The following is a 55,720-nucleotide window of genomic DNA, read 5'->3' as shown; positions in this document are numbered from 1 at the left end:
CGGCGGTTGGTATCGGGTCTTCGGTCTTGGCTGCTGGCTGCTGGCTGCTGGCTGTTCGGAGCCGAGCGCAGCGAAGGCGTTTCGGTATCCCCACCCCTTCTGGATGCGCCGAGGAGCGCAGCGTTTCGCGGATCAGGGCTCGCCCTTGTCTGAGCGAAGCGAGTTTGGGCGAGACCCCGCGAAACGTGAGCACCGCAGGTTGCCCGTAGCGAAGCGAAGGGACGCAGCCAGCAGGGGTCGCCTTTCTTTGCTTACTTTCTTTGGCGAAGCAAAGAAAGTAAGTCGCCCGCCGGGGCGAGACCCGGCCCCGGAACCCAATAGGAACCCAACAGAACCCCAACAAAGCCAAAGAACAAAGTCATAAGCTACCAACAAAGAGTTCGTTGGCTATCCCCCCACCGACCCCTACATTCCCGGCATGACAGCCGTTCTTTCCCAAGCGCCAGAGGCCAAGGCCCCAACGCAGCACTTCGAAGTGCGCCCCTTCGCCGCCCCCGTAGGCGCCGAAATCATCGGCCTCGACATCGCCAGCCCGATCAACGCCGAAGACTTCCAGCGCATCCACAAGGCGCACCTCGACCACCACGTGCTGGTGTTCCGCGACCAGCAGGTCACCCCGCAAGCCCACATCGATTTCAGCCGCCGCTTCGGCCCGCTCGAAATCCACGTCCTGCACCAGTTCCAGCTGAAGAACCATCCCGAGATCCTCATCGTCTCCAACATCAAGGAGAACGGCGAGCCCATCGGCCTGGGCGACGCGGGCGTCTACTGGCACTCCGACATCTCGTACAAGCCCAAGCCCAGCCTCGGCTCGCTGCTGCATGCGCAGGAGCTGCCCAGCGAAGGCGGTGACACGCTGTTCGCCGACCAGCACCTCGCATGGGAAGCGCTGAGCCCCGAGTTGCAGCAGCGCGTGCTGCCGCTGAAGGCCGAGCACAGCTACCTGGCCAAGTACGAGGAGCTGCGTTCGAAGAACCCCTGGCGCCCCAAGCTGTCGCAGGCGCAGATCGACCAGGTCGCGCCCGCCGTGCAGCCCGTGGTGCGCACGCACCCCGAAACAGGCCGCAAGGCGCTGTTTGTCAGCGAGCATTTCACGACGCGCATCGTCGGCCTGCCGCAGGACGAAAGCGATGCGCTGCTGGCCGAGCTGTTCGCCCACAGCGTCAAGCCCGAATTCGTGTACCGCCACACCTGGGCGCCGCACGACCTGGTGTTCTGGGACAACCGCTCGCTGATGCACCTGGCGGCGGGCACTCCCGACCACCTGCGCCGCCGCCTCAACCGCACCACCATCGTCGGCGACACGCCTTTCTGATTCCTGATTCCAACGGACCTATTTCAATGAACCGCTTCACCCGCAAAGCCGCCGCCCTGGTCACCGGCCTCGGCCTTCTGGCCGGCAGCCTTTCCTTTTCGGCTTCTGCGCACGCCGAAGGCCAGATCCGCATCGCCGAGCAGTTCGGCATCGTCTACCTGCTGCTCAACGTGGCGCAGGAGCAGAAGCTCATCGAGAAGCACGCCAAGGCCGCGGGCGTCGACGCCAAGGTCGAGTGGGTCAAGCTCTCGGGCGGCTCGGCGGTGAACGATGCGCTGCTGTCCGGCAACATCGAGATCGCGGGCGCCGGCGTGGGCCCGCTGCTCACGCTGTGGGACCGCACCAAGGGCAAGCAGAACGTGAAGGGCGTGGCCTCGCTGGGCAACTTTCCGTACTACCTGGTGAGCAACAACCCGAACGTGAAGACCATTGCCGACTTCACCGAGAAGGACCGCATCGCGCTGCCCGCCGTGGGTGTGTCGGTGCAGTCGCGCGTGCTGCAGTTCGCCTCGGCCAAGCTGTGGGGCGACAAGGAATTCAACCGCCTCGACAAGATCAGCGTGGCGCTGCCGCACCCCGACGCGGCCGCGGCCATCATCAAGGGCGGCACCGAGATCACGGGGCACTTCGGCAACCCGCCGTTCCAGGAGCAGGAGCTCGCGGGCAATCCGAACGCGCACATCGTGCTCAATTCGTACCAGGTGCTCGGCGGGCCGTCGTCTGCCACGGTGCTCTACGCCACCGAGAAATTCCGCAACGAGAACCCCAAGACCTACAAGGCCTTCGTCGATGCGCTCGACGAAGCGGCCAAGTTCGTCACGGCCAACCCCGAGAAGGCGGCCGACATCTACCTGAAGGTGAGCAACGCCAAGCTCGACCGCGAGCTGCTGCTGAAGATCATCAAGAACCCCGAGGTGCAGTTCAAGACCACGCCGCAGAACACTTACCCGCTGGCGGAGTTCATGCACCGCGTGGGCGCGATCAAGAACAAGCCGGCTTCGGTGAAGGATTACTTCTTCGACGATGCGCAGAACACGTCGGGGAACTGATGGGCACGGCGAAGGTGCGGTCCGGGTTTGACTCCTTCCCCCTCTGGGGGAAGGTTGGGATGGGGGCGGGCAGAGCGGTGACGAAGCAAGCGCCGTCTGCCCCCACCCCTGCCCTCCCCCAGGAGGGGAGGGAGCAAGACCAGGGGCAAGACTCCGCGCCGCTGCTGCAAGTCGACGCCGTCAGCCTCGAATACCGCACCCCCGAGCGCGTCGTGCGCGCCACGCACCGCGTGAGCTTCGACGTGCACGCCGCCGACCGCTTCGTGCTGCTGGGCCCCTCGGGTTGCGGCAAGTCCACGCTGCTGAAGGCCGTGGCGGGCTTCATCCCGCCGGTCGAAGGCGAGATCCGCCTCGACGGCCGGCGCGTCACGCAGCCCGGCCCCGACCGCATCGTGGTGTTCCAGGAGTTCGACCAGTTGCCGCCTTGGAAAACGGTCAAGCAGAACGTCATGTTCCCGTTGCTGGCGTCGCGCACGCTGGGCAAGAAGGAAGCAGCCGAGCGCGCGCTGCACTACCTCGACAAGGTCGGCCTTTCAAAATTCGCCGACGTGCATCCGCACCAGCTCTCGGGCGGCATGAAGCAGCGCGTGGCGATTGCGCGCGCGCTCGCGATGCAGCCGCGCGTGCTGCTGATGGACGAGCCCTTCGCCGCGCTCGACGCGCTCACGCGCCGCAAGATGCAGCAGGAGCTGCTCGAGCTGTGGGACGAGGTGCGCTTCACGCTGCTGTTCGTCACCCACTCGATCGAAGAGGCGCTGGTGGTGGGCAACCGCATCGCGCTGCTGTCGCCGCACCCGGGGCGCATGCGCGCGGAAATCAACAGCCACGGCTTCTCGCTGGCGAGCCTGGGCGGCGCCGAGTTCCAGGGCACGGCGCAGCGCATCCACGACATGTTGTTCGAGGAAGAACACGAGGCGGTGGCCGCGCCATGAACGTTTCTTTCTCCCTCCCCTTCCGGGGGAGGGCCGGGGTGGGGGCACGCGGCGCATCCATTGCCGTCGGCCCATTCACCGCCGCTTGCCCCCATCCCAACCTTCCCCCAGAGGGGGAAGGAGCCAAAACCGATGAGCACTCTGACGCCTCCCATCCGCCCTGAATACGAGTTGACGCTCGAGCCCTTCACCGAAGTCCCGCTCGAACGCACGCTGCCGTTGCCCGCCCGCATCTGGGCGCTGGCCGGCGTGCGCAAGGGCCTGATCCTCGTCGTCATCGCCGTGCTGTGGGAACTGGCGGCGCGCTGGCAGGACAACGACCTGCTGCTGCCGACCTTCACCGCCACGGCTCGCGCGCTGTTCGAAGGGCTGGCCAGCGGCGAGCTGATCGAGAAGGTGCGCATCTCGCTGGCCGTGCTGCTGCAGGGCTACATCGCCGGCGTGCTGCTGGCCTTTGCGCTCACCACGCTGGCGGTGTCCACGCAGATCGGGCGCGACCTGCTGGACACGCTCACCTCCATGTTCAACCCGCTGCCGGCCATCGCGCTGCTGCCGCTGGCCCTGCTGTGGTTCGGGCTGGGCCGGGGCAGCCTGGTGTTCGTGCTGATCCATTCGGTGCTGTGGCCGCTGGCGCTCAACACCTATGCGGGCTTCCAGGGCGTGCCGGAGACGCTGCGCATGGCGGGGCGCAACTACGGGCTCAAGGGCCTGCGCTACGTGCTGCAGATCCTGGTGCCGGCTGCGCTGCCGTCGATTCTTTCGGGGCTGAAGATCGGCTGGGCCTTCGCGTGGCGCACGCTGATCGCGGCCGAGCTGGTGTTCGGGGCGTCCTCGGGCAAGGGCGGGCTGGGCTGGTACATCTTCCAGAACCGCAACGAGCTCTACACCGACCGCGTGTTCGCGGGCCTGGCGATGGTGGTGCTGATCGGCCTGCTGGTCGAGAGCCTGGGCTTCAAGACGCTGGAGCGGCTCACGGTGCGGCGCTGGGGCCAGCAGCGCTAACAGCGACAACCGGGCGAGGAGGCCTCAGCCGTTCGACGGCTTCTGCGCGCCCTGGCGCAGCGCGCGCAACTCGGCGTTGAGGAACTCGTTGGCGTCGCGCACGGCGCCGTCGTTCAGCTTCACCTTGTAGGCCTGTCCCGTCATCTCCGAGCGCGAAGCGCAACGTGTGATGAAGTCCTCGGCCGTGACCAGTTCCTTTTTGAAGTAGTCGTACTTCGCCTGCATGTGCTTGGCGGCGTCGGCGGCCTTGTATTCGCTGCCGTTGCGCAGGAAGACCATCGACGACATCTTCGCCACGCGCTGGATCAGCGTGTCGATCAGCCGGTCCTCGGTGGCCGAAGGGGTGGCGTGGGCCAGCAGGGCCGATGCGCCGAGCACGACGGTCAGCAGCGCGGCGCGCAAGGGTTTGAAGTGAGCCATGGTTCGTGTTTGCTGGCAATTTCCGGGCCATGCTAGGCCCCCGGGCCTGGCCCTGTCAAACCCGGCCCGTTCGTGTCGAAACCGGCCCGGCTCGGGTCTAATCGCAGGTTTTGGCACGCGTTCTCCTCTCTCCATGAGCTCTTCCACTCTCGCCACTCCCTCGATCTCCGACCTTTCCTCGATCGCCCAGGCCCTGGCCGATGCCGCCGCCGCGCAGTCGATGCGCCATTTCCGAACGCCGCTGGACATCATCACCAAGGCCGACGAAAGCCCCGTCACGCTGGCCGACCGCGCCGCCGAGACGGCCATGCGCGAGATCCTGGGCGCCCGGGTGCCGGCCGACGGCATCTACGGCGAAGAGCACGGCCCCGAGCGGCTCGAGGCCGAACGCGTCTGGGTGCTCGACCCGATCGACGGCACGCGCAGCTTCATCACCGGCTCGCCGCTGTGGGGCACGCTCATCGGCGTGCTGCAGGGCGGTCGGGTGGTGCTGGGCATGGTCGACATGCCGGTGCTCAAGGAGCGCTGGATCGGCCAGGCGGGGCAGGGCGCCACGCGCGACGGCCAGCCCGTTCGCGTGAGCACTTGCACCGAAGTGGCCAAGGCGCGCATCGTCACCACCTCGCCCGACATCTTCGCGCCCGCCGACTGGCAGGCCTTCGACCGGCTGAGCCGCCAGTGCGCCATGCGCCGCTTCGGCGGCGACTGCTACGGCTATGCCCAGCTGGCGGGCGGCACCATCGACCTGGTGGTCGAGACCGGCCTGCAACCCTACGACTACCTCGGCCCGGCCGGGCTGATCGAGGCGGCCGGCGGCGTCATCACCGACTGGCAGGGCCAGCCGCTGGGCCTGAAGTCCGACGGGCGGGTCATTGCGGCCGCAACGCACGAACTTCACCGACAAGCGATGGCGGTGCTCTCGGCCTAGACTGTTGCTCATGTTCCGCTGGCTGATCGTCGTTGTCCTTGCCCTGGTGCTCATGAGCGGCCTGACCGCCTGGCTGCGCCGCTTCGGCTTCGGGCGGCTGCCCGGCGATTTCGAGTTCCGCGCCTTCGGCCGCGAATGGCAGCTGCCGATCGCCAGCACGGTGTTGCTGAGCATGATCGCGGCGCTGGTCGCGCGCCTTTTGTAGAAAAGAAAAAACCCGCAATGAGAGCCTGCGTAGACATCGGTGGCACCAAGGTGGCCGTCAGCCTTTCCGCTTCCAGCGACACGCCGCTCGTCGGCCGGCGCAGCGAGCCCACGGCCAAGACCGGCGACAACGACGCCGTGGCGGTGCAGATCCTGCGGATGATCGACGAGGTCTGTGCCGAGCAGGGCGTCGACGCGGCCACCATCGACCGCGTGGGCGTGTCGTCCGCCGGTCCCTTCGAGTTGCGCGACGGCAAGGTCGAGCTGGCCACGCCCAACATCTGCGGCGGCATCGCCGGCCCGGCGCGGGGCCTGCCCAACACTTGGATGACGGCGCAGGTCGAGGCGCCCCTTGCGAAGCGTTTCGCCCGCGTGCGGGTCGAGAACGACGCGGTGGCCGCCCTGGAGGCCGAGCGCCACTGGGGCGCGCTCCAAGGCATCGACGACTGCGCCTACGTCACCTGGAGCACCGGCGTGGGTGTCGGCCTGTGCGTGGGGGGGCGGGCCTTGCGCGGCAAGAACGGCAACGCGGGGCATGCGGGTCACAGCTTCGTGGTGGACGACGACAGCGGTGCGCTGTGCGGCTGCGGCAACGTCGGCGACGTCGAAGGCCTGGTTGCCGGCAACTCGATCGCGCGGCGCTTCGGCCAACCTCCGGCCGAACTCTTCACCGCGGCAGCGGCCGGCGAGCAGAAGGCGCTGGAAACCGTCGATGCTCTGTGCCGCGTGATGGGCCGCATGCTCTACAACTTGGTCGCCACGCTCGACCTGCAGCGCATCAGCCTGGGAGGCAGCGTGTTCTGGCACCACCGCGACTTTCTGCTGCCCAGGCTGCAATCGCACATCGACGGCAAGCTGCCGCCGCTCACGCGTGGCGTGCAACTGGTGCCCGCCGGCCTGGGCGACAAGGTCGGCGACTACGCCGCACTGGCGCTGCTCGACTGAGCGGGCCGGCCACTCCACGAAGCAAAGATACGGCGCACCATGAACGCGTCGCCCCGCCGCCCCGGTTTCGCCTACCTGCTGCTGGTCGCGGGCGGCTGGCTCGGCGCGCACCGCTTCTACCTCGGCAGCCATGCGGGCGGCGCGGCGCAACTGGCGCTGCTGCTGTTCGGGCTCAGCGGCTACCCGGGGGCCAGGCTTGGCCTGGCGGTGCTGCTGGCGTGGCTGCTGTTCGACATCTACTGGGTGCACCGTCGCACCCGCCGGGTTCGCCCCCCGAGCGCGCCACGCGCCAGCGGCGCCGACGCCCCGAAGTACGACCCCGCGGGCCTGGCCGAGGCCAACAGGCTGCAGGCGCAATTCTTCGCGGCCGCCGAGGCGCATGACTGGGCCGCTGCCGTGAGCATCGGCGAGCAGATCGTCGCCACCGCGCGCCGTGTCTTCAAGGGGCCGCACCCCAACCTGGCGATGTCGTTGTGCATGCTCGGCCAGGCCTGCTACCAGCTCAAGGCGCTCGACAAGGCCAGGCCCGCGCTCGAGGAAAGCCTGGCCATCGGCCTGAAGATCGGCATGCCGGCGGAAGACATGGACATCACCCGCAAGGCGCTGTCCCTCACGCTGGCCGGCATCGGCGAGCGCAACGCACGCGGCGCCGCGTCCGACCGGGACGCCGCGCTGCTGAACCTGCTCGAGGACCGCGAAATGCGCTGCCACGCCGCGCTGGCCCAGGGCGACATGCCGCGCGCCGAGCGCTTCGGCGCCGAGGCCGTGGCCGCCGCCCGCGACCTGTGCGGCGGTCCGGGCAAGGCCGTGGTGCGCCAGCTCGCCGGGTATGCGGAGGTGTGCCGCCGGCTGCAGTGGAACGACAAGGCCGAGGCCTCGGCCCACGAGGCCCTGGCCATGGCCGGGCAGCTCGGACTGGACGACGGCTGGCAGCGCGGCCCGACCAACACGCTGGCGCTGCTGCATGCAGCGGCCGGCCGGGCCGACGAGGCGGAGGCGCTCTACAAGAAGACCATTGCCATGGCCGTCGCCGAAGCCAGGGGCGGCTCCAGCGACAGCGTGCTGCGCGCCTTCAACAACCTGGCGTTCCTGTACGCGGAGTCAGGCCAGAACGAGAAGGCCGAACTCTGCTATGGCCGCGCGCTGGTGCACCTGGACAAGCTGGACCAGGGGGAGGGCGACGCCGAACTGCACTCGCACATGCTGAACAACTTCGGCGGACTGCTGATGGCGCGCCGCGACTTCGACCGTGCGCGGCCGCTGTACGAGCGCTCGCTGGCCATCCAGCAACGCAGTTGCCGCGGCATTTCGACCGCCGCGGCCAACGCCCACAACGACCTGGGCCTGATCGCGCAGGACGAGGGCGACCTGCGCCAGGCGCTGGCGCACTTCAAGCGCACGCTGCTGCTCAACCAGATCTGCGCGCCCGATCACTTCAAGAACATCGACAGCGCGCAGCGCAGCATCGACAGCGTGAGCATGGTGCTGGCCACCGTCGCGCGTGCCGCGCGCATGGAGCCCAGCACATGAGCATCGGCGCGGCCTTCTACGCGCTGGACCGCTACCGCCTGCGCGCGCTGGTGATCGATCCGTCGACGGTGTCGGGCTTCGTGAATTCACCGGTCGCGCAAGGCGGCCCGCACCAGAGCCAGACGGTCGAGCAGGCCTGGGACGTGGTGCGCACGCTGCTGCCCGAGGCGGTGGACGGCGAGACGCTGGACGGCACCGAGGGCCTGGGCTGTATCTACCTCACGGCGGCGCACGTCGAGCGCGCGGCGGCACGGCTCGCACCGTGCGACGTGCAGGCGCTGGTGGGCCGCTTCACCGCTGAGCCGGCGAAATTCGCCGAGCTGTACCGGGCCAGGGTGTGGCAAGACGGTGCGAAGGAACTCGCGGGGTTGCTGGAAGGCGTGAAGCGCTTCTTTGCGGGCGCGGCCGAGCGGCGCGATGCCGTCGTCTTCTACATCGCCTAGGGGCTAGGCCGTTGGCCGCACGGCCGCCACGATCTCGCCCAGCCGCTGCAAGCCCGCATCGACGGCCTTCGAGTAGGGCCAGCCGCAGTTCAGGCGCAGGTAGTTGTCGAAGCGCCCCGAGTTGGAAAACTGCGCGCCTGGCGCCACCAGCATGTGCTCGCGCAGCGCGGCCTCGAACACCTTCACCGACGAGCGCTGCCCGGGCAGTTCCACCCACAGCTGCAGCCCGCCCCGGGGCAGGTTCAGCCGCGTGCCCGGCGGAAAGTACCTGGCGATGGCGTCGGCGGTCTGGTCGCGCTGCACGTGCAGCCGCTCGCGCAGCCGGCGCAGGTGGCGGTCGTAGCCGCCGCTGGCGATGAACTCGCCCGCGGCAATCTGCGCCAGCGCCTCGTTGTTGCGCGTTTGCGCGTACTTGAGCATTTCCACCTGCGCATGCCAGCGTCCGGCCGTGATCCAGCCCAGCCGCAGCCCGGGCGCCAGCACCTTGTGCAGCGAGGCGCAATAGATCACGTTGCCCGTGCGGTCCCACGACTTCAGGGCGCGCAGCGGCGTGTCGGCTTCCACCAGGTCGCTGTAGGTGTCGTCCTCGACCAGCGCGATGCCGTGGCTTTCGCACAGGTGCACCAGGCGCTGCTTGTGGGCGTCGGGCATCACGCTGCCGATGGGGTTCTGCAGGTGCGGCACCACCACCACGGCCTTGATGTCGTCGTAGGTGTGGATGGCCAGGTCGAGCGCTTCGAGCGACATGCCGGTCTGCGGGCTGGTCGGGATTTCCAGCGCGCGCAAGCCCAGGCTTTCGAGCACCTGCAGCAGCCCGTAGAAGGTGGGTGACTCCACGGCCACGGTGTCGCCGGGCTTGGCGACGGCGCGCAGCGCGAGGTTCAGCGCCTCGATGCAGCCGTTGGTGACCAGCACCTCGTCGGGCGCCACCGTCATGCCGATGCGCAGGTTGCGTTGCGCCAGGGCTTCGCGGAATTGCTCGTGGCCGCGTTGCGACGAGGAGGTGGTCAGCAGTTCGGGCCGCTGGCGCAGCGCGCGGGTCATCGAGTTGCGCAGCGCCTCGGCGGGGTAGAGCTCGGGGGCGGCGCGGGCAATGGCGAAGTTGAGCTTCACGCCCGCGTGGCGCCCGCGCGCCATGAAGTTGGCCATGCGCGTGCGCATGCTGACGAGCTGCGCCGGGTCGGGCGGAACGTCGGCCAGCGGTTCTTCCATGGGCGCGATGTTCATGCGCTGCGGCCGGCGCACGAAGTAGCCCGAGCGGTCCCGCGCCTCGACCCAGCCGTCGCTTTCCATGGCGCGGCAGACCTGCAGCGCGGTCGACAGGCTGATGTCGTGCAGCCGCATCAGGGTGCGCAGGGAGGGCAGCTTGTCGCCCTGCTTGAGCGAGCCGGTGTGGATCGCGTCCACGTAGTGCGCGGAGAGCTGGCGGTAGAGCGGTAGCGAGTCCATGGGTCGATGTTCCCCGCATCGGGCATCCGAAAACAGATGCAGTTGGTCGGGAAAAAGACCATAACAGATGCCTTTGCAGGCCGGCTGTTCCGGTCGCAATAGCCATGGTGTGTGCCTGTTTTTCAGGCGACAGGATTCCTACGATGAAGCCTCATTCATCCGAGGTTCGCCATGATCACCACCCTCTCCCAAGCGCCCGATTCCATCGTTCTCGAGCCCGGCCAGTCCCTGCGCACCTCGGTCGAGGCCGGCGCCTGGCTCCAGCTGGCGGAGGGTCGTGCCCGCGTGGTGTCGCCGCCGGGCTGGCTCGGCGAGACGGTGTTCATGACCGAAACACTGCTGGCCGAAGGCGATGTGCATCGGCTGCCGCACGGCGGCTGGATCGAAGTGTGCGCGCTGACACCGGTGCATTTGCGGTTGCATGCGCCGGTGGCCGCGCCTTCGAGGGCCGTAGCGACCAGCGAGGCGCGGCCGGTGATGCGTTTCGTGCGCCTGCTCACCGGGTGGTGAGCGCGCCCCGGACGACAGCGCGCGCTCGGCCGGAAGAAACTCAGCGCTCGCTGGCCGCCTCCCGCAACGCATCCAGGAAGCTGCGCCGCCACCAATGGATGTCCTGTTCGCGAATGCGCGACAGCAGCTTCTGGTGCCGCTCGCGCCGTTCTTCCAGCGGCATGTGCAGCGCCTGCTGCACCGTCTCGGCCGTGCCGTGCGTGTCGTACGGGTTCACGAGCAGCGCTTCTTTCAGCTGCTCCGCCGCACCGGCAAAGCGTGACAGCACCAGCACGCCCGGGTCCGCCGGGTCTTGCGCCGCGATGTATTCCTTGGCCACCAGGTTCATGCCGTCGCGCAGCGGCGTCACCAGCCCCACGGCCGCCGCGCGGCACAGCCCCGGCACCCGCTTGCGAGCGACCATGCGGTGGATGTAGCGCACCGGCATCCAGTCGAGCTCGCCGTAGTCGCCGTTGATGGCGCCGCACAGCGACTCCAGCTCGCGCCGGATGTCGCCGTACGCATCGACCGTCTCGCGCGTGGGCGAGGCAATCTGGATCAGCGTGGCGCTGCGCCGGTTCTCGGGGTAGTTCGCAAGCAGCTCGCGGAACGCGCGCACGCGCTGCGGGATGCCCTTGGAGTAGTCGAGCCGGTCGATGCCCAGCAGGAGGCGCCGGCTCGAATACTCGCGCTTCATGGTCTCGTACATGTCGCGCGCTTCCTTGGCATGGGTGAGCGCCGAGAACTCGTCCACGTCGATGCCGATCGGGAAGGCGCTGCAGCGCACCGTCTGCCCGTACGCGCGGTACATGTCGTTGCCCAGGTACTCGCCGTGCGCCTCGTTGCGCACGTAGTGCTCGAAGTGCTGCACGTCCTGCTGGGCCTGGAAGCCGATCAGGTCGTAGGCGAACAGCGAGCGCATCAGCCACTCGTGCTGCGGAATGGCCGCGATGATGATCTGCGGCGGCAGCGGAATGTGCAGGAAGAAGCCGATGCGCTGCTTGCAGCCCATGGCACGCAGCTCGGCCGCCAGCGGCATCAGGTGGTAGTCGTGGATCCAGATGATGTCGTCGTCCTTCAGCATCGGCATCAGCTTGCGCGCGAACAGCTGGTTCACGCGCCGGTAGCCGCCGATGAAGCCGGCCTCGAAATGCGCCAGGTCCAGGCGGTTGTGGAACACCGGCCACAGCACGTCGTTGCTGTAGCCCAGGTAGTAGCTGTCGTGGTCCTCGCGGCTCAGGTCGATGGTGGCCAGGGTGACCTTGCCGGCCTGGTGCTTGTGCAGCTCGCCTTCGCCGGTCGGGCCACCCTCGACGATCTGGCCGCTCCAGCCGAACCACAGTCCGCCGCTTTGCTGCAGGCTTTCACCCAGCGCCACGGCCAGGCCGCCGGCCGCGGGCTTGCGTGGGTCGGCCACGCGGTTGGAAATGACGACGAGGCGGCTCATATGCACGAATCCCAGGGAGCGGACAGGCGCACGGCCGCGTTGATGATGCCGACCATCGAATAGGTCTGCGGAAAGTTGCCCCACATCTCGCCCGTGACCGGGTGCGTGTCTTCCGACAGCAGCCCCAGCGGGTTGCGCGCCGCGAGCATGGTCTCGAAGATCTGCCGCGCCTCGGCCTTGCGGCCGATCTTGGCGAGCGCGTCGATGCGCCAGAAGGTGCAGATGTTGAAGGCGGTCTCGGGCTTGCCGAAATCGTCGGCGGCCTCGTAGCGGCGCATGTAGGGGCCGTCGCACAGCGACTTTTCCATCGCGTCGACGGTGGAGATGAACCGCGGGTCGCGCGCGTCGATCAGGCCCACCTCGACCATCAGCAGGATGCTCGCGTCCAGCTCGTGCCCGCCGAAGCTCTCTGCAAAGGCCTGGCGCTCCTCGCACCACGACTTCTCGAGAATTTCTTCCTTCATGCGCGCTGCGTGGCCGCTCCAGTAGGCAGCGCGATCGGGCAGCGCCAGCGCATGCGCGATCTTGGCGAGCCGGTCGCAGGCGGCCCAGCTCATCAGCGCCGAGCTGGTGTGCACGCGGGCGCGCGTGCGCAGCTCCCACATGCCGGCGTCGGGCGTGCCGTACACGCGCACCGCCTGCTCGCCCACCGCTTCCAGGTGCGGAAACTCCGCCACGCCCGCGCGGCTGAGCAGCCGGTGGTCGTGGAAGGCCTGCGCCGCGCCGAGCACGATGTTGCCGTACACGTCGTGCTGGAAGTGTTCCTGCGCCTGGTTGCCCACGCGCACCGGGCCCATGCCGCGGTAGCCCGGCAGCCCTTCGACGAAGGACTCGGGCAGCTCGCGCTCCAGGCCAATGCCGTACAGCGGCTGGATGTGCTCGCCATGCGAGCCGATCACCACGTTGCCCAGCCAGCGCAGGTAGTCTTCCATGGTGCCCACTTCGCTCAGCGAATTGAGCGCGCGCACCACGAAGAATGCGTCGCGCAGCCAGCAGTAGCGGTAGTCCCAATTGCGCTGGCTGCCCGGCGCCTCCGGAATGCTGGTGGTCATGGCCGCGACGATGGCGCCGGTGTCCTCGTACAGCGAGAGCTTCAGCGTGATGGCCGCGCGGATCACCGCTTCCTGGTACTCGAAGGGAATCGCCAGGCGCTTGGTCCAGGTGCGCCAGTAGGCGATGGTCTCCTGCTCGAACTTGCGCGCCGTGTCGGCGATGCCGTCGCTCAGCGTCTCGTCCACGCCGAACATGAAGTTGTACTCGCGCGAGATCACGAAGGGCTGGCGCGAGAGGATGTGCGAAATGGATGCGTCGGTGTTCAGCCGCAGCGTGACGTCGGGCCCGACGTAGCGGATGTGGTTGCTGCCGCGCGTCACCTCCACCGGCGCCGTGGCGCCCCACTGGAAGCGCGGGTCCAGCGACACGCGGATGCGCGGCGCGCCGGCAATGGGGCGCACGCGGCGCACCATCATCAGCGGGCGGAAGTAGCGCGAGCGGCTGTAGAAGCGCGGCGCGAAGTCGGTGATCTCGATGCCCTGGCCCGCGCTGTCGAACAGCTGCGTGCGCAGCACGGCGGTGTTCGGCTCGTACCACTGCTTCGCTTCTGCGAAGTCCTCGATCTCGATGGCCCAGGCGCCGGCTTCTTCACCGGGGTGCAGCAGGGCGTTGAAGATCGGGTCGCCGTCGAAGCGGGGCAGGCAGCACCACACGGCGCGCCCGCGCCCGTCGATGAGCGCGCTGTAGGCGCAGTTGCCGATCACGCCGACATTGAGCGAGGGCTCGGCAGGCGGCGCGAAGCCGCGCGTGCGGGCGGCGGCGGCTTCGTCGTGGAGCAGTGCGTCGACCGTTGCGTGCTCCGGCGCGGCCGTCGCCAGTTGTTCTTCGCTCATTCGGGGCTCCTCGGTGATTCTGTGGGCGCTGTGGGCGGTACTGGCGCTGCTTCCGCTGCCTTGGGTGTCTTCGGCCCTGCCAGCTGGTCGCGCGCCTGCACCAGCCATTCGTACACGGCGCGCGGCGACTCGAGGCGGTGCAGCGCCAGGCTCGGCCCGGAACCCACCTTCACGGCGATGCCGCCGCGTGGCTGCACCACGGCAAAGCCGCTTTCGTCGGTGGTGTCGTCGCCCAGGAAGACCGGCGTGCGGCCGGCGAACGGCGCCTCGGTCATGAAGGCGTCGATGGCGATGCCCTTGTTGATGCCCGCGGGCTTGATCTCGAACACGAACTTGCCGTGCATCAGTTCGAACTGCGGGTCGTGGGCGATGGCGCGCGACATCGCGTCGCGGCACACCGCCTCCAGCTGCGGCGCGAGCCGGTAGTGCAGCGCGATGGCGGCGTGCTTGCGCTCCACAAGCAGGCCTTCGTGCACCCGCGCGAGCTCGTTGGCCACTTCGAGGATGGGCACGAGGTCGGGCGCGCGCTGTTCCTGCGTGTGGCCCTTGGCATCGCGGCGCTGCACGCCGTGCTCGCCGGCGGCGGGCAGGCGCAGCGGCGCAAGGAAGCGGTCGATGGAATCGATCTGGCGGCCCGACACCACGGCGAGCGCGCCGCCGAGCTGGTCGCTCAGGTCACTGAGAAGGGAGACGAGGGCAGGGGGAATCTCGATGGCTTCGGGCGTGGGCGCAAGCCCGACGAGCGTTCCGTCGAAGTCGAGAAAGAGGGCTGCATCACGGCCCAACGGAGGAGGCAACTGCAAGTTGCTGGAGGACTTTGGCATTGGGGAAAAACCATAACACGCGTCGTCAGCGGCGCATGTCGGTCAAAACCGGAAGCTGCGCTTGGGCGGGTATTGCATTTGCTCCGCCCCCTCCCGGGAGAAGGTAGGGTTGGAGAGCACGGCGGCGCTGGCATGAACGCGGCGCCTGATCGAAGGCCTGCCCCCATCCCAGCCTTCCCCCGGGAGGGGAAGGAGCAAAGCCCGACAGCCTCAGGCCAGCGACGCAGCCACGGCTTCCACGCGCGCCCGGTGAATCGCCTCGCCGATCTTCGGCCCCGTGGCGCCGGCCTGCTGGGCCGCGCGTGCCACCACGTCGGTGGGTACGGCCGCGGCCGTTGCCAGCACGTCCAGCAGCCGAGGGCGCTGCGTGTATGCGCTGAGCGCGGCGGGTGCTGCGCCGAGCCGGCCGTGCGCATCGCACTCGCAGGCCAGCAGCACCTCGGCGAAGCGCGCGGGCTTGCGGAACGCGTCGCAGCGCTCCAGCAGGCGCACCAGCCCCGTGGCGTCGAGCGCGTCGCTGCCGTGGATGTGCGCCTGCTCGCGCGCCACCACCTCGGCCAGCTCGCGGATGTCCACCGGCACCCGCCAGCGGTCGCACACCGCCTGCAGCGCGGCGATGCCGGGCGCGGCGCCCCGGCCCAGGTCGTTCACCAGGCAGGCGAAGCGCACCGCCAGCGAGCCCTGCAGCCGCGCGCCGGTGTCCACCACCGCCATCAGGCGCCCGCCGGTGTCGATCTCCGGCAGCAGCACGGCCAGCGCGCCGCAGTCTCGCAGCACCTCGAGCATGCGCGAGGGTCGTGTTTCCATCAGCCCGCGCGACAGCTCCTGCCACACGCGTTCGGGCACCAGTGCGTCGACCTCGCCGGCCACCACCATCTCGTGCATCAGCGCCATCGTCTCGGGCGCAACGGTGAAGTCGTCGAAGCGGGCGGCGAAACGCGCCACGCGCAGGATGCGCACCGGGTCTTCGCGAAAGGCATCGGTCACATGGCGAAGCACCTTGTCGCGCAGGTCGCGCTGGCCGTGGAAGGGGTCGGCCAGCGTGTCGGGCGTGGGCTCGAAGCGGCCGTCGGCACTCACCAGCTCGGCTGGCAGCGCAATGGCGTTGACGGTCAGGTCGCGCCGGGCCAGGTCCTGTTCGAGCGTGACGTCCGGCGCGGCATGCACCGTGAAGCCGCGGTAGCCCGGCGCGCTCTTGCGCTCGGTGCGGGCCAGCGCGTATTCCTCGCGCGTGCGCGGGTGCAGGAACACCGGAAAGTCGCGGCCCACGGGCAGGTAGCCGCGGGCCGTCATTTCTTCGGGCGTGGCGCCCACCACCAGCCAGTCGTGGTCGGACACCGGGCGCCCCAGCAAGCGGTCGCGCAGTGCGCCGCCGACGAGAAAAATCTTCATCGGCGCAGTGTAGGGATACTCCTCAGCCGTAAAAAAGAACGGTCGTTCGATAATCTTCGGCGCAGACCGGGCAATCGTTCGTGAAAACGGCGGTTTTCAGCGGCAGTCACAGGCCGAGGCTCGCATCCGCAGGGGGATCTTTCAACCAAAGGAGCAATTCACATCATGAAGAAAACAATGCTTGCACTGGCGGCTCTGGGCGCGCTGGTGTCCGGAAGCGCCATGGCGCAACAGGCCGGTGACTGGGTCGTGGGTGCCGGCTGGTTTCATCTGTCGCCGCAGGATTCGAGCAAGCCGCTGACAGTGACCGCCCCGATTCCGGCCGTGCTGCCCGGCTCGGGCGCCAGCGTGAGCGACTCGGACACGCTGGGCCTGAGCGCCATGTATTTCCTGGACAGCCACTGGGCGGTGGAAGGCGTGTTCGGCGTGCCGCCGAAGTTCAAGCTCAACGGCACCGGCACGCTCGACCGCGTCGGCCAGCTCGGCGAAGCGCGCCAGTGGAGCCCGACCATTCTGGGCAAGTACTACTTCAACGAAGGCACGTCGGCCTTTCGTCCGTTCGTGGGCGTGGGCGCCACCTATGTCTGGTACAGCGACGTCAAGCTGACCTCGAGCCTGCAGGGCGCGCTGGCCAGCCAGTTCCGCCAGTCGCCGTTCGCGGTGAACACCACGGCCAAGCTCGACAGCTCTTTCGCTCCCGTGATCAACGTGGGCGCGGCCTACCAGTTCGACAAGCACTGGGGCGTCTCGTTCTCGGTGTCCTACATCCCGCTGAAGACCAAGGCCAAGCTGACGACCACCTCCATCACCGGCCTGCCCGTGGCCAACAGCGAAGCCAGCCTGAAGCTCAATCCGATCGTCACCTACGTGTCGGCGACCTACAGGTTCTGACACTGCGCCTCGCGCCTCCTCGGAGACCTTACCGCCCCGTGCGGTAAGGCTCTTCGAACTGCAGGAAATCCTTTTCCGCCAGTGCGTCGTCGATCCAGGCCTTCACGCCCGGCAGCGCCTGCACGCGCTCGATGTAGGCCGAGAGCTGCGGCGGCACCGGCAACCCGTAGGTCTTGATGCGCGTGCCGATGGGCGCGAAGTAGGCGTCGGCAATGCTGAAGGTGCCGAACAGCATCGGACCGCCGTGCGCGTCGAGCAGGCCGCTCCACATCTGCACGATGCGCGCGAGGTCGCTGGCGACTTCGGGCTGTTCCTTCAGCAACCGGGCGCCCACCTCGGGCAGCGAGGCCTCGATGTTCATGCCGCAATGGCCGCGCAGGCCGCCGAAGCCCGAATGCATTTCGGCGCAGACGCTGCGCGCGCGTGCCCGGTCGGCCGCCGCGGCGGGCCAGAGCTGCTTGCCGGGGAAGGTCTCGGCCAGGTATTCGGCAATGGCCAGCGTGTCCCACACGACGAGGTCGCCGTCGACCAGCAACGGCACCTTGGCCACCGGGTTGAGCGGCGCGATGACGCTCTTGAACGTCGAATCGGCGTCGAAGGAATCGAAGCGCACCATCACCTCCTCGAAGTCGATGCCGGCCTGCTTCATCAGCACCCAGGGGCGCATCGACCACGACGAGTAATTCTTGTTGCCGATGTAGAGCTTGCGCATGAGAGGGGCCTCCGGTCCGTTGCGGGTGAAACAAAGCCTTCGATGCTAGCCGGGCGCCGCAGCGGCATTGATGCCCAACGCAGCGCGAATTGATGCGCCCGCGCTCAGCGGCGGGGTGCGTCGTCTGGCGAGGCGATGACCCGGGCCGTCGACCGGGCCTCGTCCTCGTTCCGGTTGCCGTTGCCATTGCCGTTGCCGGATGCACGTTCGAGCAGGCCCACGAGGCGCGGCACCAGCGACAGCACCGCCAGCGCCAGCAGCGCGCTGAGCACGGCCGTGGCCTCGCGGCCCAGCCCGCAGGCCATGCCGATGGCGGCCGTCATCCACAGCCCTGCCGCGGTGGTCAGGCCCTGCACATGCGACTCGTCCTTGCCCTGCTTGAGGATCGTGCCTGCGCACAGGAAGCCCACGCCCGCCACCAGCCCCTGGATCACGCGGCTCATGTCGGCCGGCACGATGCCGGTCTGCTGCGGAATGAGCACGAACATCGCCGAGCCGATGGCCACCAGCATGTGCGTGCGCACGCCGGCCGCCTTGCCCTGCTGCTCGCGCTCGAAGCCGAGCACGAAGCCCAGCACCGCGGCCAGCGTCAGGCGCAGGATGATGCGCGTGAGCTGCGCCACGTCGGTCACGTCCGAGAACTCGGACGCGATGGTGTCCAGCACTTCGTCGCGCCAGCTCATCGGCGTGCCTTGGTGCTTCGCACCGCGGTGCGAGCTTGCTCGGGGCGGCCCGGCGCGGCGCTCATGCGGCGGACCTCAGGGCAGGTCCTTGTTCGGTTCCGGCTCGGCCGCGTCGCGCGGCCCCACGCGGCCCAGGCGCTCCTTCAGCGACTGCGGCCGGCCGCTGATGATGGCGGCGTAGTTGGTGGTGTTGGCCAGCACCTTCTTCACGTAGTCGCGCGTCTCGTTGAAGGGCACGTTCTCGGCCCAGATGGCGGCCTCGACGACCGGGCCGTTGCGCCAGCTGCGCGGGCGGCCGGGGCCGGCGTTGTAGGCGGCGGCGGCCAGCGCCATGGAACCGTCGAAGTCGTCGAGCGCCAGCTTCAGGTAGTTGGTGCCGATGGTGATGTTGGTCTCGCGGTCGTTGATCTGGCCGGGCGTGAAGTCGGCCAGGCCGATCTTGCGGGCCGTCCAGCGCGCGGTGGCGGGCATGACCTGCATCAGGCCCGAGGCGCCGACGCCGGAGCGCGCGTCCATGATGAAGCGGCTTTCCTGACGGATCAGGCCGTACACGTAGGCCGGGTCCAGGCCGATGTCCTGCGCCTTGCGCAGCACCGTGTCGTGGAACGGCATGGGGAAGCGCTGCTCGATGTCGACCACGCCCTTGGTGCGCTCGCTGGTGTTGATGCAGCGGTCCCACACCTCGCGCTGGCAGGCGAAGTCGGCCGCTGCCAGCAGGGCGCGGTCGTCCATGCCGCCCTTGTCGTGCAGGTTGGTGGCGTAGTTCCATTCGCGCGTGCCTTCGGAGCGCAGGCCGATGGCAATGGCGTAGAGGCCGCGCGCCAGCGCCGGGTTGGCGCGCGCGGCGGCTTTTTCCTCGGGCGTGAGCGGCGCGGGGCGGGTGGCGGCCACGGTGCGCTGGCCCAGTTCTTCGAGCGCCAGCATCTCGTAGAAGCCGCGCGAGCCGGCAATGCTCTGGTAGAGCTCGCGCGCCTGGGCGCGGCGCTCTTCGCTGCGCTCGGTGGCGAGCGCGCGGGCCTTCCAGTAGACCCAGGTGGGGTCGAGCTGGGCGGTGTCGCTCATGGCGTTGATGGCCGGTGCCACCTCTTTCCACTGGCCGGCGCGCAGGGCGGCGCGCACGCGCCAGCCGAGCATGTCGTCGGACAGGTCGCTGTTCCTGGTGACGTTGCCGAAGTAGGTGCCGGCCTGCGGCCAGAGCTTCAGCGCGGCGGCGCGACCGATGGTGCCCCAGAGCCAGTTGCGCTCTTCGGCCGAGAGCATCGGGCCCCACTTGCTGTCGAGCTGCGCGGCCGCCTGCTCGGGGTCGGCAATGGCGACCTTGACGAGCGCCAGCACCACCAGCTCCTTGCGCGACTTGGCGGCCACGAAGGCGCGGCCGGTCAGGAACTTGGCCGAGCTGGCGTTCATTTCCTCGAACAGCGGCAGCGCGTCGGGCGCGGCGATGGCGACGGCGCCGCGCGCGGCCTGCGGGCGGTTGGCCTCGATCGCCAGGCGCGCCTTCTTCCAGACGTCGTTGGGGGCCAGCAGGCGGGCCGCGAACATGCGGTCGGCGGCGGTGAGGCAGCCGTCGTCGGCGTCCTTCTGGCTGAGCCAGTCGCGGCGCACCTCGTCGGCCTGGGCCTGCGTGGCCGTGCCGGTGCGCAGCGTGTCGGCCAGCACCGCGTAGCAGCGCACCTGCGGGTCGTCGCCCATGCGAAAGCCGGCCACGGCGGCGGAGAAGTTGTCCCAGTCGCGGCGCTGGCCCGTGAGCAGCAGCCAGTCGTTGCGCAGACGGTCTTCCTGGTAGGTGCCGGGGTAGCGCGCGAAGAAGTCCTGCACTTCGTTGGGAGCGGCTTCCTGCAGCCGCGCCTTGAGTTCCCAGTAGGCAGCCCAAGGTTCGAGGGCATGGCCGCGTGCTTGCGGCAGCAGGCCCGTCAGGCGGGCCTTGTCGCCGCGCTGGAAGGCCTGCTTCATCTGGACGAGCACGTCGTCGTTGGTGTTGTTCTGTGCGGCGGCGGGTTGCTGTGAAAGCAACGCGGCGAAGGCCAGGACGGCGGAAAAAACCAGTGCGGGTGCTGTGCTGCGCTGGTGGACGCGGTGGCTGGTGCGCTGGGGTGCCAAAATGCTTGGGAACTGCATCGGGGGATTATGGACAAGTCAAAGGATGCCGACACCTCGGCGACGGCGAGTTTTCTGAAGGATCAACTGCGCAAGGCATTGATCGAACAACGCCTGGCGATGCCGGACCGGCTGACACGCGCGGACCTGCTGCAACGCGTGATGCGGATCTGGCTGGTCGGGCGGCCCGACACCGTGATCGGCGCCTACTGGCCGATCAAGGGAGAGTTCGATCCGCTGCCTGCGTTGCATCGTTGGAAGGAGGACGGCGAGCTCATGGAAGAAACCCAGCGCCGCCGCATCGGACTGCCGGTGATCAACAAAGTTCACAAGACGCTGACCTTCCATGCCTGGTACCCGGGCTGCCAGATGGAAGAAGACGCCTACGGCATTCCCAAGCCGAAGGACACCGAGCTCATCGTGCCGACATTGTTGTTCGTGCCCTGCGTGGGCTACAGCGCGGGCGGCTACCGGCTGGGCTACGGGGGCGGCTTCTACGACCGCACGCTGGCCGCCCTGGAGCCGCGGCCGTTCACCGTGGGGCTCGGGTTCACCCACGGCTTCCTGGAAGACTTCGAGCCCGAGGCGCACGACCTCCCGCTGGACGCCATCCTCAATGACAACGGCGTGGTCTGGCCGATGAGCTGAGCCGAGGTGATGCGGCCCTGCGATGGGCCGGTCAGTCGATGTCGTCGACCGTGTCCGGGTCCGGCACCTCGCCGATGGTCTCCCGGGTGGTGGCGGCCTGCAGTTGCAGCCAGTCCCAGAAGGCCCGGATCTCGGGTCGCAGCGCGTTGCGCGGCCCGGCGATGAGCCAGTAGGCCATGGGCGAATCCATCCGGTGCTGCGGCAGCACTTCCACCAGGTCGCCGTTGGCCAGGCTCTCGGCAATCAGCGAGCTGCGCGCCAGCGTGATGCCCTGGCCGGTCAGCGCGGCCTGCACCATCTGGTAGGCGTAGTTGAAATAGAGCCAGCGCTTGGGCTGTGCGCGCTCCAGCCCGTTCACCTCGAACCAGCGCCGCCAGGTCAGCCATTCCAGGTGGGTGCGGTGGGCGTCGCCGGCCTCGATGAGCGTGAAGCGGGTGATGTCGGCGGGCGTCCTGATGGGCGGGTTGCTCTTCAGCAGCCAGGGGCTGGCCACCGGCGTCAGCGTTTCGCCGAACAGGCGCACGGCGGTGGGCGGCATGGTCTCGCGCGGGCCGTAGCGCAGGGCGATGTCCACGTCGGCCACTTCGAGGTCGACCGCCACGTCGCTGGCGTCGATGCGGATGTCGATCTCGGGGTTGTCGCGCTGGAAGGCCTCCAGCCGCGGAATGAGCCACATCGAGGCGAACGACGCAAAGGTGGTCAGCGACACGCTCTGGCGTCCCGCGCTCTGGCGGATCTGGCGCACGGCCGTGTCGATGCGCGGCAGCGACTGCTGCACCGCCAGCAGCAGCAGCGCGCCGGCGCTGGTGAGCTCCACGGCCCGCGTGTGGCGCAGGAACAGCCCCACGCCCACCTCTTCCTCGAGCGACTGGATCTGGCGGCTCACGGCCGACTGGGTCAGGGCCATCTCCTCGGCGGCGGCACGGAAGTTCAGGTGCCGGGCCACCGCCTCGAAGGCGCGCAGGTGGCCGGCCGAGATCGGGCGGGAGCGCAGATGGGTTTGCGAATGTTGCATGGGTGTGACTTGGGTGGGCGAATCCGCGTTTTGATCCATTGATGCGGGAATCGCATCAGTAGCCTACCTCGTTTTCATTGGACTCAGGGCGCCCTGGAAACGATCATTCATTCCCGAACTGCGCTATTGCCCCCGTCTCTGTCTGACCGGCCGGCGCTTCCGGAAAGCCCAAGGAGTTTCAACATGTCCACCGCCGTCTGCACCACCGAATCGCTCTCGCCCCTGTCCGCCGCCGCCCGCACCGCTGCCGCCATTCCGCCGGCCGTTCGCCGCGGCGCCTGGCAGATCGCGCCCGGCGAGGCGATGAGCCTGAAGGCGCGCACGGCCAGCGTGTTGCGCGTGAAGCAGGGCCGGGTATGGATCACGCCCGACGCCACGCTCGCCAACCCCAGCGAAGACCTGGTGCTCGCACCGGGCGAATCGCTGGCGGTGGCCGCGGGCCAGCGCATCGTGATGGAGGCGTGGGACGGCTACGGCGCGACCTACAGCTGGGACAACGCCTGATTGTTCGGCCTCCAGGAGCTCAAAAGGCGGCCTCGGCCGCCTTTTTCTTTTTGAAGCTTCTTTCAGCCCATGGCGGGCCGTTCAGCCGTTGATGTCGAAGCTCGGCAGCAGTGCCAGGAAATGCCGCAAGGCCACCTCGCCGTCCAGCACGTGCACGCCCGCCATGAGGTCGGGGCCTTCGCTCTCGGCCAGGCCCATGCCGAAGCCGCTGTAGCGGCGCACCGCCAGCGGCGCTTCGTAGACCACCCGGATGTCGGTATGGCGCGGGTCCTTCTCGATGCGTTGCATCAACGTGTCGATCGCCTCGCGCGGGCCTTCCAGGTGCTGGCAGAAGCGCATGCCGTCGAAGACCAGCAAACCCGTGATGCCGCGCTCGGCATTGCGTGCGCGGGCGCGGGTGGCGATCGTGCCCACGGTGGTCGGGGGCAGGTCCTGGGCAAGCGTGCTGCAGTAGAGAACTTCGTGAAACGGTGATGCTTCGGTCATGTGTCTTTGAGGAATCGCAGCGCAGTCTAGGTACCCCTTCGACGCGGCGAAATGTAAAAAGACACAGCCGAAACGCCTATAGTGTCGCGTGAAATTCGAGGACTACCCCGCCGCTGCCCCGCCGCCTCAAGGTGCGAATCCGTGTGACGACTGCGCGTTGCGCAAGCTGGAGGCTTTTCTTCCGTCGTCCGAGGAAGAGCTCAAGACCATCCAGTCGTTTCGCGCCGGCGCCCGGCGCATCGAATCGGGTGGATCGATCATCGACGAGCACCGCAGCAGCCCGCTGCTCTTCACCCTCTATTCGGGCTGGGCTTTCCGCTACAAGACCCTGAGCGACGGCCGCCGGCAGATATTGAGTTTTCTGTTGCCCGGCGACTTCATCGGCCTGCAGGACGAGTTCGCCGACGGGCAGACGCACGGCGTCGAGGCCGTGACCGACGTCACGCTGTGCGCTTTTTCGCGCGACCGGCTCTGGGGCCTGTTCCACGCCCAACCCAAGCTCGGCTACGACATCACCTGGCTCGCGGCGCGCGAGGAAAAGCTGGTGGACGACAACCTCGTCACCGCCGGACGGCGCAACGCCAGCGAGCGCGTGGCCATGCTGCTGATGCAGCTGTACCGCCGCGCCGAGCGCGTGGGCATGGTGCGCGACGGCTGGGTGGAATTTCCGTTCAACCAGCAGCACATTGCCGACGCGCTGGGGCTGTCGCTGGTGCACACCAACAAGACGCTGCGGCGGCTGCAGCGCCTGGGGCTCTACAAGATCGACACGGGCTGGCTGCGCATCCTGGAGCCGCACGCGCTCGAAACGCTGGGCGACTACTTCGAGCGCCCGATGCGCCCGACCCCCCTCATCTGACGTCGGCGCCCCGGGCTGCTCAGTGAGCCGCCACCACCAGCTGTCGCAGGTCCTCCTGGTACGCCTGCAGCCGGCGCACCGCCTGTGCGCGCTGGCTTGCCGTGGCGCCGTTGTGCAGCGCGGCCGTGTTGCGGCAGCCTTCTTCCAGCAAGGCCTGCTGCTGGTCGCGCCAGGGGCCGGGCGGCGGCTCGGCGATGCGCTGGATGTAGCCGTGCAGCGCGGCGCGCGCCTCGCCCGGCGAGGGCTTGCCGGCGACGAAGCCGCGCAGCAGCACCAGCGCCTCCTGCTGGCGCTTGCGGCGCTCGGCGTCCGCCAGCCGCGGGTCGAACACCGACTGCGCCACCTGCGCTTTCAGCAGGTCGCGCTGCTCCGGGGTCAGTCGCCCGTAGAAGTCCTCGGCGCGGTCCAGGAACTGGTCGTAGCGCTTCTCGTGCACCTGCGCCGGGGTGCGGTCCAGCCAGTCCTTGCGGAAGTCGGCGTTGTTCTTGGCGTATTTGCGCTCCAGCTGCTGCAACTGGACGCCGGTCAGGCTCAGCGCCAGCTCGGTGCCGGCGGGCTCGGCGCGCTCGGTCACGGCCAGCAGGCGCTCGCGGATGCGCTCGGCCATGGCGCAGACCTGCTCGGGCGTCACTTCGCCGGGTGCCAGCGCCTGCGCGTCCTGCAGCAGTGCGGCCAGGCGCGGCAGCTCGTTCTGGCGGTGCCAGGCCAGCAACTGCGCGAGCTCGTCGCGCACCTTCGGGGTCTGCTCGCTGTCGAAATCCAGGTAGCCGTCGAGCCACCAGTAACTCACCGTGGGCAGGTTGTTGTAGGCCAGCTTGATCGCGCTGCAGGCGCCCAGTGCCGCGGCCAGCAGCAGCACGCCGATAATTCGCGCCACCGCAGCGCAACGAAATCGGGAAGAAAAACGCATGAATCAGACTCCGCAACAAGACAACCAGGGGCCGGTCGACGTCGTCATCATGGCGGCCGGCAAAGGCACGCGCATGAAGAGCAAGCTGCCCAAAGTGTTGCATCGATTGGGAGGCCGTGCATTGCTGGCCCATGTGGCCGGCACCGCCGCGCGCATCGGCGCGCGCGATGTGGTGTTCGTGACCGGGCACGGCGCGGCCGAGGTGGAGGCCGCCATGGCCTCGTTCGCGGCCGGCATGACGGGCGTGACGGGCATGACGGGCATGACGGGCATGACGCAGCGCTTTGCCCGCCAGGAGCCGCAGCTGGGCACCGGCCACGCGGTGCAGCAGGCCGCGCCGCTGCTCGCGGACGACGGCACGGTGGTCGTGCTTTCGGGCGACGTGCCGCTGATCGGCGAAGAGACCCTGCGCGCGCTCATCGCGGCCAGCGCCGGCGAACGCCTGGCGCTGCTGACCATCGAGTTCGACGACCCGAGCGGCTATGGCCGCGTGATCCGTTCGGCCGCTGGTGGCGAAGTGACCGCCGTCGTCGAGCACAAGGACGCCAGCGAAGCCCAGCGCGCCGTGCGCGAGATCTACAGCGGCGTGATGGCCGTGCCCGCGCGACTGCTCAAGGGCTGGCTCGCGCGGCTGGACAACAAGAACGTGCAGGGCGAGTACTACCTGACCGACGTGGTGAAGTTCGCCGCCGCCGACGGCGTGCCCGTGGTGGCGCACATCACCACCGACGCGCTGCAGGTGGCCGGCATCAACAGCCCGGCCCAGCTCGCGGCGCTCGAGCGCGCCTGGCAACTGCGCCAGGCCGACGCGCTGATGTCGCAGGGCGTGCGCCTGGCCGACCCGGCGCGCTTCGACCTGCGCGGCACGCTGGACTGCGGCACCGACGTGGAGATCGATGTCAACTGCATCTTCGAAGGCGCGGTGTCGCTGGGCGAAGGTGTGCGCATCGGCGCGAACTGCGTCATTGCCAACGCACGCATCGAGGCGGGCGCGGTGATCCACCCGTTCACCCACATCGAAGGCGAGAAGGCCGGCGTGAGCGTGGGCGCCGGCGCGCTCATCGGCCCGTTCGCGCGCCTGCGGCCGGGCGCGCAACTGGGTGCCGAGGTGCACATCGGCAATTTCGTCGAGGTGAAGAATTCGACGCTGGCCGCCGGCGCCAAGGCCAACCACCTGGCCTACCTGGGCGACGCGACCGTGGGCGAGCGCGTGAACTACGGTGCGGGCAGCATCACCGCCAACTACGACGGCGCCAACAAGCACCGCACCGTGATCGGCGACGACGTGCACGTGGGCAGCAACTGCGTGCTGGTGGCCCCCATCACCATCGGCGCGGGCGGCACCATCGGCGGCGGGTCGACCATCAACAAGTCGACCGAGCCGGGCGCGCTGACCGTGGCGCGCGGCAAACAACTGAGCTTTGCCAACTGGAAGCGGCCACAGAAGAAGCCCAAGGCCTGAGCGAGTCTCCTCAGGCGGCGGGTGACAGCGGCAGCCGAGGCTCGAACTTCGCCCGCTTGAGGCTGAAGAAGGCCTTCACGTTGCGCACGTTCGCATCCGCCGTGAACAGGCGCTGCGTGAGCGCTCCGTAGTCCGGCATGTCGCGCGCCGCGACCACCAACACGAAGTCCGGCCCCGGCGACACACGCCAGCACTGCTGCACCGCGGCGTCGGCAATCACGCGGGTTTCGAAGGCGTCGAGCGAGGCCGCGTCCTGCCGGTCGAGCGAGATTTCGACCACCGCCTGCAAACCGTGGCCCAGCACTGCGGCGAGCCGGTCGGGCGACAGCAGCGCCACCTGGCGCTCGATCAACCCGAGTTCACGCAGGCGCTGCACGCGGCGCAGGCAGGTCGGTGGCGAGATGCCAATGTCCGAGGCCAGGCGCTGGTTGGTGTGCGAGGCATCGCGCTGCAGCGCGTCGAGCAGGCGCAGGTCGGTTGAATCGAGGGATATTGATTCCATATATGAATAAATTATGGAATAAAAATCCAATTCGACGAAGTTAAGAAATAAAAGTGCAAAAAAACAATAACTAAGAAAACATATTTCTCCTCTGTCTCCCTACCATCCAGTCTCTTCTTCATTCAAAGGCAGCTCACCATGTGCGGCATCGTCGGGGCAGCGTCCCATCGCAACATCGTTCCGGTCCTGGTCCAGGGCCTTCAGCGGCTCGAATACCGCGGCTATGACTCGTGCGGCGTGGCGGTGCATGCCGGCGGCCTGACGCGGGCGCGCACCACCTCGCGCGTGGCGGACCTCGTGACGCAGGTGCACGACGACAAGGTCGAAGGCCTCACCGGCATCGCCCACACGCGCTGGGCCACGCACGGCGCGCCGGTCGTGCACAACGCGCACCCGCACTTCAGCCACGGCCCCGGCGCCGATGCGCAGGGCGCGCGCCCCGGCCGCATCGCGCTCGTGCACAACGGCATCATCGAAAACCACGAACCCCTGCGCGCCGCGCTCGAAGCCAAGGGCTATGTGTTCGAGAGCCAGACCGACACCGAGGTCATCGCCCACCTGGTCGACAGCCTCTACGACGGCGACCTGTTCGAGGCCGTGAAAGCCGCCGTGCTGCAACTGCACGGCGCCTATGCCATTGCCGTGATCTGCCGCGACGAACCGCAGCGCGTGGTCGGTGCGCGCGCGGGCTCGCCGCTGATCCTGGGCGCGGGCAAGGACGGCGCGGAGAACTTCCTCGCCAGCGACGCCATGGCCCTGGCCGGCGTGACCGACCAGATCGTCTACCTGGAAGAGGGCGACGTGGTCGACCTGCAGCCCGGCAAGTACTGGATCGTCGACAAGAACCACAAGCCGCTGTCCGCGGAACAGCGCCCGGTGCGCACCGTGCTTGCGCACAGCGGCGCGGCCGAACTGGGCCCTTACCGGCACTACATGCAGAAGGAAATCTTCGAGCAGCCGCGCGCCATCGGCGACACGCTCGAAGGTGTGGAGGGCATCGTGCCCGAGCTGTTCGATGGCATCGGCCAGGACGGCGCCACCGGTGCCAGCGCGCACCGCGTGTTCCAGGACATCGACAAGATCCTCATCCTGGCCTGCGGCACCAGTTACTACAGCGGCTGCACCGCCAAGTACTGGCTCGAAGGCATCGCGAAGATCTCCACCCAGGTCGAGATCGCCAGCGAGTACCGCTACCGCGACTCCGTGCCCGACCCCAAGACGCTGGTGGTCACCATCAGCCAGTCGGGTGAAACCGCCGACACGCTGGCCGCGCTGAAGCACGCTCGCTCGCTCGGCATGGAACAGACGCTGACCATCTGCAACGTGGCCACCAGCGCGATGGTGCGCGAGTGCAAGCTGGCATACATCACGCGCGCCGGCGTGGAAATCGGCGTGGCGTCGACCAAGGCCTTCACCACGCAGCTGGCGGGCCTGTTCCTGCTCACGCTCGCCGTTGCGCAGGCCAAGGGCCATTTGAGCGATGCCGACGAGGCGCGCTACCTGAAGGAGATGCGCCACCTGCCGGTCGCGCTGCAGTCCGTGCTCGCGCTCGAGCCGCAGATCATTGGCTGGGCCGAAGACTTCGCACGCAAGGAAAACGCGCTGTTCCTGGGCCGCGGCCTGCACTACCCGATTGCGCTCGAAGGCGCGCTCAAGCTCAAGGAAGTGACCTACATCCACGCCGAGGCCTACGCCGCCGGCGAGCTCAAGCACGGCCCGCTCGCGCTGGTGACGAGCGAGATGCCCGTGGTGGCCGTGGCGCCCAACGACGCGCTGCTCGAAAAGCTCAAGAGCAACCTGCAGGAGGTGCGCGCGCGCGGCGGTGTTCTGTATGTGCTGGCCGACGGCGACACGCAGATCAGGAGCAGCGAAGGGCTGCACGTGATCCGCATGCCCGAGCACTACGGTGCGCTGTCGCCGATCCTGCACGTGGTGCCGCTGCAGCTGCTGGCGTATCACACGGCAGTAGCGCGCGGCACCGACGTGGACAAGCCGCGCAACCTGGCGAAGAGCGTGACGGTGGAGTGAGGCGGGGCCGGTCCGCCGGCGCCCCGTGTCAGAACATCGTGTTGTCGTGCGCCAGCTTCTCCGGCACCTGCTGCATGACGTCCCAGTGCTCCACGATCTTCGCGTTTTCCACGCGGAAGATGTCGACGATGGCGGTTTCCGGTGCGCCCGGCGCGCTCACCGACTGCACGTGCAGCACCACCAGGTCGTCCTGCACCACCACGCGCTGCACGGTCGCTTTCAGCGCGGGGTTGGCCTTCTTCAGGTAGCCGTTGACGAATCCCTTCAGGCCCTCGATGCCGTCGGGCGAGCGCGGGTTGTGCTGCACGTACCGGGGGCCGATGTATCGCACGGCCGCATCGAAATCCTTGCGGTTGATGGCGGCCTCGTAGAACGCGAGCACCACCTCCTTGTTCGTCTGTTCCTGGGGGCTCAGCGCGTGCGCCGAGAGACTGGCCAGCGAAACGCACGCGGCCATCAGGAGTCGGCCGGGCACAGGGGAGAAAAGGGTCGTGAGGGTCATGGCGGCTGGCCGCGCGCGGCGGCATGCGAAGTTGAACGGGAAGGAGCCGCGATCTTTTCCTTCGAATGTGTCCGCCGCATCGCCGGTTTGTGTCGTGGCCGACACACGGCGCGCGTCGCTCAGCCGCGCGACAACACCACCTCGGCGCGCAGGCCGCCGCCCGCGCGGTTGCTCAGGCGGATGTGCGCGCCCTGCCGCAGCGCAAGCTCGCGCGCTATGTAGAGGCCCAGGCCGGTACCGCCCGTGTCCCGGTTGCGCGACGGCTCGAGCCGGAAGAAGGGCTCGAACACGGCGTCCAGCTGCGCGCTCGGAATGCCCGGCCCGCGGTCGTCCACCACGACGGCGATTTCGCCGGCCGCAATGCGCACCGACACGTCGGCCCGCCCGGCGTAGCGCACCGCGTTGCCCACAAGGTTGCCGATCACCCGGCGCAAGGCCGCCGGCTCCGCGCGCACGACGTCCGAGCCCTGCCCGGGCGGCGGCACCGTCAGGCCGACGGCCTGCCCCTGCTCGGCCATGTCGTCGGCAAGCGATTGCACCAGCGCCACGACGGCGGTGTCCTGCAGCGCCTGCGGCGTCCCCAGCGCATCGCCGCGGAATACGCCGAGCACGGTGTCGATCAGCGCGTCCATCTCGCGGATGTCGTCGACGCAGCGTTGTTGCAGCGCCTCGTCCATCCGGTTGTCCGGTGCGCCGAAGCGCATGCGAAGGCGAGTGAGCGGCGTGCGCAGGTCGTGCGACATGGCCGCCACCATCAGCCCGCGCGTCCTGAACTGCTCGTGCAGCCGGCGTGCCATGGTGTTGAACACCTGCGCGGCCTCGCGCACTTCGCGCGTGCCCCGGCGCTCGTCCAGCGCCGGCGAAGGGCGCCCTCCGACCACGGAGCCGCCCAGCACCCGCGACGCAGCCACCAGGTTGCGCACCGGCCGCGAGAGCCAGCGCGAACCCAGCCACGCGGCCAGCGCGATGACGGCGATGCGCACGCCGTAGTCGAGCAGCAAGCCTTCCAGCGGCAGGTCGACGCCCGTGGCGGTTCCCGTTTCCGTCGCCTGGGCGTTCGCGCGCGCATCCGGAACGCCCGGCGTGGGCGGCAGTCCCGGAAAGGCCGAAACGCCGGCGCCGGGCGCGCGGGCCGGGGCACCATGCCCGGCCGGAAGATAGACCGCATGAACCACCAGGTAGCCCGCAAGATGGCTCGCCACCAGCGCCACCCACATGAGCAGGAACAGGCGCTTGGCCAGGGTGTCGCCCAGCAGCGCCTTCATGGGGCGACCTCGGCATCGAACATGTAGCCTTCGCCGCGCAAGGTGCGGATCAGGCCCGGTGGGTTCGCGGCGTCGCCGAGCTTCTGGCGCAGGCGGGACACGCCCAGGTCGACGCTGCGGTCGTTCACCTCCACCCCCGCCGCCCGGGTGAGATCGATCAGCTGGTCGCGCGTGAGCACGCGTCGCGGCCGCGCCACGAACGCCGACAGCAGCCTGAACTCGGCCTGCGACAGCGACACCACCACGCCCTTGGGCGACGTCAGCTCGCGCCGCAGCCGGTCGAAGCGCCAGTCCTTGAAGCGCACGCTGTGCGCTTGCGCGGGCGAAGCGCTCGACGGGCCCGGTTCGGGCGGCGCGCCCTTGCGGATGCGCCGCAGCACCGAATGGATGCGCGCGACCAGTTCGCGCGGCTCGAAGGGCTTGCCGAGGTAGTCGTCCGCGCCCATCTCCAGGCCCAGCACACGGCTGGCCGGGTCGCCGTGCGCGGTCAGCATGATCACCGGCATGTCGTGCTGCTGCTGGACCCAGCGGCACAGCTGCAGCCCGTTCTCGTCGGGCAGCATCAGGTCGAGCACCACCACGTCGAAGCGGGCGGCGGCCACGTGTTCGCGCATCTCCCGTCCGGAGGCCGCCACCGCCACGCTCATTCCGAAGCGTTGCAGGAGCAGTTGCAGCGAGGCGCGAATTTCGGGGTCGTCGTCGACGACGAGGCAGTGAGTCATGGGGCGGTGTCCTGTCGTGCCACGGCGTTGGCCGTGGCTGGGGCCGAAGCTGGGGCACATTGTCGCCATGCCTGCGGCTGCGGTGCCGGGGCGCAGGCACACAATCGGCGGCTTGCAGCCCACCCCAAGGAGACCCTCCGTGAAGCCCCAACCCATCGAGTACGCCGCCGCCTCCGACGAAGTCAAGGCCGTCTTCGACGACATCAAGATCTCGCGCAACGTGCCCGACGTCAACAACTTCTGGAAGTACCTGGCCAACGACCCGGCCACGCTCAAGCGCACCTGGGCCAGCCTGAAGGAAGTGATGGCGCCCGGCGCGCTCGACCCGGTCGTGAAGGAAATGGTCTACCTCGCCGTGAGCGTCACCAACAACTGCGGCTACTGCATCGCCAGCCACCACGCGGGCGCCGAAAAGGCCGGCATGACGCCGGCCATGTTCGCCGAGCTGATGAGCGTGGTCGGCATGGCCAACGAGACCAACCGGCTCGTCAACGGCTACCGCGTGCCGATCGACCCGGCGTTCGACAAGTAACGGGCAAAGCCAGGCCCGGCGCTCAGCCGATCGTCATCAGGCTCGCGTTGCCGCCGGCCGCCGCCGTGTTGATGCTCAGCGCGCGCTCCACCACCAGGCTTTCGAGCGGAATGCCGGTGTCGCCCGGCGCGAAGGCGCGCACGCCGACGACGGGCCCGGGCCGCGCGGCCAGGCGCTGCATCACGCCCGACAGGCCGTGCGCGCCGCCGTGGTACAGCGCGGCGTCGAACGCGACCGTGTTTGACGTCCAGTCGTTCGCAACGGCCACGCACTGCCGCACCTCGGCCGGCAGCGAGGCCAGCAGGCCTTGCGTGCCGGCATCGGCGGGCCAGATCGCGCTGCTGCCCACCGACAGCACGGCGGCCAGTTGCGTCAACCGGTCTGCTTCGTCGTCGGCCAGGCACAGCACCGCTTCGCGCGGTACCAGCGTGTAGACGTTGCGCTCGCCGGTGGGGCCGGCCAGCGTGCACGAACTGCCCGCGCGCGAATCGGCGGCAAAGCGCGCGCACTGCGCGGCCAGCGCGGTGCGCTCGGTGGCCTGCGCCCAATGCGACAGCGCCGACAGTGCGGCCCGTGGCGCGGGCGCTTCGCCCGGCACCGCGCGCGCCATCGCATCGTCTGGCCGCTTCGACAGCATGCGCAGCATGTACAGCGGCCCGCCGGCCTTCGGCCCGGTGCCCGACAGCCCTTCGCCGCCGAAGGGCTGCACGCCCACCACCGCACCGACGATGTTGCGGTTCACGTAGACGTTGCCCGCCTTCGCGTGTTCGACGACCTGCGCGATGGTCTCGTCGATGCGCGTGTGCACGCCCAGCGTGAGCCCGTAGCCCGTGCCGTTGATCTGCCCGATCAGCGCGCCCAGGTCGCGCCGGCGGTAGCGCACCAGGTGCAGCACCGGGCCGAACACCTCGCGCTGCAACTCGGCGATGCCGTCGAGCTCGATCAGCGTCGGCATCACGTAGGTGCCGTGGCGCGTGTCGTGCGCGTATTCGCGGCCCTGGCGGAAGACCTTGCGGCCCTTCGCGCGCATGGCTTCGATGTGGCGCTCGATGCCATCGCGCGCGTCCGCGTCGATCACCGGGCCCACGTCCACCGCCAGCCGCGCGGGGTTGCCGATGCAGGCTTCGGCCATCGCGCCCTCGAGCATTTCCACCAGCCGGTCGGCCGCCTCTTCCTGCACGCACAGCACGCGCAGCGCCGAGCAGCGCTGGCCGGCGCTGTCGAAGGCCGAGGCCATCACGTCGGCGACGACCTGCTCCACCAGCGCGGACGAGTCCACGACCATCGCGTTCTGCCCGCCGGTCTCCGCGATGAGCGGCACGGGCGCGCCATGCGCACCCAGGCGCTGCGACAGCGTCTTCTGCAGCAGGCGCGCCACCTCGGTCGAGCCGGTGAACATCACGCCCTGCACGCGCGCGTCCGCCACCAGCGCCGCACCCACGGTCTCGCCCTGGCCGGGCAGCAGTTGCACCGCGGCGCGCGGCACGCCGGCCTCCCACAGCACGCGCACCGCCTCGGCCGCCACCAGCGGCGTCTGTTCCGCGGGCTTGGCCAGCACCGGGTTGCCGGCCGCGAGCGCGGCGGCCACCTGGCCGGTGAAGATCGCCAGCGGAAAATTCCACGGGCTGATGCACACCATCGGCCCGAGCGCGCGGTGCGTGTCGTTGGAGAAATCGTCGCGCGCCTGCGCCGCGTAGAAGCGCAGGAAGTCGACCGCCTCGCGCACCTCGGCGATGGCGTTGGCACAGGTCTTTCCGGACTCGCGCGCCAGCAGGCCCAGCAGGCGGGGCATGCGGTCTTCGAGCAGGCCCGCCGCGCGCTCGAGCATCGCGGCGCGCTCGGCGGGCGGCGTTGCGGCCCATGTCGCGGCGATGCCCTGCGCCTGTGCGATGGCGGACTCGACATCGGCGAGCGTGGCTTCCTGCACACGGCCCACCACGTCGCGATGGTCCGCCGGGTTCAGCACCTCGGCCCCGCCCAACGCGTCGTCCGGGCGGGCGTGTGGGCGGGCGTCTGGGCTGGCGTCCGGGCGGCCGCCAGGTTCGGCGAGAAGGGGCGAGGCGTGCCAGTGCGCATCGGCGCTGTCGATCAATGCCCGACCCAGCGCACGCAAGCTGTCGTCGTTCGCCAGGTCGAGCCCGCGCGAGTTCGCGCGCTGCGCGCCGTACAGCGCCGCCGGCAGCGCAATGGCCGGGTGCGGCAGGCCGATGGCGCCTTCGACCGCGCCCAGGCGCTCCACCGTCGAGACCGGGTCTTCCACCAGCCTATCGAGCGAAATCGTCGGGTCCGCGATGCGGTTCACGAACGAGGTGTTGGCGCCGTTCTCCAGCAGCCGGCGCACCAGGTAGGCCAGCAGCGTCTCGTGCGTGCCCACGGGCGCATAGATGCGGCATGGCCGCCCGAGCGGCCCCACCACCTGCTCGTACAGCGGCTCGCCCATGCCGTGCAGGCATTGAAATTCGTACTGGCCCGGCGTGTAGCGCGACGGGTCGGCCGCCGTGTAGATGGCGGCCAGCGTGTGCGCGTTGTGCGTGGCGAACTGCGGGTACACGGCGTCGGGCGCGGCCAGCAGCCGGCGTGCGCAGGCCAGGTACGACACGTCGGTGCAGGCCTTGCGCGTGTAGACCGGGTAGCCGTCCAGCCCGTCGACCTGCGCGCGCTTGATCTCGCTGTCCCAGTAGGCGCCCTTCACCAGCCGTACCATCAGACGGTGCCGGCTGCGCCGCGCCAGGTCGACCACGAAGTCGATCACGAAGGGGCAGCGCTTCTGGTACGCCTGGATCACGAAGCCGATGCCGTTCCAGCCCGCCAGCGCCGGCTCGAAGCACAGCCGCTCCAGCAGGTCGAGCGAGAGTTCGAGCCGGTCGGCTTCCTCCGCGTCGATGTTCAGGCCGATGTCGTACTGCCGCGCCAGCAGCGTGAGCTCGCGCAGCACCGGGTACAGCTCGGCTATCACGCGTGCATGCTGCGCGCGGCTGTAGCGCGGGTGCAGCGCGGAGAGCTTGATCGAGATGCCCGGGCCCTCGTACACGCCGCGCCCGGCCGAGGCCTTGCCGATGGCGTGGATGGCGTCTTCGTAGGCCACGCGGTAGCGCTTCGCGTCTTGCGCGGTGAGCGCCGCTTCGCCCAGCATGTCGTACGAATAGCGAAAGCCCTGCGCCTCGAGTTCGCGCGCGTTGCCTAGCGCCTGCGCGATGGTCTCGCCGGTGACGAACTGCTCGCCCATCATGCGCATCGCCATGTCCACGCCCTTGCGGATCAGCGGCTCGCCGCCCTTGCCGATGAGCCGCGTCAGCAAGCTCGACAGGCCGGTTTCGCTGTGCGTGGCCACCAGCTTGCCGGTCAGCAGCAGGCCCCAGGTGGCGGCATTGACGAACACCGAGGGGCTGCGCCCCGCATGCGACTGCCACTGGCCGTGCGCGATCTTGTCGCGGATGAGCGCGTTGCGCGTCTCGGCATCGGGAATGCGCAGCAGCGCCTCGGCCAGGCACATCAGCGCCACGCCTTCCTGCGACGACAGCGCGTACTCCTGCAGCAGGCCCTGCACCAGGCCGGCGCGCCCGCTCGCGTTCTTGCGGTTGCGCAGCTGTTCGGCAATGCGGTGCGCAAGGGCGTGCGCCTGCGCAGCCAGGTCGGCCGGCAGGCGGGCCTGCGCGAGCAGCGGCGGCAACGCCTCGGGCTCGGCGCGCCGGTAGGCGGCGGTGATGGCGGCGCGCAGCGCCGAGGGCTCGGCAAGGCCGTCCGCGAACGCCGTGAAGGAAGAGGGCAGGGGGTCGGCGCTGAAAGTGCTCATGGCAAGGCTCTGTCTGGTGAGATGTTGAATGATCTGCGTCTTACAGCTGAATATATGTTCGAAGAATCGGCTCATCACAGAATAAAAAACCAGGCCCGGCGGCGCGGGAGAATCCGGTTTTCACGGTGCCAACGCTCATGGCAATGGAGTTCTCATGAACAGATGGTCATGCCTGGTGGCCGCGTGCCTCGTGCTCGGGGCTTTGCATGCGGCGGCGCAGCCTTCCGGTTGCACCGTGTCGGCCGCGCCCGATTGCTACCGCGCCTTCCAGCCGCCCGGCGCCGAAGGCACGCTGAACTACTTCGCGTCGCTGGCGCCCGCACCCGTACCCGTACCCGTACCCGTACTTGAAAATGCGGCCGGGCCCACCAAGGCGCTCATCGCTCTGCACGGGCATCCGCGCGATGCCGCCAAGACCTTCGATGCGGCGCTGCGTGCGGTGCGCAACGCTGGCGCGCTCGCCGACACGCTGGTGGTCGCGCCGGTCTTCCAGGTCGCCGCGGACAAGGCCGCCAGATGCAGCGCGCCGGGCGTGCCGGCGGCGCGGGCCGGCGACCTGCTGTGGACCTGCGCCTCGTGGCTCGAAGGCGGCCGCGCGCACAACGGCGCGCGCATCTCCTCCTTCGCGGCCATGGACGCACTGGTGGCCGAACTCGCGCAGCGCTGGCCCAGCCTGCGCACCGTCACCATCGCGGGCTTCTCGGCCGGGGCGCAGATGGTGCAGCACTACATCGGCTTCGCGGATCAGGAGCGCGCCGGCGCGGCCTCGGTCGCGGTGCGCTATGTGGTCGCCGACCCCGGCACCTGGCTCTACTTCGATGCCTGGCGCCCGCAACCGCCGGCCGACGGCACCTGCCCCGGCGTGAACCGCTGGAAGTACGGCACCGACGGTGTGCCGGCCGACCTCGGGCGCAGCGCCGCCCAGGCGCGCCAGCGCTATGCCGCCGCCGACATCAGCTACCTCGAAGGCGCGCTCGACAGCAGCGAGGCCAAGGGCACGTACTACGGCATCCTCGACAAGTCGTGCGCGGCCGCCGCGCAGGGCCCGTACCGCATGCAGCGCGGCCTGGCCTATGCGCAGTACGACCGCACGATGCTTGCGCCCGACAAGCGGCGCGAGGTCGTGGTGGTGCCGGGCTGCGCGCACGACGTGGCCTGCGTGTTCCCGTCGGAGGCGGCGCGCGCGGCCTTGCTCGGCGCTTCGCGGTGAAGGCGCATCACTGAGGGCTTGACGGCGTTTCCGTTGTATTGGATATTCCATCCAATATGACGGAAACAGAATCGCCACCCTCCCTGAACGACCGCATCGCCCGGCGCGTGCGCGACCTGCGCGCCGCGCGCGGCCTGTCGCTCGACGCGCTGGCCACGCACTGCGGCGTGAGCCGCTCGATGATTTCGCTGATCGAGCGCGGCGAAAGCAGCCCCACCGCCGTGCTGCTGGAGAAGCTGGCCACCGGCCTGGGCGTGTCGCTGGCCTCGCTGTTCGACGCGCCGGCGCCCGCGCCAGAACCCGCCTCCCCGGTGTCCCGCCTCGCCGACCAGTTGCAGTGGCGCGACCCGCACTCCGGCTATGTGCGAAGGAACGTCTCGCCCGGCGGCTTCGCGTCGCCGATCCAGATCGTCGAGGTGCTGTTTCCGCCCAAGGCCCGCGTGGCCTACGAAACGGCGGCGCGCGAGCCCGTCATCCACCAGCAGGTGTGGGTGCTCGACGGCGTCATCGAACTCACCGTGGGCGACGACCGCCACCGCCTTTCGACGGGCGACTGTCTGGCGATGGTGCTCGACCGCCCCATGAGCTACTACAACCCCACGCGCAAGACCACGCGCTACGCCGTCGTCATCGCAACGGTGGCGGCGGCACCTTCTTACTCGGCGAGATGAACATGACGACGACCCCTACCCCTACCCCCCGCATCCACCTTCTGCAGCGCGTGACCGATGCACAGATGCAAGGCCTGGCCGATGTGCTCAAAGACTGCGTCGAAGGCGGCGCCTCCGTGAGCTTCATGCTGCCGCTGGCGCATGAGCGCGCACTCGCGTTCTGGCGCCAGGTGGCCGACGGCGTGGCGCGCGGCGAGCGTGCATTGCTGGTGGCCGAGGACGAAGAGGGCATCGTGGGCACCGTGCAGGTGGTGCTGGCGCAACCCGAGAACCAGCCGCACCGCGCCGACGTTTCCAAGATGCTGGTGCACCGCCGTGCGCGGCGCCGTGGCATCGGCGCGCTGCTGATGCAGGCGGCCGAAGCCGTGGCGCGCGAGCGCGGCAAGACGCTGCTGGTGCTCGACACCTCGAGCGCCGAAGCCGAAAGACTCTATGTGCGCAGCGGGTGGACGCGCGTGGGCACGGTGCCCGGCTTTGCGCTGTTGCCCGAAGGCGGGCCGTGCGCCACCACCTTCTTCTACCGCGAGCTGGCCGCCGGGCGGTGAACCGGGTCAGCGCGCGCCGAAGCTCGCGTTCTCGAACAGGTCCTTGAACTCGCGCGGCTGCGAGCGCCAGTACTGCGGCGGCGCGGTCACGTGCGCGCCCAGTTCGGCCGCCGCATGCCACGGCCAGCGCGGGTCGTAGAGCATCGCGCGGGCCAGCGACACCGCGTCGGCCTGTCCGTTGGCGAGGATGGCTTCGGCGTGCGCGGGTTCGGTGATCAGCCCCACCGCGATGGTCGGCAGCCCGACCTCGGCCTTCACGCGTTCGGCGAACGGCACCTGGTAGCCCGCGCCCAGCGGAATGGCCTGCTGCGGCGACACCCCGCCGCTGGACACATGGATGGCCGCGCAGCCGCGCGCCTTGAGCGCCTGGCCGAACGCCACCGTGCTATCGAGGTCCCAGCCGCCGGGCACCCAGTCGCTGGCCGACACGCGCACCCACACCGGCTTGTCGGCCGGGAACACCTCGCGCACCGCGTCGAACACCTCCAGCGGAAAGCGCAGACGGTTCTCCAGGCTGCCGCCGTAGCCGTCGGTGCGGTGGTTGGCAATGGGCGAGAGGAACTGGTGCAGCAGGTAGCCGTGCGCCGCATGGATCTCCAGCCCGTCCAGGCCCAGCCGCGCCGCGCGCTTCGCAGCCGCCACGAAGGCATCGCGCACACGGGCGAGGCCGGCCGCATCGAGCGCGGTGGGCGGGTCTTCGCCGGGCGAATGCGGCACGGCGGAGGGCGCGAAAGACTGCCAGCTGCCCGCCTCGGTCAGGGGAATCTGCTTGCCGCCGTTCCAAGGTGCGCGGCTGGAGGCCTTGCGCCCCGCGTGGCCCAGCTGCATGGCGATCTTGATGGGCGAATGCGCGCGCATCGCGTGCAGCACGCGCGCCAGGCCTTGCTCGTTCGCGTCGGAATACAGGCCCAGGTCGCCGGGCGAGATGCGCCCTTCGGCCTCCACCGCGGTCGCCTCGATGATCAGCAGGCCCGCGCCCGAGAGCGCCAGGGAACCGAGGTGGATCATGTGCCAGTCGCCCGGCGTGCCCTCGGTGGCGGAGTACTGGCACATCGGCGCGATGACGATGCGGTTGTCGATCTGCAGGTTGCCGAGCCGCAGGGGCTCGAAAAGAAGGGGCTTGCTGGCGCTGTTGCTCATGACGATGCGGCTCCACAGGTGCTGTAGTTGCGCGGATTCTGCGGGGTCTGCGCGATCCGTGCCGGGGCCGGCGCGGAAGCCTTGCGGCTCAGGGCGGTATGGATCAGCAGCGCGCCGACCACCATCGCCATGCCCACCGCTTCGTTCACCGTGGGCAGCCGCCCCAGTGCCGCGCTCATCAGCAGCGCCGACACCGGCACGAAGTTGATGAAGGCCGTGCCCGTCACCGCGCCCAGCGTGCGCACCCCGTGGTTGAAAGCCAGCACCGCGATGGCCGAAGACACCAGCCCCACGTACAGCAGCGCCTGCCACGACAGGCGCAGGCCTTCCATGCTCGGCGCATGCGTCCACCCCAGCAGCGTGCCGACGACCGCCACGGCCAGCAGCAGCGGCCACGAGGCCAGCACCGTGAGCGCGGTGTACTCGATCACGTCGAGCTCCGGAAAGCGCGTGGTGCCGCGCGTGTACCAGACCCAGCCCAGCGTGCCGACGAAGGCCACCGCGTCGCCGAAGAGCGTCGATTCGCCGGCATGCGGCGTGCCGAACAGCAGCCCCGAGACGATGGCCACGCCCAGCAGCGACAGCGCTGTGACCACCAGCGTCGAGCGGGTCGGCCGCACGCCGTCGAGCGCCCAGCGCAGCAGCTGCGTGGTCATGGGTGTGGTGGCCATGATGACCGCGCCGTGCGAGGGCACCGAGTGCGCCAGCCCTGCCAGCAGCATCACGCTGAAGATGCCGAAACCCGCGAACCCGCGCAGCGCCAGCGGCCCCGCATGCCGGCGCAGCTTGCGCCAGGGCGCCGCGCCGCGCGGAAGAATGAGCAGCACGAACAGCAGCGCGGACATGCTGTAGCGGATGAGCGTGAACCACGCCGGCTCGACGTGGTGCAGCACGCCCTTGCTGACCAGGAACATGCCGCCCCAGCCGGAGGTGGCGAGCAGCAGCGCGGCGATGCCGAGCAGACGTTGGCGATGGGACATGGGACAGGCCTCTTGCAATGAATCGATGACCCAAGGATCGGGGCTGGGGGCTGCGAATGCCATTCGTTTCTTTGGACGGGGGCCTCCAAAAAAGCGAACAGACCGAAACGCCCGTCGCGCTCACAATCCGCCCCATGGAGCTCTACCAACTCAAGACCTTCGTCGCCATCGCCCGCGAAGGCAGCCTGACCCGGGCGGCCGAGCGGGTGTTCACCAGCGCGCCGGCGGTCAGCGCGCAGCTCAAGGCGCTGGAAGACGAACTCGGCGTGAAGCTGTTCGAGCGCACCCCGCGCGGCATGTCGCCGACCGAGGCGGGCGTCAGCCTGCTGGAAGAGGCCGAACGCACGCTGGCCTCCGCCATGCGCATGCGCTCGGCGGCCGAGCAGCTGCGCGGCGCGGCGCAGGGCGTGGTGCGTTTCGGCACGGTGGTCGACCCGGTGGCGCTGCGCCTGGGCGAGGTGCTGGTGAAGCTGGCCGAGCGGCATCCGCAGGTCACGCTGCAGCTCAGGCAGGGGCTGTCGTACGAAACGCTCGCGGGCGTGCAGCGCGGCGAGCTCGACTGCGCCTATGTGCTGAGCGACAGCCCGCAGATCGAGGGGCTGGAGGTGGTGCGCCTGAGCGCGGTGGACCTGGTGGTGACGCTGCCGAAGCCGGTGGCCGATGCGCAGCCCGGGCTGTCGCTCGAGCAGCTCGCCGACATGCCCTGGGTCGGCACGCCGCCCTCGTGCATCCTGCGCGTGCACCTGGAGAAACTGTTCGCCGGCGCCGGCCGCGAGTACCGCCCGGGCCGCACCGCCGACGGCGAGAGCGCCATCCGCAGCATGGTCGCCAGCGGCATGGGCGCGGGCCTGCTGCGCAGCGACTATGCGGAGCAGGGCGAGCGCAACGGCGAGCTGGCCATCTGGAAGGGCTGGCGTTCGCACACCTGGCTGTGCTGGGTGGCGCCGGCCGAGGGCAAGCAGCGGCCGGTGGCCGTGGAGGCGGTGCGCAGCGCGGTGATGGAGGCGTGGGCCTGAGGCCTTCGCGGGTGCGGCTCGGCGGACCCACCCCCGGGTTTCAGGGGTGACAGGGCCCGGTGTGCGCTGTCATCATTCGCGGCTGCATGAACCTCGACCCGAACCCCCTCGCCGAATTGTTGAACCGTGCCAGGCAGGCCCTGGCGGAGCCGGGCGGTGCGCTCCCCGCCATGCCGCATGCGACCGGGGAGGCCGGGTGCGTGGTGCTCCTGGCAATTGGCGAGGACGGCAGCCGCGCCCGCGTTGTGGCGGGGCGGGGCGCCGATGTGGAGGCCGCATGGCGACAGGCGGCGCAGGCCGTCGACGCGCAGGCCCGCCGCGCCGAGCAACCGCCGCAACGCCTGCGCGCGGAACTGGTCGACCGGGTCACGGCCACCACCTGGGGCACGCTGAAAGCGAAGTTGGCGCAAACCAAGCGCAACTACTTCAACGAGGGCATCGCCTTCGACGCGTGCTTCGAGACCGCGCTGCTCGCGCAGGAAATCAACGGCAGCGCCATCCTCTACAACGGCAAGGTGGATCACGCCGAGCCCAACCCCGGCAACCTGCGCATCCACGCCAAGCGGCGCTTCAGCAAGGAGATCGAGTTTCCCGCCGACGATGCCGCGCCCGTGTGGTGCTTCACCACCCGCGCCGTGTACGTCGACGGCGAAGGCGCGTGGCCGCTGACGGCCGTCGGGCAGGCGGCCGGCTTCCGTCGCCTCGACGACTGGGGCGCGGCGCACGTCGGCGCGCTCATCGAGCGTTCGAGCCGCTACCTGGCCGCGCAGGTCAAGCCCACGGGCGAATTCGAGTACGGCTGGTTTCCTTGCTTCGACCGCGCCATTCCCACCTACAACACGCTGCGCCACGCGAGTTCGACCTACGCGTTGCTCGAGGCCTGGGAACTCACGCAAGACCCGGCTCAGAAAGCCGCCATCGACCGCGCGCTGGCGTACCTCGACACCCGGCTCATCCAGCGGTTCGATGCCGAGGGTGGCCCGCGCGTCGCGTTCCTCGTCGACCTGGGCAACGAGGTCAAGCTCGGCGGCAACGCCGTGTGCCTGCTGGCCTTCGTCAAGTACACCGAGCTCACGGGCGACGCGCGCTACAAGCCACTGATGGAGCAACTCGCGCTGGGCATCGGCCGGATGCAGGACCCGAAGACAGGGCGCTTCGTGCACGTGCTGCACCATCCCGGCATGCAGGTGAAGGACAGCTTTCGCGTCATCTACTACGACGGCGAGGCTGCGTTCGGCCTGATGCGTCTGTACGGCCTCACGGGTGACCCGCGCTGGCTCGCAATGGTCGAGAAAGCCTTCGGGCATTTCATCGAGGCGGAGCACTGGCGCGCGCACGACCATTGGCTGAGCTACTGCGTGAACGAACTCACGCGCTACCGGCCCGAAGTGCGCTACTACGAGTTCGGGCTGCGCAACGTGGCCGGCTACCTTGATTTCGTGCTGGAGCGCATCACCACTTTTCCCACGTTGCTGGAACTGATGATGGCCGCACACGAGATGGTGCAGCGCCTGGACGCGGATGCGGCCCTGCGCCCGCTGCTGGCCGGCCTCGACCGCGGAAAGTTCGAACACGCGCTGGAGTACCGCGCGCGCTACCTCGCCAACGGCCACTTCTGGCCCGAGCTGGCGATGTTCTTCCGCAACCCCGCGCGCATCGCGGGCTCCTTCTTCATCAAGCACCACAGCTTTCGCGTGCGCATCGACGATGTGGAGCATTACCTGTCGGGCTACGTGGCGTACCTGCGGCTCCTGAATTCGCGCGCGGCTCGCGATGCACGGCGTGCGCCGGCCGAGGCACGCGGGCAGGCCGCGCAGACCGGACCTGCCGGGGCGTCCGGCACCGTGGCGTGGGGCGGCGACGTCAACCTCGGCCGGCGCCAGCACTACCGCACGCGCGACCTCGGTGGCCCGCACGGCGTGCTCGGGCGCATTGCCGCGCTGCGCGACGCGGACCTGCGCATCGTCAACCTCGAATGCGTGGTCGCCACCACGGGCCGACAGGGCGTCGACAAGGACGAGACCGGGTCCTACTACTATCGCGCGCGACCCGAAATGATCGAGGTGCTCACGGCCACGGGCATCGACCTGGTGAGCACCGCCAACAACCACAGTGGCGACTACGGCCCCGAGGCGCTGATGGAGCAGAAGGCGTTGCTCGACGCGGCGGGCATCGGCAGCGCCGGCAGCGGCGCCGACCTTGAAGCCGCGCTGCGACCCGTGATGCGCCAAGCCGGGCACGTGCGCGTCGCGCTGTTCTCGCTCGACGCCACGCAGCCGCAGTTCGGTGCCACTGCCACGACGCCCGGCGCGGCGTATCTGTCGCTTGCCGACCCGGCCGCGTGGACCACCACGCTGGCGCCGCGCATCGCTCGTGCGCGCGAGCAGGCCGACGTGGTGCTCGTGGCGGTGCACTGGGGCGACAACCTCGAGACCGTGCCCTCGCAGGCCGAGATCGCGGTGGGCCACGCCATCGTCGACGCCGGGGCCGACGCCATCCTGGGTGCCTCGGCGCACGTACTGCAGGGCATCGAGGTCTATCGCGGGCGCCCGATCCTCCATGACGCGGGCGACCTGCTGTTCGACGCCATGCGCAGCGACTTCGTGGACGCGGGCGTGTTCACGCTCGCGCTGGAGCCGACAGGCGTGACGCAGGTGCGTTTCACGCCCATCGGCGTGGGCTTCGGCTTCTCCGAGCAGTACGTGGGCGACCGCGCGCGCGCGTCGAGCGAGCGCTTTGCCGCGCAGTGCCGCGCGCTCGGCACCGAGACCGTGCCGACGCCGGAAGGCGGCTGCGCGGTGCGGCTCCTGCCGCCCGGACGCGCTGTGTTGCCGCCTGCGACGGTGCCGGCCGCGCCGATCACCCGCGGCAATCCGCTGCCCTTGCGCGTGGCCCGCCCGGAATGGACCGTCGATGCCGTGCCGCAAGACGCCGTGCTGCCGCCGGTGCAGGTCGGCCCGCTGCGCTTGCTCGGCGTGCGCTGCGCACCCACGCAGGTCTTCGGCCGCCAGTTGCTGTGGGTCGAGTCGTTCTGGACCGCCGACGCGCCCGTGGAGGCCGACCTGCGCGTGCAATTTCGTGCCGTGCCGATGCGCAGCAAGACCATGCCCGCCTGGGGCGAAGGCATGGACCACGACCCCTGCGACTGGATGTGGCCCACCAGCCGCTGGCAGCCGGGGCGCATCTACCGCGACTGCTACGGCCTGCGGCCACCGCTTGCGCGCCAGTTGGAAAGCGACGTGCTGCAGCTGGAACTGCGTCTGCGCGGCTCGGCCAAGCTCTACAAGCTGCCCAAGCCGCGGCGGCTGCCCGTGTGGTGCGGCCTGCGCGTGCCCGGCATGCCCACGCCGTTGCCCGATGGCCCCGCGCCCGTGCTGGCCGCAAGCCTGCCGGGCGCGGGCGCCACGCCCGGGCCGGTGTGGACGGCCGAGCAATTGGTGCAGGTCACCGGCGGCACCTGGATCGTGGCGCCGCCCGAGGGCTGGTCGGTGCAGTCGGTGGTGCGCCTGCCGCTGCACCTGCGCACCCGGCCCCGCCCGGCGCTGTTCGTCGCATCCGACTACGCCACGCTCGCCGCGCACGAGAACTTCAGCCGCGAGCCCGAGACCTGGGACCAGCACGACGACCTGCAACGGCTGCAGCCGCTGCTGGCCGGCGCCATCGTGCAGCGTCCCGTGCCGGGCCTGCCGCCTGCTTTTGCGCTGCTGCAGGTGGAAGACCCGATCGCCGCCTTGCTGGCCTTGGGCGCCGCCGCGCGCGAGCGCTTCCGTGGCCGTGTGGTCGGCGTCACGGGCACGGTGGGCAAGTCGTCCACCATCTCGATGTTGCGCGACCTGCTGCCGCCCGCGGCGCGCGTGCTCACCACCATCGAGAACAACAATTCGCGCGTCGGCGTGCCCGGTGCCCTGGCCAGCCTCGGGCCCGACGTCGACGTGTGCATTCTCGAAATGGCGCAAAGCGGGTTGTGGATGGACCGCGGCCCCATCTCGCTGATGGCGCGCCCGCACGTGGCCATACTCACCGAGGTCGGGCTGTCGCAGACCGTGAAGGCAGACACGCTCGAGAAGACCGCCGACTACAAGTCGCGCATCTTCCTGGGCCTGGAGCCCGGCGGCGTGGCAGTGATCGGGGCGCACATTCCCTGCCTGGTCCAGGTGGTGAAGGCCGCGATGCGCACGGCCGCCAAGGTGTGGACCGTGGGCACCGGGCCCGAGGCCAACGTGCGCCTGCTCGACATGCAGCCCGTGCCCGAGGGCTGCCGCGTGCGCATCGCGATCCGCGGGCGCACTTGCCAGTACCTGTTTCCGATCGCGAGCGCAGGCCTGGTGCGCAACTCGGCGCTGGCCTTCACCGCGCTGGTGGCGATGGGCTTCGACGCCGAGGAAGCCTGCGCGCGCATGCCGCACGTGCGGCTGCCGGCCTCGGTGATGCAGGTGCTGCGGCTGAGCACGCGCGCCGGCGTGCAGGTCACTCTGGTAGACGACAGCTGGAACGCCGAGGTGATGTCGATGCGCAATGCGATGGAGTTCGTGCGCAGCTACCGCAAGCCCGGCGACGAACCCATCGCGCGGCGCATCGGCGTGCTCGGGCGCATCGTCAACCTCGGCAACGACGCCGAGAAGATGCACCGCAGCCTGGCCGAGCCGCTGCTGGCCTCGGGCATCGACCATGTGGTGACGCACGGCGACGAGATGCGCTGGCTGCGCGAGGAAGTCCCCGCGACCTTGCTCGGGCCGCACTTCGACAACGCCGACTTGTTGACGCGCTACCTCGAGGACATCCTGCGCGACGGCGACCTGCTGCTGGTGAAGGGCGACCGCGACCTGTCGGACTTCGGCCGGATCCCCGCGCTGCTGCAAAAGCTATGACACATGCCGCGCTGCGCCTGTGCGCGCTGCTTCTGCTGGCCTTGATGCAGACGGCCTGCGCGCAACGCACGGGCCCCGACGTGCCGCGCCCCTTCACCGCGAGCAACGACGAGGTGCTGCACTGGAACCAGCCCGCCGACCGCGCCACCTGCCCCGACCGGCCCGGCTTCCTGTGGGTGCAGCCGGTGGAAGGGCCGGCCTGCATCCGCTACTTCGCGAGCGGCGACATCGAAGGCGCGCGCATCGCCATCGTGCAGTTCTCGGGCGACCGCGACGGCGTGATGGACCAGCCGCCCGCGCGCATTCCCGGCAACACCGATGCGCTGCGCACGCTGGACGCCCAGCGCAGCCGCGACCGCGCTGGCGTGCCCTGGGTGTTCGTGGCGCGGCCCGGCACCTACGGCTCGTCGGGCGACCACCGCCAGCGCCGCCAGCCGGTGGAGTTCCATGCGCTCGATGCCGCGCTCGACGCGCTCATGCAGCGCCACAGGCTGCAGCGCCTGGTCATCGTGGGCCACAGCGGCGGCGCCACCGCGGGCGCCGCGCTCCTCACGCTGGGGCGCACCCGCGTGGCCTGCGCGGTGCTCACCTCGGGTGCCTACGGGCTGCTGGAGCGCGCGCGCCTGCTGGGCCGCTCGAACGACGGGCGCACCGACACCACCGGCAGCGCGCAGTTCTACGACCCGCTCGACCATGTGAGCGGCATCGCGCGCGACCCGGCGCGGCGCATCGTGCTGATCGGCAACCGCGACGACAGGAACACGCCCTTCGCGCTGCAGCAGCGCTTTGCCGATGCGGTCGGCAAGGCGGGTCACCGCATCGAGCTGCGCACGCACGCGGCCGAGCCGCCCGAGTACCACGACCTCAAGGACCGCATTGCGCTGCTCACCGCCTCGGAGTGCGCGCGCGAGGCCATGGCCGCCCGGTGACAGCATCCCGTTTCAGAATCCAGTCAGGAACCCCATGAGCAACAGCATCACCTCGCGCGAGTTCGGCCGCATGCCAGACGGCCGCCTCGTCACCGAGTACACCCTGGACAACGGCCGCGGCCTGAGCCTGAGCGCCATCAACCTGGGCGGCATCGTCACCGCGCTGCGCGTGCCCGACCGGCACGGCCAGGCCGCGAACGTCGTGCTGGGCCTGCCGTCGCTGGCCGACTACCTGAAGCCGCATCCGCACCTGGGCACCATCGTCGGGCGCCATGCCAACCGCGTCGCCGGCGGGCGCTTCACGCTCGACGGAACAACGCACCAGCTGGGGCTGAACGACGGCGTGAACTCGCTGCACGGCGGCGCGACGGGCTTCGGCAAGCGCTACTGGGAGATCGTGCCGCTGTCGGCGCAGGAATCGGGCAGCGACATCGCGGTCGAACTGCACCGCACCAGCGCCGATGGCGAGGAAGGCTACCCCGGCGAAGTGAAATTGACCGTGCGCTACACGCTGGCCGCCGAAAGCAATACCTGGCGCATCGACTACAGCGCCACCACCGACGAGCCCACCGTGCTGAACCTGAGCCACCACGACTACTTCAACCTGGCGGGAAGCGGCTCGGTGATGGAGCACCGGTTGACGCTGCCGGCGAGCCGCTATTGCCCGGTGGACGCGACGCTCATCCCGCTGGGGCTGGCCGACGTGGCGGCCACGCCTTTCGACTTCCGCACGGCCACGCGCATCGGCGAGCGCATCCGCGAAGGCCACGAGCAGCTGCTGCGCGCGCACGGCTACGACCACAACTGGGTGCTCGACCGGCCCGGCCACCATCAGGGCCTGGCCCTCGCGGCGCGCCTGGAACACGAGGCCACGGGCCGCGTGATGGAGGTGCACACCAGCGAGCCCGGCGTGCAGTTCTATTCGGGCAACTTCCTCGACGGCAGCCTCTTCGGCAGCGCGGGCGCGAGCCTGCGACAGGGCGACGGGCTGTGCCTGGAAACGCAGCACTTCCCCGACTCACCCAACCAGCCGGGCTTTCCGTCGACGGTGCTGCGCCCGGGCGAGGTGTTCACCAGCGCGACCGAGCACCGCTTCGGCATCGGCTGAAGCGCGTGTGACGCACGCGCGAATCGTGCGGACCGGCGCGCGCGTCAGCCGGCGAACAGCGCCGCCGGCACGCCGGGGCTGTCGATGCGCACCGCGAACAGGCCGCCAGCGAGCGGCTCGTCTTTCAGCTGGGCTTCGGTGCGGCCGTTGCGCGCGGTCGTGATGTAGAGCGTCTGCATGTCCGCGCCGCCGAAGGCGCAGTCGGTGACGTTGCGCGCGGGCAGCGTGATGCGGCCGAGTTCCGCCGCGGTCTCAGGGTCGTGGCAGGTGACGCAGGCGCCGTCCCAGTGCGCGATCCACAGGCGGCCGGCCGCGTCGGTGGTCATGCCGTCGGGCAGGCCGTCGCCCTGGGGAAAGCGGTGCCACACGCGGCGGTTCGACACGGTGCCCTCGGCCCTGTCGAAGTCGTAGGCGTACAGGTGGTTCAGCACCGTGTTGTTGAAGTACATCGTGCGGCCGTCGCCCGACCAGGTCGGGCCGTTGGTCACCTCGAAGCCGTCGTCGTGCCGGGTGCACCGGCCGTCGGCGTCGTAGCGGTAGAGCGCGCCGGTGGGCGCCTTGCACTCGAAGTCCATGCTCCCGGCCCAGAAGCGGCCGCCGCTGTCGCACTTGCCGTCGTTGAAGCGGTTGCCGGTGCGCGCGGTCTCGGGCTGGTGCAGGTAGCGCGGCTTGGCGTCGTCTCCGGGCGCGGTGGGGTCGAACAGCGCGAAGCCGCGGCGCAGGGTGATGAACAGGCCCGGTGCCGTGGCGCGTTCGGCGATGGCGGTGATTTCCTCGTCGAAGTGCCAGGTGCGCTGCGCGCCCGTGGCCGGGTCGTGGCGGAACAGGCGCGGCGTGAGGATGTCGATCCAATAGAGCGCCTGCTCGCGCACCGACCACAGCGTGCCTTCGCCGAGGTTGGCCGCCGCAGGCCAGATGCATTCGGGTTCGCTGACGGCGCGGGGCGCCGCCAGCGGGGAGGGGGTGTTTGTCTCTGGCTTGTTCATTTGTTCTTCCTTGTCTTCTTGACGCGGCGGATCGTATCAAGGCATATTGATAACGGAAATTAAATAAATCGGCATCAATCGATATGCTTTTTGCAATGTCATGAGATGCGCTTCTGGAGACTTTTCTTGAATACCCCCCCACTTTCCATCTATCCGAGCTTGCAGCGCCGCACGGTGTTCGTCACCGGCGGCGGCAGCGGCATCGGCGCGGCCATCGTCGCGGCGTTCGCGGCGCAGGGCGCGCGCGTGGCCTTCGTCGACATCGCCGAGGGCGCGAGCGCGGCGCTCGCGCAGCAGATCACCGGCGCCGGCCATGCCGCGCCGTGGTGGCGCGCCTGCGACGTGCGCGACATCGCCGCGCTGCAGAAGGCGATTGCCGACGCGGCGGCCGAGCTCGGCGACTTCGCGGTGCTGGTCAACAACGTGGCGAGCGACGACCGCCACACGCTCGAGTCGGTCACGCCCGACTACTACGACAACCGCATGGCCATCAACGAGCGGCCGGCGCTGTTCGCCATCCAGTCGGTGGTGCCGGGCATGAAGCGCCTGGGCTTCGGCTCGGTGGTGAACCTGGGTTCCACGGGCTGGCAGACCAAGGGCTCGGGCTACCCCTGCTACGCCATTGCCAAGTCGTCGGTGAACGGCCTCACGCGCGGGCTGGCGGTCGATCTGGGGAAGGACCGCATCCGCATCAACACCGTGTCGCCCGGCTGGGTGATGACCGAACGGCAGGTGGCGCTGTGGCTCGACGAAGAGGGCGAGAAGTCGCTGCAGCGCAACCAGTGCCTGCCGGACAAGTTGATGCCGGAAGACATCGCGCGCATGGTGCTGTTCCTGGCGTCGGACGACGCGAAGATGTGCACCGCGCAGGAGTTCACGGTGGACGCCGGCTGGACCTGAGCCTGGTCGGTCAGTCGATCTCTAGCTTGCGGCCGTAGACGCTCATGCTCGCGGTCTTCAGCGCCTTCATCATCACCTTGGCCGCCGGCGACAGCAGCCGGTCGGTGCGCGTGATGATGCCGAAGGCGTCCATGTGACAGGGCATGTCCAGCGGCAGCAGCGACACGATGCCGTGCGACGCGTAGTAGCGCGCCACGTCGGTCGCCAGCACCGCCACCATGTCGCTCTGCTGCAGCATGCGCGTGATGAACAGCAGGGCCGAACTCTCGATGGTGTTGGTTGGCGGGGCCAGGCCCTCCTCCTGGAACATCAGCTCGAAGCGGTGGCGCAGCACGCTGCCCGAGGGCGGCACGATCCAGCCGGCGCTCACCACGTCGCGCAAGGTGAGCCCGCTCACGCCCAGCAGCGGGTGGCCCGGGCGCACCAGCGCGCACACGGGTTCCTCGGTCAGCGCCTCGTAGCGCAGCTGCGACTTGTCGTGCTCGGCGAAGAGGCGCGCCACCAGGATGTCGAGCTTGCCCTGCTCCAGCCGCTCGATCAGCACCGGGCTGGTCTCGATCTCCAATGACACGCGCAGGTCGGGCTGCTCGCGCTTGACCATCGCCACCGCCGGCGGCATCAGCGTGAGGCCGGGCGCGGTGATGGCGCCCACGCTCACCTGCCCGAAGCGCCCGGCCTTCAGCGCCGTGAGCTCGTCGTGCGCCTGGTTCAGGCTGGCGAGCGCCACGCGGGCGTGGCGGATCATGGTTTCGCCGTACCAGGTGGGGCGCATGCCGCGCGGCAGGCGGTCGAACAGCGAGACCTCCAGCACGTCTTCCAGGTCCTTCAGCAGCTTGGAGGCGGCGGGCTGCGTCATGTTGAGCACCTGCGCGGCGCGATGGATGTTGCCTTCCTCGGCCAATGCCACGAGCAGAAGCAGTTGCCGGGTCTTCAGGCGGGCGCGGATGAACCAGTGGTTGTAGTTGGTCATGGGTGTGAAACGAAGGTCTGACCGGGTTTTCCAGAATCCGGCGATCGATATGCATTTTGTCTAAAAAACGATTGGATCGATATCAATTCTGTTCCTAGACTGCCTGCACATCCAGAACAACAGAGACAAGGTCCGCGCCCCGGTGATTCACGGCGAGATCCATCAGAACGTGCGGCAGTACATCAATGGCCGCTGGGAAACCAGCGCGACCACGGGTGTGAGCGCCAATCCCTCGGACACCAGCGAAGTGGTGGCCGAATACGCACGCGCCGACCGCCGCCAGGCCGAGCTCGCCGTCCGCGCGGCCACCGAGGCCTTTCCCCACTGGAGCCACAGCACGCCGCAGCGGCGCGCCGACGTGCTCGACCGCATCGGCGCCGAGCTGCTCGCCCGCAAGGACGATCTGGGCCTGCTGCTGGCGCGTGAGGAGGGCAAGACGCTGCCCGAGGCGGTGGCCGAGGTGGCGCGCGCGGGCCAGGTGTTCAAGTTCTTCGCGGGCGAAGCCATTCGCGCGAGTGCAGGCGGCGGTGGCGGCGAGCACGTGGCCTCTGTGCGCGCGGGCGTGCAGGTCGACGTCACGCGCGAGCCCGTGGGCGTGGTCGGGCTCATCACGCCGTGGAACTCGCCCTTCGTCATTCCCGCCTGGAAGATCGCGCCAGCCCTGGCGCACGGCAACAGCGTGGTGTTCAAGCCGGCCGAGCTGGTGCCGGCCTGCGGCTGGGCGCTGGCCGAGATCATCAGCCGCGCGGCCTTGCCGGCCGGTGCGTTCAACCTCGTGATGGGCAGCGGCCGCGAGGTGGGGCAGGCGCTGGTCGACAGCCCGCTGGTCGATGCGCTGAGCTTCACGGGCTCGGCCGCCAACGGCGAACGCGTGCTGCAGGCGGCCGCCACGCGGCGTGCCAAGGTGCAGCTTGAAACCGGCGGCAAGAACGCGCTGGTGGTGCTGGCCGACGCCGACCTCGACCGCGCCGTCGATTGCGCGGTGCAGGGCGCCTACTTCTCCGCCGGCCAGCGCTGCACCGCGTCGAGCCGGCTCATCGTCGAGGCGCCGGTGCACGACGCCTTCGTCGCCAGGCTGCGCCAGCGCCTGAAGGCATTGAACATCGGCCACGCGCTGGAGCGCGGCGTGGACATCGGGCCCGTGGCCGACGAAGAGCGCCTGGCTCAGAACCTGGCCTGGGTCGGCATCGCGCGCGACGAGGGTGCGGAGCACGTGTGGGGCGGCGAAGCGCTGCAGCGCGCCACGCCGGGCCACTACATGAGCCCCGCGCTGTTCCTGGCCAAGCCCTCGCACCGAATCGCGCGCGAGGAAATCTTCGGCCCGCTGGCCTGCGTGCTGCGCGCCGACGACTACGAGCATGCGCTGGCGCTGTGCAACGACACGCCTTTCGGGCTGTGTGCGGGCATCTGCACCAACTCGCTGAAGCACGCCATGCATTTCAGGCGCCATGCCGTGGTCGGCATGACGATGGTCAATCTGCCGACCGCGGGGGTGGACTTCCACGTGCCCTTCGGCGGCCGCAAGGGGTCGGGCTACGGGCCGCGCGAACAAGGACGCCACGCCTCGGAGTTCTACACGACGGTGAAGACCGGCTACATGCTGGCCTGACCGCACGGGGTTTCATTGCAACAGCCAATCGGCACCACAGCCAAAGTCCTCGAGACATCAAGAAGGAGACATCCCATGACCATGAATCGCCGCACCCTCAACACCGCCCTCGCAGCCGCCGCCATCGGCAGCATGCTGCCCGCCTCCGTCTTCGCGCAGAAGAAGCTCGTGCTGGGCTTCGCCCAGGTGGGCGCCGAGAGCGAATGGCGCACGGCCAACACCGAGTCGATCAAGTCGTCCGCCAAGGACGCCGGCATCGAGCTGAAGTTCTCCGACGCGCAGCAGAAGCAGGAAAACCAGATCAAGGCCATCCGCTCCTACATTGCGCAGAAGGTCGACGTGATCGCCTTCTCGCCCGTGGTCGAGTCGGGCTGGGAAACCGTGCTGCGCGAGGCCAAGGCCGCCAAGATCCCGGTGGTGCTGACCGACCGCTCGGTGAGCACCAAGGACGACACGCTCTACGTGACCTTCATGGGCTCTGACTTCACCGAGGAAGGCCGCAAGGCCGGACGCTGGCTGGTCGAGAAGATGAAGGACCAGAAGGGCGACGTGAACATCGTCGAGCTGCAGGGCACCGTGGGCTCGGCGCCGGCCATCGACCGCAAGAAGGGCTTCGAGGAAATCATCAAGGCCGACCCCAAGTTCAAGATCATCCGCTCGCAGACCGGCGACTTCACGCGCGCCAAGGGCAAGGAGGTGATGGAAGCCTTCCTGAAGGCCGACGGCAAGAAGATCAACGTGCTGTTCGCGCACAACGACGACATGGCCATCGGCGCCATCCAGGCGATCGAGGAGGCAGGCCTGAAGCCCGCCAAGGACATCACCATCATCTCCATCGACGGGGTGAAGGGCGCCTTCGAAGCCATGATCGCCGGCAAGCTCAACGTGTCGGTGGAATGCAGCCCGCTGCTCGGGCCGCAGCTGATGCAGGCGGTGAAGGACATCAAGGACGGCAAGACGCTGCCCAAGCGCATCGTGACCGTGGAGAGCATCTTCCCCATGGAAGTCGCCGCCAAGGAATTCCCGAACCGCAAGTACTGAGAGCACATCCATGAAACGCAACTTCCTCAAGGCCTCGCTCGCGGGCATCGCGTTCGCCGTCGTCGGCTTCACGCCGCTGGCCCACGCGCAGGACAAGGGCCTGATCGCCATCTCGATGCCCACCAAGTCGTCGGCGCGCTGGATCGCCGACGGCGCCAACATGGTCAAGTACTTCAAGGACAAGGGCTACAAGACCGACCTGCAGTACGCGGACGACGACATTCCCAACCAGCTCGCGCAGATCGAGAACATGGTGACCAAGGGCTCCAAGGTGCTGGTCATCGCGGCCATCGACGGCACCACGCTGTCCGACGTGCTGCAGAAGGCTGCCGACAAGGGCGTGAAGGTCATCGCGTACGACCGGCTCATCAAGGGCTCGAAGAACGTCGACTACTACGCCACCTTCGACAACTTCCAGGTCGGCGTGCTGCAGGCCCAGTCCATCGAGGCCGCGCTGGGCCTGAAGAGCGGCAAGGGCCCGTTCAACATCGAGCTGTTCGGCGGATCGCCCGACGACAACAACGCCTTCTTCTTCTACAACGGCGCGCTGTCGGTGCTGAAGCCCTACATCGACAGCGGCAAGCTGGTGGTGCGCAGCAAGCAGATGGGCATGGACAAGGTCGGCACGCTGCGCTGGGACGGCGCGGTGGCGCAGGCGCGCATGGACAACCTGCTGTCGGCGTACTACACCAAGGACCGGGTCGATGCGGTGCTGTCGCCTTACGACGGCCTGTCCATCGGGATCCTGTCGTCGTTGAAGGGCGTGGGCTACGGCTCGGCCTCGCAGCCGATGCCCATCGTGTCGGGGCAGGACGCCGAGGTGCCTTCGGTCAAGTCGATCCTGCGCAAGGAGCAGACCTCGACCGTGTTCAAGGACACGCGTGAGCTGGCCAAGGTGACGGTGGCCATGGCCGACGCCATGCTCTCGGGCAAGACGCCCGAGGTGAACGACACCAAGACCTACAACAACGGCATCAAGGTGGTGCCTTCGTACCTGCTCAAGCCGGTGAGCGTGGACGCCTCGAACTGGAAGGTGGTGCTCATCGACAGCGGCTACTACAAGGAAAGCCAGGTCAAGTGAGCATCGACGGCCGCACCGCCGATGCCGCCGCCATCCTGGAGATGCGCGGCATCACCAAGACCTTTCCCGGCGTGAAGGCGCTGAGCAACGTCAACCTCAGCGTGCGCGCCGGCGAGATCCACGCGGTGGTCGGCGAGAACGGCGCGGGCAAGTCGACGCTCATGAAGGTGCTGAGCGGCGTGTACCCGTGCGACTCCTACACCGGCGCGATTCACTTCGAAGGCGAGGAGCGCCGGTTCAAGACCATTGCCGACAGCGAGAAGCTCGGCATCATCATCATCCACCAGGAGCTGGCGCTGGTGCCGCTGCTGTCGATTGCGGAGAACCTGTTTCTCGGCAACGAAATCGCGCACCGCGGCGTGATCGACTGGTTCGCCGCCTATGCGAAGACGCGCGAGCTGCTGGCCAAGGTGGGGCTGAAAGAGCTGCCCACCACGCTGGTGACCGACCTGGGCGTGGGCAAGCAGCAGCTGGTGGAAATTGCCAAGGCGCTGGCCAAGGAGGTGAAGCTGCTGATCCTCGACGAGCCCACCGCCAGCCTGAACGAGAAGGACAGCGACGCGCTGCTGATGCTGCTGCTGGAACTCAAGCGCCAGGGCATCGCGTCGATCCTCATCTCGCACAAGCTCAACGAGATTGCCAAGGTGGCCGACTCGGTGACGGTGCTGCGCGACGGCGCCACCGTGGAGAGCATCGACTGCCGCACGCAGCCCATCAGCGAGGACCGCATCATCCGCGGCATGGTGGGCCGCGACATGGAACACCGCTACCCGCAGCGCTCGCCGAAGATCGGCGAGACC

At 69.1% G+C, this 55,720-nt stretch carries 50 protein-coding genes (1 of these 50 only partly in view); 29 read left to right on the top strand and 21 right to left on the bottom strand.

Annotated elements, in window-relative coordinates; translation table 11 throughout:
* Positions 1-418 precede the first annotated feature (418 nt).
* The 4 genes from AC1DJH_RS19930 (at position 419) to AC1DJH_RS19915 (ending at position 4,298) form a co-directional block, all read left to right on the top strand.
* Complete coding sequence (locus AC1DJH_RS19930; RefSeq protein ID WP_435482605.1) at positions 419-1,315, top strand: TauD/TfdA dioxygenase family protein; 897 nt, start codon at positions 419-421, stop codon at positions 1,313-1,315.
* A gap of 26 nt (positions 1,316-1,341) precedes the next feature.
* Positions 1,342-2,364 (top strand): ABC transporter substrate-binding protein, encoded by a 1,023-nt coding sequence (locus tag AC1DJH_RS19925; RefSeq protein ID WP_435482606.1) that lies wholly within the window; start codon positions 1,342-1,344, stop codon positions 2,362-2,364.
* Positions 2,365-2,423: 59 nt separating this feature from the next.
* Positions 2,424-3,296, top strand: a complete 873-nt coding sequence (locus AC1DJH_RS19920; RefSeq protein WP_478186886.1) for an ABC transporter ATP-binding protein — start codon at positions 2,424-2,426, stop codon at positions 3,294-3,296.
* 132 nt (positions 3,297-3,428) lie between these two features.
* Positions 3,429-4,298, top strand: coding sequence for an ABC transporter permease (locus tag AC1DJH_RS19915; RefSeq protein ID WP_478186885.1), 870 nt, complete (start codon positions 3,429-3,431; stop codon positions 4,296-4,298).
* Positions 4,299-4,322: 24 nt separating this feature from the next.
* Here AC1DJH_RS19915 and AC1DJH_RS19910 read toward each other — a convergent pair whose 3' ends face one another.
* Positions 4,323-4,718, bottom strand: a complete 396-nt coding sequence (locus tag AC1DJH_RS19910; RefSeq protein WP_478186884.1) for a DUF5329 family protein — start codon at positions 4,716-4,718, stop codon at positions 4,323-4,325.
* 133 nt (positions 4,719-4,851) lie between these two features.
* On the opposite strand from AC1DJH_RS19910, the gene hisN reads away from it, so the two are divergent.
* The 5 genes from hisN to AC1DJH_RS19885 are packed head-to-tail and all read left to right on the top strand — an operon-like array spanning position 4,852 to position 8,768.
* The gene (gene hisN / locus AC1DJH_RS19905; RefSeq protein ID WP_478186883.1) at positions 4,852-5,646 is read left to right on the top strand and encodes a histidinol-phosphatase; all 795 of its coding nucleotides are present in this window, start codon (positions 4,852-4,854) and stop codon (positions 5,644-5,646) included.
* Between the two features lie 10 nt (positions 5,647-5,656).
* Positions 5,657-5,851: a DUF2905 domain-containing protein gene (locus tag AC1DJH_RS19900; protein WP_435441313.1), complete on the top strand. Its 195-nt coding sequence runs from the start codon at positions 5,657-5,659 to the stop codon at positions 5,849-5,851.
* A 17-nt stretch (positions 5,852-5,868) separates the two neighbouring features.
* Positions 5,869-6,795, top strand: coding sequence for an ROK family protein (locus tag AC1DJH_RS19895; RefSeq protein WP_478186882.1), 927 nt, complete (start codon positions 5,869-5,871; stop codon positions 6,793-6,795).
* A gap of 39 nt (positions 6,796-6,834) precedes the next feature.
* Positions 6,835-8,325, top strand: coding sequence for a tetratricopeptide repeat protein (locus AC1DJH_RS19890; RefSeq protein WP_478186881.1), 1,491 nt, complete (start codon positions 6,835-6,837; stop codon positions 8,323-8,325).
* Positions 8,322-8,768: a DUF1877 family protein gene (locus AC1DJH_RS19885; RefSeq protein ID WP_478186880.1), complete on the top strand. Its 447-nt coding sequence runs from the start codon at positions 8,322-8,324 to the stop codon at positions 8,766-8,768. Before AC1DJH_RS19890 ends, AC1DJH_RS19885 begins: the two co-directional genes overlap by 4 nt.
* 3 nt (positions 8,769-8,771) lie before the next feature.
* On the opposite strand, the gene AC1DJH_RS19880 is transcribed toward AC1DJH_RS19885, so the two are convergent.
* A complete protein-coding gene (locus AC1DJH_RS19880; protein ID WP_478186879.1) occupies positions 8,772-10,217 on the bottom strand; it encodes an aminotransferase-like domain-containing protein in 1,446 nt (481 codons plus the stop codon).
* Positions 10,218-10,388: 171 nt separating this feature from the next.
* On the opposite strand from AC1DJH_RS19880, the gene AC1DJH_RS19875 reads away from it, so the two are divergent.
* The gene (locus AC1DJH_RS19875) at positions 10,389-10,727 is read left to right on the top strand and encodes a hypothetical protein (protein ID WP_478186878.1); all 339 of its coding nucleotides are present in this window, start codon (positions 10,389-10,391) and stop codon (positions 10,725-10,727) included.
* A gap of 40 nt (positions 10,728-10,767) precedes the next feature.
* Here AC1DJH_RS19875 and otsA read toward each other — a convergent pair whose 3' ends face one another.
* From otsA to AC1DJH_RS19855, 4 genes are all read right to left on the bottom strand, one after another.
* Positions 10,768-12,153, bottom strand: coding sequence for an alpha,alpha-trehalose-phosphate synthase (UDP-forming) (gene otsA, locus AC1DJH_RS19870; protein ID WP_472126383.1), 1,386 nt, complete (start codon positions 12,151-12,153; stop codon positions 10,768-10,770).
* On the bottom strand, positions 12,150-14,039 hold the full coding sequence (locus AC1DJH_RS19865; protein ID WP_478186877.1) for a glycoside hydrolase family 15 protein: 1,890 nt from the start codon (positions 14,037-14,039) through the stop codon (positions 12,150-12,152). Before AC1DJH_RS19865 ends, otsA begins: the two co-directional genes overlap by 4 nt.
* Positions 14,036-14,863, bottom strand: coding sequence for a trehalose-phosphatase (gene otsB, locus AC1DJH_RS19860; protein ID WP_478186876.1), 828 nt, complete (start codon positions 14,861-14,863; stop codon positions 14,036-14,038). The genes AC1DJH_RS19865 and otsB overlap by 4 nt, the downstream gene beginning before the upstream one ends.
* 210 nt (positions 14,864-15,073) lie before the next feature.
* On the bottom strand, positions 15,074-16,255 hold the full coding sequence (locus tag AC1DJH_RS19855) for a multifunctional CCA addition/repair protein (protein WP_478186875.1): 1,182 nt from the start codon (positions 16,253-16,255) through the stop codon (positions 15,074-15,076).
* A 165-nt stretch (positions 16,256-16,420) separates the two neighbouring features.
* Here AC1DJH_RS19855 and AC1DJH_RS19850 point away from each other — a divergent pair, with 165 nt between their 5' ends.
* Complete coding sequence (locus AC1DJH_RS19850) at positions 16,421-17,146, top strand: OmpW/AlkL family protein (protein ID WP_478186874.1); 726 nt, start codon at positions 16,421-16,423, stop codon at positions 17,144-17,146.
* A gap of 28 nt (positions 17,147-17,174) precedes the next feature.
* Here AC1DJH_RS19850 and AC1DJH_RS19845 read toward each other — a convergent pair whose 3' ends face one another.
* The 3 genes from AC1DJH_RS19845 to AC1DJH_RS19835 form a co-directional block, all read right to left on the bottom strand.
* Positions 17,175-17,858: a glutathione S-transferase family protein gene (locus tag AC1DJH_RS19845; RefSeq protein WP_478186873.1), complete on the bottom strand. Its 684-nt coding sequence runs from the start codon at positions 17,856-17,858 to the stop codon at positions 17,175-17,177.
* Positions 17,859-17,962: 104 nt separating this feature from the next.
* Positions 17,963-18,541, bottom strand: a complete 579-nt coding sequence (locus tag AC1DJH_RS19840; RefSeq protein WP_478186872.1) for an MgtC/SapB family protein — start codon at positions 18,539-18,541, stop codon at positions 17,963-17,965.
* A gap of 75 nt (positions 18,542-18,616) precedes the next feature.
* Positions 18,617-20,659, bottom strand: a complete 2,043-nt coding sequence (locus AC1DJH_RS19835; protein ID WP_478186871.1) for a lytic transglycosylase domain-containing protein — start codon at positions 20,657-20,659, stop codon at positions 18,617-18,619.
* 9 nt (positions 20,660-20,668) lie between these two features.
* Between AC1DJH_RS19835 and AC1DJH_RS19830 the strand changes: the two genes are divergently transcribed.
* On the top strand, positions 20,669-21,286 hold the full coding sequence (locus tag AC1DJH_RS19830; protein ID WP_472126359.1) for a 5-formyltetrahydrofolate cyclo-ligase: 618 nt from the start codon (positions 20,669-20,671) through the stop codon (positions 21,284-21,286).
* A 31-nt stretch (positions 21,287-21,317) separates the two neighbouring features.
* Here the strand turns inward: AC1DJH_RS19830 and AC1DJH_RS19825 are convergent, their stop codons facing one another.
* Positions 21,318-22,301, bottom strand: a complete 984-nt coding sequence (locus AC1DJH_RS19825) for a LysR substrate-binding domain-containing protein (protein ID WP_435482623.1) — start codon at positions 22,299-22,301, stop codon at positions 21,318-21,320.
* Positions 22,302-22,484: 183 nt separating this feature from the next.
* Between AC1DJH_RS19825 and AC1DJH_RS19820 the strand changes: the two genes are divergently transcribed.
* The gene (locus AC1DJH_RS19820; protein ID WP_472126354.1) at positions 22,485-22,805 is read left to right on the top strand and encodes a DUF2917 domain-containing protein; all 321 of its coding nucleotides are present in this window, start codon (positions 22,485-22,487) and stop codon (positions 22,803-22,805) included.
* A gap of 81 nt (positions 22,806-22,886) precedes the next feature.
* Here AC1DJH_RS19820 and AC1DJH_RS19815 read toward each other — a convergent pair whose 3' ends face one another.
* Complete coding sequence (locus AC1DJH_RS19815; RefSeq protein WP_472126352.1) at positions 22,887-23,291, bottom strand: BLUF domain-containing protein; 405 nt, start codon at positions 23,289-23,291, stop codon at positions 22,887-22,889.
* Between the two features lie 88 nt (positions 23,292-23,379).
* Here AC1DJH_RS19815 and AC1DJH_RS19810 point away from each other — a divergent pair, with 88 nt between their 5' ends.
* Positions 23,380-24,150 carry a Crp/Fnr family transcriptional regulator gene (locus AC1DJH_RS19810; protein WP_478186870.1) on the top strand — a complete coding sequence of 257 codons (771 nt, stop codon included), beginning with the start codon at positions 23,380-23,382 and terminating at the stop codon, positions 24,148-24,150.
* 19 nt (positions 24,151-24,169) lie between these two features.
* Here AC1DJH_RS19810 and AC1DJH_RS19805 read toward each other — a convergent pair whose 3' ends face one another.
* The gene (locus AC1DJH_RS19805) at positions 24,170-25,027 is read right to left on the bottom strand and encodes a DUF6279 family lipoprotein (protein WP_478186869.1); all 858 of its coding nucleotides are present in this window, start codon (positions 25,025-25,027) and stop codon (positions 24,170-24,172) included.
* A gap of 31 nt (positions 25,028-25,058) precedes the next feature.
* Here AC1DJH_RS19805 and glmU point away from each other — a divergent pair, with 31 nt between their 5' ends.
* The gene (gene glmU, locus AC1DJH_RS19800) at positions 25,059-26,522 is read left to right on the top strand and encodes a bifunctional UDP-N-acetylglucosamine diphosphorylase/glucosamine-1-phosphate N-acetyltransferase GlmU (protein WP_478186868.1); all 1,464 of its coding nucleotides are present in this window, start codon (positions 25,059-25,061) and stop codon (positions 26,520-26,522) included.
* 10 nt (positions 26,523-26,532) lie between these two features.
* On the opposite strand, the gene AC1DJH_RS19795 is transcribed toward glmU, so the two are convergent.
* A complete protein-coding gene (locus tag AC1DJH_RS19795; RefSeq protein WP_478186867.1) occupies positions 26,533-27,024 on the bottom strand; it encodes an Lrp/AsnC family transcriptional regulator in 492 nt (163 codons plus the stop codon).
* A 138-nt stretch (positions 27,025-27,162) separates the two neighbouring features.
* On the opposite strand from AC1DJH_RS19795, the gene glmS reads away from it, so the two are divergent.
* A complete protein-coding gene (gene glmS / locus AC1DJH_RS19790; protein ID WP_478186866.1) occupies positions 27,163-29,052 on the top strand; it encodes a glutamine--fructose-6-phosphate transaminase (isomerizing) in 1,890 nt (629 codons plus the stop codon).
* A gap of 28 nt (positions 29,053-29,080) precedes the next feature.
* Here the strand turns inward: glmS and AC1DJH_RS19785 are convergent, their stop codons facing one another.
* The 3 genes from AC1DJH_RS19785 to AC1DJH_RS19775 all read right to left on the bottom strand — a co-directional run bounded on the left by AC1DJH_RS19785 (position 29,081) and on the right by AC1DJH_RS19775 (position 31,541).
* Complete coding sequence (locus tag AC1DJH_RS19785) at positions 29,081-29,554, bottom strand: nuclear transport factor 2 family protein (RefSeq protein WP_478186865.1); 474 nt, start codon at positions 29,552-29,554, stop codon at positions 29,081-29,083.
* A gap of 119 nt (positions 29,555-29,673) precedes the next feature.
* A complete protein-coding gene (locus AC1DJH_RS19780; protein WP_478186864.1) occupies positions 29,674-30,819 on the bottom strand; it encodes a sensor histidine kinase in 1,146 nt (381 codons plus the stop codon).
* Positions 30,816-31,541: a response regulator gene (locus AC1DJH_RS19775; protein WP_478186863.1), complete on the bottom strand. Its 726-nt coding sequence runs from the start codon at positions 31,539-31,541 to the stop codon at positions 30,816-30,818. Before AC1DJH_RS19775 ends, AC1DJH_RS19780 begins: the two co-directional genes overlap by 4 nt.
* A gap of 139 nt (positions 31,542-31,680) precedes the next feature.
* Between AC1DJH_RS19775 and AC1DJH_RS19770 the strand changes: the two genes are divergently transcribed.
* Positions 31,681-32,073 carry a carboxymuconolactone decarboxylase family protein gene (locus AC1DJH_RS19770; RefSeq protein WP_478186862.1) on the top strand — a complete coding sequence of 131 codons (393 nt, stop codon included), beginning with the start codon at positions 31,681-31,683 and terminating at the stop codon, positions 32,071-32,073.
* Positions 32,074-32,095: 22 nt separating this feature from the next.
* On the opposite strand, the gene putA is transcribed toward AC1DJH_RS19770, so the two are convergent.
* Positions 32,096-35,866, bottom strand: a complete 3,771-nt coding sequence (gene putA, locus AC1DJH_RS19765) for a trifunctional transcriptional regulator/proline dehydrogenase/L-glutamate gamma-semialdehyde dehydrogenase (RefSeq protein ID WP_478186861.1) — start codon at positions 35,864-35,866, stop codon at positions 32,096-32,098.
* Positions 35,867-36,020: 154 nt separating this feature from the next.
* Here putA and AC1DJH_RS19760 point away from each other — a divergent pair, with 154 nt between their 5' ends.
* From AC1DJH_RS19760 to AC1DJH_RS19750, 3 genes are read left to right on the top strand one after another with little or no spacing between them, the layout of a single operon-like run.
* On the top strand, positions 36,021-37,076 hold the full coding sequence (locus tag AC1DJH_RS19760) for a hypothetical protein (protein ID WP_478186860.1): 1,056 nt from the start codon (positions 36,021-36,023) through the stop codon (positions 37,074-37,076).
* Between the two features lie 56 nt (positions 37,077-37,132).
* Entirely contained in the window at positions 37,133-37,747 is a 615-nt protein-coding gene (locus tag AC1DJH_RS19755; protein ID WP_478186859.1) for a helix-turn-helix domain-containing protein, read from the top strand.
* 2 nt (positions 37,748-37,749) lie between these two features.
* Positions 37,750-38,292 (top strand): N-acetyltransferase family protein, encoded by a 543-nt coding sequence (locus tag AC1DJH_RS19750; protein ID WP_478186858.1) that lies wholly within the window; start codon positions 37,750-37,752, stop codon positions 38,290-38,292.
* A gap of 6 nt (positions 38,293-38,298) precedes the next feature.
* Here AC1DJH_RS19750 and AC1DJH_RS19745 read toward each other — a convergent pair whose 3' ends face one another.
* Positions 38,299-39,432, bottom strand: a complete 1,134-nt coding sequence (locus AC1DJH_RS19745) for an NADH:flavin oxidoreductase/NADH oxidase (protein ID WP_478186857.1) — start codon at positions 39,430-39,432, stop codon at positions 38,299-38,301.
* Positions 39,429-40,412 carry a DMT family transporter gene (locus tag AC1DJH_RS19740; RefSeq protein ID WP_478186856.1) on the bottom strand — a complete coding sequence of 328 codons (984 nt, stop codon included), beginning with the start codon at positions 40,410-40,412 and terminating at the stop codon, positions 39,429-39,431. The genes AC1DJH_RS19745 and AC1DJH_RS19740 overlap by 4 nt, the downstream gene beginning before the upstream one ends.
* 134 nt (positions 40,413-40,546) lie before the next feature.
* Here AC1DJH_RS19740 and AC1DJH_RS19735 point away from each other — a divergent pair, with 134 nt between their 5' ends.
* From AC1DJH_RS19735 to AC1DJH_RS19720, 4 genes are all read left to right on the top strand, one after another.
* Positions 40,547-41,428 carry a LysR family transcriptional regulator gene (locus tag AC1DJH_RS19735; protein WP_478186855.1) on the top strand — a complete coding sequence of 294 codons (882 nt, stop codon included), beginning with the start codon at positions 40,547-40,549 and terminating at the stop codon, positions 41,426-41,428.
* Positions 41,429-41,514: 86 nt separating this feature from the next.
* Positions 41,515-46,296 (top strand): CapA family protein, encoded by a 4,782-nt coding sequence (locus AC1DJH_RS19730; RefSeq protein WP_478186854.1) that lies wholly within the window; start codon positions 41,515-41,517, stop codon positions 46,294-46,296.
* The gene (locus AC1DJH_RS19725) at positions 46,293-47,225 is read left to right on the top strand and encodes an alpha/beta hydrolase family protein (RefSeq protein WP_478186853.1); all 933 of its coding nucleotides are present in this window, start codon (positions 46,293-46,295) and stop codon (positions 47,223-47,225) included. Before AC1DJH_RS19730 ends, AC1DJH_RS19725 begins: the two co-directional genes overlap by 4 nt.
* A gap of 34 nt (positions 47,226-47,259) precedes the next feature.
* Positions 47,260-48,333: an aldose epimerase family protein gene (locus AC1DJH_RS19720; RefSeq protein WP_478186852.1), complete on the top strand. Its 1,074-nt coding sequence runs from the start codon at positions 47,260-47,262 to the stop codon at positions 48,331-48,333.
* Between the two features lie 44 nt (positions 48,334-48,377).
* On the opposite strand, the gene AC1DJH_RS19715 is transcribed toward AC1DJH_RS19720, so the two are convergent.
* On the bottom strand, positions 48,378-49,319 hold the full coding sequence (locus AC1DJH_RS19715) for an SMP-30/gluconolactonase/LRE family protein (protein ID WP_478186851.1): 942 nt from the start codon (positions 49,317-49,319) through the stop codon (positions 48,378-48,380).
* 126 nt (positions 49,320-49,445) lie between these two features.
* Between AC1DJH_RS19715 and AC1DJH_RS19710 the strand changes: the two genes are divergently transcribed.
* A complete protein-coding gene (locus tag AC1DJH_RS19710) occupies positions 49,446-50,219 on the top strand; it encodes an SDR family NAD(P)-dependent oxidoreductase (protein WP_478186850.1) in 774 nt (257 codons plus the stop codon).
* Positions 50,220-50,229: 10 nt separating this feature from the next.
* Here the strand turns inward: AC1DJH_RS19710 and AC1DJH_RS19705 are convergent, their stop codons facing one another.
* Positions 50,230-51,189 (bottom strand): LysR family transcriptional regulator, encoded by a 960-nt coding sequence (locus AC1DJH_RS19705; RefSeq protein ID WP_435482675.1) that lies wholly within the window; start codon positions 51,187-51,189, stop codon positions 50,230-50,232.
* Between the two features lie 142 nt (positions 51,190-51,331).
* On the opposite strand from AC1DJH_RS19705, the gene AC1DJH_RS19700 reads away from it, so the two are divergent.
* From AC1DJH_RS19700 to mmsA, 4 genes are all read left to right on the top strand, one after another.
* Positions 51,332-52,798 carry an aldehyde dehydrogenase family protein gene (locus AC1DJH_RS19700; RefSeq protein ID WP_478186849.1) on the top strand — a complete coding sequence of 489 codons (1,467 nt, stop codon included), beginning with the start codon at positions 51,332-51,334 and terminating at the stop codon, positions 52,796-52,798.
* Positions 52,799-52,873: 75 nt separating this feature from the next.
* The gene (locus AC1DJH_RS19695; protein WP_478186848.1) at positions 52,874-53,839 is read left to right on the top strand and encodes an ABC transporter substrate-binding protein; all 966 of its coding nucleotides are present in this window, start codon (positions 52,874-52,876) and stop codon (positions 53,837-53,839) included.
* Positions 53,840-53,849: 10 nt separating this feature from the next.
* The gene (gene chvE / locus AC1DJH_RS19690) at positions 53,850-54,920 is read left to right on the top strand and encodes a multiple monosaccharide ABC transporter substrate-binding protein (RefSeq protein ID WP_478186847.1); all 1,071 of its coding nucleotides are present in this window, start codon (positions 53,850-53,852) and stop codon (positions 54,918-54,920) included.
* A gap of 41 nt (positions 54,921-54,961) precedes the next feature.
* Positions 54,962-55,720, top strand: the 5' end (the start) of a protein-coding gene (gene mmsA, locus AC1DJH_RS19685) for a multiple monosaccharide ABC transporter ATP-binding protein (RefSeq protein WP_478186995.1). The gene runs 768 nt beyond the window's last position; only the first 759 of its 1,527 coding nucleotides appear in the window; its start codon is at positions 54,962-54,964; its stop codon lies beyond the right edge, outside the window.

This window comes from Variovorax sp. 10N412, from assembly GCF_056394985.1.
The sequence above is the reverse complement of the archived record's forward strand: the minus strand, read 5'-3'. Positions and strand labels throughout refer to the sequence as shown.

Coding starts and splice junctions, on each gene's coding strand:
- AC1DJH_RS19795 (WP_478186867.1), bottom strand. CDS start 27,024: ATGGAATCAATATCCCTCGATTCAACCGACCTGCGCCTGCTCGACGCG.
- AC1DJH_RS19850 (WP_478186874.1), top strand. CDS start 16,421: ATGAAGAAAACAATGCTTGCACTGGCGGCTCTGGGCGCGCTGGTGTCC.
- AC1DJH_RS19730 (WP_478186854.1), top strand. CDS start 41,515: ATGAACCTCGACCCGAACCCCCTCGCCGAATTGTTGAACCGTGCCAGG.
- AC1DJH_RS19855 (WP_478186875.1), bottom strand. CDS start 16,255: ATGAAGATTTTTCTCGTCGGCGGCGCACTGCGCGACCGCTTGCTGGGG.
- AC1DJH_RS19930 (WP_435482605.1), top strand. CDS start 419: ATGACAGCCGTTCTTTCCCAAGCGCCAGAGGCCAAGGCCCCAACGCAG.
- AC1DJH_RS19725 (WP_478186853.1), top strand. CDS start 46,293: ATGACACATGCCGCGCTGCGCCTGTGCGCGCTGCTTCTGCTGGCCTTG.
- AC1DJH_RS19745 (WP_478186857.1), bottom strand. CDS start 39,432: ATGAGCAACAGCGCCAGCAAGCCCCTTCTTTTCGAGCCCCTGCGGCTC.
- glmU (WP_478186868.1), top strand. CDS start 25,059: ATGAATCAGACTCCGCAACAAGACAACCAGGGGCCGGTCGACGTCGTC.
- AC1DJH_RS19900 (WP_435441313.1), top strand. CDS start 5,657: ATGTTCCGCTGGCTGATCGTCGTTGTCCTTGCCCTGGTGCTCATGAGC.
- AC1DJH_RS19845 (WP_478186873.1), bottom strand. CDS start 17,858: ATGCGCAAGCTCTACATCGGCAACAAGAATTACTCGTCGTGGTCGATG.
- AC1DJH_RS19740 (WP_478186856.1), bottom strand. CDS start 40,412: ATGTCCCATCGCCAACGTCTGCTCGGCATCGCCGCGCTGCTGCTCGCC.
- AC1DJH_RS19760 (WP_478186860.1), top strand. CDS start 36,021: ATGAACAGATGGTCATGCCTGGTGGCCGCGTGCCTCGTGCTCGGGGCT.
- AC1DJH_RS19830 (WP_472126359.1), top strand. CDS start 20,669: ATGGACAAGTCAAAGGATGCCGACACCTCGGCGACGGCGAGTTTTCTG.
- AC1DJH_RS19825 (WP_435482623.1), bottom strand. CDS start 22,301: ATGCAACATTCGCAAACCCATCTGCGCTCCCGCCCGATCTCGGCCGGC.
- otsB (WP_478186876.1), bottom strand. CDS start 14,863: ATGCCAAAGTCCTCCAGCAACTTGCAGTTGCCTCCTCCGTTGGGCCGT.
- AC1DJH_RS19750 (WP_478186858.1), top strand. CDS start 37,750: ATGACGACGACCCCTACCCCTACCCCCCGCATCCACCTTCTGCAGCGC.
- AC1DJH_RS19715 (WP_478186851.1), bottom strand. CDS start 49,319: ATGAACAAGCCAGAGACAAACACCCCCTCCCCGCTGGCGGCGCCCCGC.
- hisN (WP_478186883.1), top strand. CDS start 4,852: ATGAGCTCTTCCACTCTCGCCACTCCCTCGATCTCCGACCTTTCCTCG.
- chvE (WP_478186847.1), top strand. CDS start 53,850: ATGAAACGCAACTTCCTCAAGGCCTCGCTCGCGGGCATCGCGTTCGCC.
- AC1DJH_RS19865 (WP_478186877.1), bottom strand. CDS start 14,039: ATGAGCGAAGAACAACTGGCGACGGCCGCGCCGGAGCACGCAACGGTC.
- AC1DJH_RS19895 (WP_478186882.1), top strand. CDS start 5,869: ATGAGAGCCTGCGTAGACATCGGTGGCACCAAGGTGGCCGTCAGCCTT.
- putA (WP_478186861.1), bottom strand. CDS start 35,866: ATGAGCACTTTCAGCGCCGACCCCCTGCCCTCTTCCTTCACGGCGTTC.
- AC1DJH_RS19695 (WP_478186848.1), top strand. CDS start 52,874: ATGACCATGAATCGCCGCACCCTCAACACCGCCCTCGCAGCCGCCGCC.
- AC1DJH_RS19785 (WP_478186865.1), bottom strand. CDS start 29,554: ATGACCCTCACGACCCTTTTCTCCCCTGTGCCCGGCCGACTCCTGATG.
- AC1DJH_RS19780 (WP_478186864.1), bottom strand. CDS start 30,819: ATGAAGGCGCTGCTGGGCGACACCCTGGCCAAGCGCCTGTTCCTGCTC.
- AC1DJH_RS19755 (WP_478186859.1), top strand. CDS start 37,133: ATGACGGAAACAGAATCGCCACCCTCCCTGAACGACCGCATCGCCCGG.
- AC1DJH_RS19880 (WP_478186879.1), bottom strand. CDS start 10,217: ATGGACTCGCTACCGCTCTACCGCCAGCTCTCCGCGCACTACGTGGAC.
- AC1DJH_RS19890 (WP_478186881.1), top strand. CDS start 6,835: ATGAACGCGTCGCCCCGCCGCCCCGGTTTCGCCTACCTGCTGCTGGTC.
- otsA (WP_472126383.1), bottom strand. CDS start 12,153: ATGAGCCGCCTCGTCGTCATTTCCAACCGCGTGGCCGACCCACGCAAG.
- AC1DJH_RS19775 (WP_478186863.1), bottom strand. CDS start 31,541: ATGACTCACTGCCTCGTCGTCGACGACGACCCCGAAATTCGCGCCTCG.
- AC1DJH_RS19820 (WP_472126354.1), top strand. CDS start 22,485: ATGTCCACCGCCGTCTGCACCACCGAATCGCTCTCGCCCCTGTCCGCC.
- AC1DJH_RS19720 (WP_478186852.1), top strand. CDS start 47,260: ATGAGCAACAGCATCACCTCGCGCGAGTTCGGCCGCATGCCAGACGGC.
- AC1DJH_RS19915 (WP_478186885.1), top strand. CDS start 3,429: ATGAGCACTCTGACGCCTCCCATCCGCCCTGAATACGAGTTGACGCTC.
- AC1DJH_RS19925 (WP_435482606.1), top strand. CDS start 1,342: ATGAACCGCTTCACCCGCAAAGCCGCCGCCCTGGTCACCGGCCTCGGC.
- AC1DJH_RS19735 (WP_478186855.1), top strand. CDS start 40,547: ATGGAGCTCTACCAACTCAAGACCTTCGTCGCCATCGCCCGCGAAGGC.
- AC1DJH_RS19835 (WP_478186871.1), bottom strand. CDS start 20,659: ATGCAGTTCCCAAGCATTTTGGCACCCCAGCGCACCAGCCACCGCGTC.
- AC1DJH_RS19885 (WP_478186880.1), top strand. CDS start 8,322: ATGAGCATCGGCGCGGCCTTCTACGCGCTGGACCGCTACCGCCTGCGC.
- AC1DJH_RS19815 (WP_472126352.1), bottom strand. CDS start 23,291: ATGACCGAAGCATCACCGTTTCACGAAGTTCTCTACTGCAGCACGCTT.
- glmS (WP_478186866.1), top strand. CDS start 27,163: ATGTGCGGCATCGTCGGGGCAGCGTCCCATCGCAACATCGTTCCGGTC.
- AC1DJH_RS19920 (WP_478186886.1), top strand. CDS start 2,424: ATGGGGGCGGGCAGAGCGGTGACGAAGCAAGCGCCGTCTGCCCCCACC.
- AC1DJH_RS19840 (WP_478186872.1), bottom strand. CDS start 18,541: ATGAGCTGGCGCGACGAAGTGCTGGACACCATCGCGTCCGAGTTCTCG.
- AC1DJH_RS19910 (WP_478186884.1), bottom strand. CDS start 4,718: ATGGCTCACTTCAAACCCTTGCGCGCCGCGCTGCTGACCGTCGTGCTC.
- AC1DJH_RS19875 (WP_478186878.1), top strand. CDS start 10,389: ATGATCACCACCCTCTCCCAAGCGCCCGATTCCATCGTTCTCGAGCCC.
- AC1DJH_RS19705 (WP_435482675.1), bottom strand. CDS start 51,189: ATGACCAACTACAACCACTGGTTCATCCGCGCCCGCCTGAAGACCCGG.